The sequence below is a fragment of the Amycolatopsis sp. WAC 04182 genome (assembly GCF_003947465.1).
Taxonomy (GTDB): domain Bacteria; phylum Actinomycetota; class Actinomycetes; order Mycobacteriales; family Pseudonocardiaceae; genus Amycolatopsis.
Genome location: NZ_QHJJ01000006.1, coordinates 461,374 through 519,044, shown reverse-complemented (window position 1 = coordinate 519,044; position 57,671 = coordinate 461,374). Strand labels below are relative to the sequence as shown.

44 protein-coding genes and 1 riboswitch (2 of these 45 only partly in view) are annotated in these 57,671 nt (G+C 69.8%); of the genes, 26 read left to right on the top strand and 18 right to left on the bottom strand.

All coding sequences use genetic code 11. The features are described 5' to 3' along the window. A protein-coding gene (locus DMH01_RS31495) for a putative cobaltochelatase (RefSeq protein WP_125681132.1) crosses the window boundary here: on the bottom strand, positions 1-1,620 show its 5' portion. The gene continues 342 nt to the left of window position 1, outside the view; 1,620 of the gene's 1,962 nt are visible here — the first part of the coding sequence; the start codon lies at positions 1,618-1,620; its stop codon lies beyond the left edge, outside the window. 59 nt (positions 1,621-1,679) lie between these two features. Between DMH01_RS31495 and cbiE the strand changes: the two genes are divergently transcribed. The 5 genes from cbiE to DMH01_RS31470 are packed head-to-tail and all read left to right on the top strand — an operon-like array spanning position 1,680 to position 8,447. Then, a complete protein-coding gene (gene cbiE / locus DMH01_RS31490) occupies positions 1,680-2,819 on the top strand; it encodes a precorrin-6y C5,15-methyltransferase (decarboxylating) subunit CbiE (protein ID WP_125681130.1) in 1,140 nt (379 codons plus the stop codon). After that, positions 2,816-3,577, top strand: coding sequence for a precorrin-4 C(11)-methyltransferase (gene cobM, locus DMH01_RS31485; protein WP_125681128.1), 762 nt, complete (start codon positions 2,816-2,818; stop codon positions 3,575-3,577). The genes cbiE and cobM overlap by 4 nt, the downstream gene beginning before the upstream one ends. After that, on the top strand, positions 3,574-4,569 hold the full coding sequence (locus DMH01_RS31480) for a Gfo/Idh/MocA family protein (RefSeq protein WP_125681126.1): 996 nt from the start codon (positions 3,574-3,576) through the stop codon (positions 4,567-4,569). Before cobM ends, DMH01_RS31480 begins: the two co-directional genes overlap by 4 nt. Next, positions 4,566-5,309, top strand: coding sequence for a cobalt-precorrin-6A reductase (locus DMH01_RS31475; protein WP_199745699.1), 744 nt, complete (start codon positions 4,566-4,568; stop codon positions 5,307-5,309). The genes DMH01_RS31480 and DMH01_RS31475 overlap by 4 nt, the downstream gene beginning before the upstream one ends. A 33-nt stretch (positions 5,310-5,342) precedes the next feature. Continuing rightward, the gene (locus DMH01_RS31470; RefSeq protein WP_125681123.1) at positions 5,343-8,447 is read left to right on the top strand and encodes an arabinosyltransferase domain-containing protein; all 3,105 of its coding nucleotides are present in this window, start codon (positions 5,343-5,345) and stop codon (positions 8,445-8,447) included. Positions 8,448-8,504: 57 nt separating this feature from the next. Here the strand turns inward: DMH01_RS31470 and helR are convergent, their stop codons facing one another. Together helR and DMH01_RS31460 are read right to left on the bottom strand one after the other, a co-directional pair. Then, on the bottom strand, positions 8,505-10,682 hold the full coding sequence (helR, locus tag DMH01_RS31465) for an RNA polymerase recycling motor ATPase HelR (protein ID WP_199745698.1): 2,178 nt from the start codon (positions 10,680-10,682) through the stop codon (positions 8,505-8,507). A 269-nt stretch (positions 10,683-10,951) separates the two neighbouring features. Further along, a complete protein-coding gene (locus DMH01_RS31460; protein ID WP_125681118.1) occupies positions 10,952-14,611 on the bottom strand; it encodes a hypothetical protein in 3,660 nt (1,219 codons plus the stop codon). A gap of 269 nt (positions 14,612-14,880) precedes the next feature. On the opposite strand from DMH01_RS31460, the gene DMH01_RS31455 reads away from it, so the two are divergent. Further along, a complete protein-coding gene (locus DMH01_RS31455) occupies positions 14,881-15,519 on the top strand; it encodes a response regulator transcription factor (RefSeq protein WP_233621724.1) in 639 nt (212 codons plus the stop codon). A gap of 217 nt (positions 15,520-15,736) precedes the next feature. Here DMH01_RS31455 and DMH01_RS31450 read toward each other — a convergent pair whose 3' ends face one another. The 3 genes from DMH01_RS31450 to DMH01_RS31440 are packed head-to-tail and all read right to left on the bottom strand — an operon-like array spanning position 15,737 to position 18,938. Further along, a complete protein-coding gene (locus DMH01_RS31450) occupies positions 15,737-17,242 on the bottom strand; it encodes a precorrin-2 C(20)-methyltransferase (RefSeq protein WP_125681116.1) in 1,506 nt (501 codons plus the stop codon). Further along, positions 17,239-17,862, bottom strand: a complete 624-nt coding sequence (locus DMH01_RS31445) for a precorrin-8X methylmutase (RefSeq protein WP_125681114.1) — start codon at positions 17,860-17,862, stop codon at positions 17,239-17,241. Before DMH01_RS31445 ends, DMH01_RS31450 begins: the two co-directional genes overlap by 4 nt. Next, entirely contained in the window at positions 17,859-18,938 is a 1,080-nt protein-coding gene (locus DMH01_RS31440; RefSeq protein ID WP_125681112.1) for a nitrite/sulfite reductase, read from the bottom strand. The genes DMH01_RS31445 and DMH01_RS31440 overlap by 4 nt, the downstream gene beginning before the upstream one ends. 98 nt (positions 18,939-19,036) lie before the next feature. Here DMH01_RS31440 and DMH01_RS31435 point away from each other — a divergent pair, with 98 nt between their 5' ends. From DMH01_RS31435 to cobN, 10 genes are all read left to right on the top strand, one after another. Continuing rightward, positions 19,037-19,942, top strand: a complete 906-nt coding sequence (locus DMH01_RS31435) for an ABC transporter ATP-binding protein (protein WP_125681110.1) — start codon at positions 19,037-19,039, stop codon at positions 19,940-19,942. Further along, a complete protein-coding gene (locus DMH01_RS31430) occupies positions 19,939-20,790 on the top strand; it encodes an ABC transporter permease (RefSeq protein WP_125681108.1) in 852 nt (283 codons plus the stop codon). Before DMH01_RS31435 ends, DMH01_RS31430 begins: the two co-directional genes overlap by 4 nt. A gap of 3 nt (positions 20,791-20,793) precedes the next feature. Beyond that, on the top strand, positions 20,794-21,039 hold the full coding sequence (locus tag DMH01_RS31425; RefSeq protein ID WP_005162705.1) for a helix-turn-helix transcriptional regulator: 246 nt from the start codon (positions 20,794-20,796) through the stop codon (positions 21,037-21,039). A 166-nt stretch (positions 21,040-21,205) separates the two neighbouring features. After that, entirely contained in the window at positions 21,206-22,447 is a 1,242-nt protein-coding gene (locus DMH01_RS31420; protein WP_125681106.1) for an HNH endonuclease signature motif containing protein, read from the top strand. Between the two features lie 303 nt (positions 22,448-22,750). Then, entirely contained in the window at positions 22,751-24,208 is a 1,458-nt protein-coding gene (locus DMH01_RS31415; RefSeq protein WP_125681104.1) for an SLC13 family permease, read from the top strand. Further along, the gene (locus DMH01_RS31410; protein ID WP_233621723.1) at positions 24,205-25,380 is read left to right on the top strand and encodes a glycerate kinase; all 1,176 of its coding nucleotides are present in this window, start codon (positions 24,205-24,207) and stop codon (positions 25,378-25,380) included. Before DMH01_RS31415 ends, DMH01_RS31410 begins: the two co-directional genes overlap by 4 nt. 56 nt (positions 25,381-25,436) lie before the next feature. Next, positions 25,437-25,688 carry a small hydrophilic protein gene (locus tag DMH01_RS31405; protein WP_125681102.1) on the top strand — a complete coding sequence of 84 codons (252 nt, stop codon included), beginning with the start codon at positions 25,437-25,439 and terminating at the stop codon, positions 25,686-25,688. Then, positions 25,678-27,126, top strand: coding sequence for a cell wall metabolism sensor histidine kinase WalK (locus tag DMH01_RS31400; RefSeq protein ID WP_233621722.1), 1,449 nt, complete (start codon positions 25,678-25,680; stop codon positions 27,124-27,126). The genes DMH01_RS31405 and DMH01_RS31400 overlap by 11 nt, the downstream gene beginning before the upstream one ends. After that, complete coding sequence (locus DMH01_RS31395) at positions 27,111-27,788, top strand: response regulator transcription factor (protein ID WP_125681100.1); 678 nt, start codon at positions 27,111-27,113, stop codon at positions 27,786-27,788. The genes DMH01_RS31400 and DMH01_RS31395 overlap by 16 nt, the downstream gene beginning before the upstream one ends. 54 nt (positions 27,789-27,842) lie before the next feature. Next, positions 27,843-27,917: riboswitch (cobalamin riboswitch) on the top strand. A 53-nt stretch (positions 27,918-27,970) separates the two neighbouring features. Beyond that, the gene (cobN, locus tag DMH01_RS31390; RefSeq protein ID WP_125681098.1) at positions 27,971-31,552 is read left to right on the top strand and encodes a cobaltochelatase subunit CobN; all 3,582 of its coding nucleotides are present in this window, start codon (positions 27,971-27,973) and stop codon (positions 31,550-31,552) included. A gap of 205 nt (positions 31,553-31,757) precedes the next feature. On the opposite strand, the gene DMH01_RS31385 is transcribed toward cobN, so the two are convergent. Beyond that, positions 31,758-32,846, bottom strand: coding sequence for a dihydrofolate reductase family protein (locus DMH01_RS31385; protein WP_125681096.1), 1,089 nt, complete (start codon positions 32,844-32,846; stop codon positions 31,758-31,760). Between the two features lie 569 nt (positions 32,847-33,415). On the opposite strand from DMH01_RS31385, the gene DMH01_RS31380 reads away from it, so the two are divergent. Both DMH01_RS31380 and DMH01_RS31375 read left to right on the top strand, forming a co-directional pair. Beyond that, positions 33,416-34,654: an HNH endonuclease signature motif containing protein gene (locus tag DMH01_RS31380; protein ID WP_233621721.1), complete on the top strand. Its 1,239-nt coding sequence runs from the start codon at positions 33,416-33,418 to the stop codon at positions 34,652-34,654. A gap of 127 nt (positions 34,655-34,781) precedes the next feature. Next, positions 34,782-36,350 carry an ABC-F family ATP-binding cassette domain-containing protein gene (locus DMH01_RS31375; protein WP_125681094.1) on the top strand — a complete coding sequence of 523 codons (1,569 nt, stop codon included), beginning with the start codon at positions 34,782-34,784 and terminating at the stop codon, positions 36,348-36,350. On the opposite strand, the gene paaE is transcribed toward DMH01_RS31375, so the two are convergent. Genes paaE through paaZ form a run of 6 tightly spaced genes read right to left on the bottom strand, consistent with a single transcriptional unit; the run spans position 36,347 to position 42,018 of the window. After that, positions 36,347-37,417, bottom strand: coding sequence for a 1,2-phenylacetyl-CoA epoxidase subunit PaaE (gene paaE, locus DMH01_RS31370; RefSeq protein WP_125681092.1), 1,071 nt, complete (start codon positions 37,415-37,417; stop codon positions 36,347-36,349). The genes DMH01_RS31375 and paaE overlap by 4 nt on opposite strands. 1 nt (position 37,418) lies before the next feature. Further along, positions 37,419-37,907, bottom strand: a complete 489-nt coding sequence (paaD, locus tag DMH01_RS31365; RefSeq protein WP_125681090.1) for a 1,2-phenylacetyl-CoA epoxidase subunit PaaD — start codon at positions 37,905-37,907, stop codon at positions 37,419-37,421. After that, complete coding sequence (gene paaC / locus DMH01_RS31360; protein WP_125681088.1) at positions 37,901-38,758, bottom strand: 1,2-phenylacetyl-CoA epoxidase subunit PaaC; 858 nt, start codon at positions 38,756-38,758, stop codon at positions 37,901-37,903. The genes paaD and paaC overlap by 7 nt, the downstream gene beginning before the upstream one ends. 1 nt (position 38,759) lies before the next feature. Next, positions 38,760-39,044 carry a 1,2-phenylacetyl-CoA epoxidase subunit PaaB gene (gene paaB / locus DMH01_RS31355; protein WP_005168080.1) on the bottom strand — a complete coding sequence of 95 codons (285 nt, stop codon included), beginning with the start codon at positions 39,042-39,044 and terminating at the stop codon, positions 38,760-38,762. Beyond that, on the bottom strand, positions 39,044-39,991 hold the full coding sequence (gene paaA / locus DMH01_RS31350) for a 1,2-phenylacetyl-CoA epoxidase subunit PaaA (protein ID WP_125681086.1): 948 nt from the start codon (positions 39,989-39,991) through the stop codon (positions 39,044-39,046). Before paaA ends, paaB begins: the two co-directional genes overlap by 1 nt. After that, positions 39,988-42,018, bottom strand: coding sequence for a phenylacetic acid degradation bifunctional protein PaaZ (paaZ, locus tag DMH01_RS31345; RefSeq protein WP_125681084.1), 2,031 nt, complete (start codon positions 42,016-42,018; stop codon positions 39,988-39,990). The genes paaA and paaZ overlap by 4 nt, the downstream gene beginning before the upstream one ends. A 199-nt stretch (positions 42,019-42,217) precedes the next feature. On the opposite strand from paaZ, the gene paaI reads away from it, so the two are divergent. The 3 genes from paaI to DMH01_RS31330 are packed head-to-tail and all read left to right on the top strand — an operon-like array spanning position 42,218 to position 44,483. Further along, positions 42,218-42,601: a hydroxyphenylacetyl-CoA thioesterase PaaI gene (gene paaI, locus DMH01_RS31340; protein WP_199745712.1), complete on the top strand. Its 384-nt coding sequence runs from the start codon at positions 42,218-42,220 to the stop codon at positions 42,599-42,601. Beyond that, the gene (gene paaK / locus DMH01_RS31335) at positions 42,598-43,887 is read left to right on the top strand and encodes a phenylacetate--CoA ligase PaaK (RefSeq protein WP_199745697.1); all 1,290 of its coding nucleotides are present in this window, start codon (positions 42,598-42,600) and stop codon (positions 43,885-43,887) included. Before paaI ends, paaK begins: the two co-directional genes overlap by 4 nt. Then, a complete protein-coding gene (locus tag DMH01_RS31330) occupies positions 43,884-44,483 on the top strand; it encodes a TetR/AcrR family transcriptional regulator (protein ID WP_125681080.1) in 600 nt (199 codons plus the stop codon). The genes paaK and DMH01_RS31330 overlap by 4 nt, the downstream gene beginning before the upstream one ends. Positions 44,484-44,551: 68 nt before the next feature. On the opposite strand, the gene DMH01_RS31325 is transcribed toward DMH01_RS31330, so the two are convergent. Then, positions 44,552-44,818 carry a hypothetical protein gene (locus DMH01_RS31325; protein WP_125681078.1) on the bottom strand — a complete coding sequence of 89 codons (267 nt, stop codon included), beginning with the start codon at positions 44,816-44,818 and terminating at the stop codon, positions 44,552-44,554. Positions 44,819-44,943: 125 nt separating this feature from the next. Here DMH01_RS31325 and DMH01_RS31320 point away from each other — a divergent pair, with 125 nt between their 5' ends. Continuing rightward, positions 44,944-45,609, top strand: coding sequence for a TetR/AcrR family transcriptional regulator (locus DMH01_RS31320; RefSeq protein WP_125681076.1), 666 nt, complete (start codon positions 44,944-44,946; stop codon positions 45,607-45,609). Here DMH01_RS31320 and DMH01_RS31315 read toward each other — a convergent pair. After that, positions 45,536-46,564: an AraC family transcriptional regulator gene (locus tag DMH01_RS31315; RefSeq protein ID WP_125681074.1), complete on the bottom strand. Its 1,029-nt coding sequence runs from the start codon at positions 46,562-46,564 to the stop codon at positions 45,536-45,538. The two genes, DMH01_RS31320 and DMH01_RS31315, sit on opposite strands and share 74 nt — an antisense overlap. A gap of 78 nt (positions 46,565-46,642) precedes the next feature. On the opposite strand from DMH01_RS31315, the gene DMH01_RS31310 reads away from it, so the two are divergent. The 3 genes from DMH01_RS31310 to DMH01_RS31300 are packed head-to-tail and all read left to right on the top strand — an operon-like array spanning position 46,643 to position 50,933. Continuing rightward, positions 46,643-47,758, top strand: coding sequence for a winged helix DNA-binding domain-containing protein (locus tag DMH01_RS31310; protein WP_125681072.1), 1,116 nt, complete (start codon positions 46,643-46,645; stop codon positions 47,756-47,758). Between the two features lie 53 nt (positions 47,759-47,811). Beyond that, complete coding sequence (locus tag DMH01_RS31305; RefSeq protein WP_125681070.1) at positions 47,812-49,269, top strand: NAD(P)/FAD-dependent oxidoreductase; 1,458 nt, start codon at positions 47,812-47,814, stop codon at positions 49,267-49,269. After that, complete coding sequence (locus tag DMH01_RS31300; protein WP_125681068.1) at positions 49,266-50,933, top strand: GMC oxidoreductase; 1,668 nt, start codon at positions 49,266-49,268, stop codon at positions 50,931-50,933. The genes DMH01_RS31305 and DMH01_RS31300 overlap by 4 nt, the downstream gene beginning before the upstream one ends. Before the next feature lie 136 nt (positions 50,934-51,069). On the opposite strand, the gene DMH01_RS31295 is transcribed toward DMH01_RS31300, so the two are convergent. Next, positions 51,070-52,563: a chitinase gene (locus tag DMH01_RS31295; RefSeq protein ID WP_125681066.1), complete on the bottom strand. Its 1,494-nt coding sequence runs from the start codon at positions 52,561-52,563 to the stop codon at positions 51,070-51,072. A gap of 161 nt (positions 52,564-52,724) precedes the next feature. On the opposite strand from DMH01_RS31295, the gene DMH01_RS31290 reads away from it, so the two are divergent. After that, the gene (locus DMH01_RS31290) at positions 52,725-55,097 is read left to right on the top strand and encodes a Tex family protein (protein WP_199745696.1); all 2,373 of its coding nucleotides are present in this window, start codon (positions 52,725-52,727) and stop codon (positions 55,095-55,097) included. Positions 55,098-55,180: 83 nt separating this feature from the next. Here the strand turns inward: DMH01_RS31290 and DMH01_RS31285 are convergent, their stop codons facing one another. After that, the gene (locus tag DMH01_RS31285) at positions 55,181-56,911 is read right to left on the bottom strand and encodes an acyl-CoA dehydrogenase (protein ID WP_199745695.1); all 1,731 of its coding nucleotides are present in this window, start codon (positions 56,909-56,911) and stop codon (positions 55,181-55,183) included. A gap of 25 nt (positions 56,912-56,936) precedes the next feature. Beyond that, positions 56,937-57,671, bottom strand: partial view of a serine hydrolase gene (locus DMH01_RS31280; RefSeq protein WP_125681064.1) — the 3' portion only. 603 nt of this gene lie beyond the right edge of the window; 735 of the gene's 1,338 nt are visible here — the last part of the coding sequence; its start codon lies beyond the right edge, outside the window — the gene reads right to left on this strand; its stop codon occupies positions 56,937-56,939.

Genomic DNA, 57,671 nt, shown 5'->3' with positions numbered 1-57,671 from the left:
CGCGAGACCGTCCAACCGGGACGCGGCGGCGTCGACGCTGATCGTCGGCGGGAGCGCGAGTTCGGCGCCGGAAGCGCGGAAGGTCACCAGGCCCACCTTGTCGCGTCGCTGGTACGCGTCGAGCAGCAAGGACAGCACGGCGGTCTTGACCTCGCGCATCCGCTGCCGCGCGCCCATCGAGCCGGACGCGTCGACGCAGAACAGCACCAGGTTGCCCTCGCGCCCTTCCCGCCGCGCGAACCGGAGATCCTGGGGCCGCACCACGAGTCCGGCGCCGCTGCGGCCGCGAGACCGCTGGTGCGGCGCGGCCGCGCGCACGGTCGCGAGCAGATGCGGATGCCCGTCCTTGGTCCCGGCGGGCTGGACGCCGATGGTCCGCCCGTTGTCGGTGATCGCCCTCGACCGACGTCCGGCGGCACCCTCGCCGGTGCCCTTCACCTCGAAACGCCTGGCACGAAAGGCTTCCCCGGCCCCGACCGGCTTCTGGTCACCGCCTTGGCCGCCGCCCGAGGGCTCCTGTCCGCCTTCCGACGGCGGCGGGCCCGAGGTCTCACCGCCCTCCGGCGGGGTGCCCGAGCCGGGACCGTCGTCGTCGGGACCAGGGCCTTCCGGCTCGGCGTCCTGCAGCGCCTGTTCCAGCTGCTCCTCGGAGATCCCGGGCGCGTCGAAGGGATTGCGGCGACGGCGATGCGGCAGCGCGAGCCGGGCCGCGACCCGCACGTCTTCGGTGGTCACCTCGGTGCGCCCGGCCCAGGCGGCGTGCGCGACCGCGGTCCGCGCGGTCACGATATCCGCGCGCATCCCGTCGACCTCGAACGACGCGCAGACCTCCGCGATCTGCCGCAGCGCGTCGTCCGGCAGTTTGACCGACGGCAGAAGTCGTTGTGCCGCCTCGATGTCCGCGGCGAGTTCGGCGTCGGCCGCGGCGTACTGGCCGGCGAAACCGTCGGGATCCGCCTCGTAGGCGAGCCGACGGCGGACGACCTCGACCCGCAGTTCGGGATCCCGGCTGGACGCGACCTCGACGGTGAGCCCGAAGCGGTCCAGCAGCTGCGGCCGCAGTTCGCCTTCCTCGGGGTTCATCGTGCCGATCAGGACGAACCGAGCCGCGTGCGACACCGAGACTCCCTCGCGCTCGACGGTCGCGCGCCCCATGGCGGCGGCGTCGAGCAGCGTGTCGACCAGGTGGTCGTGCAGGAGGTTGACCTCGTCCACGTACAGCAGCCCGCGATGCGCGGCCGCGAGCAGACCGGGCTGGAAATCGGTGACGCCGTCCGCGAGCGCGCGTTCCAGGTTCAGCGAACCGATCACGCGGTCTTCGGCCGCGCCGACCGGCAGTTCCACGAGCCGCGCGGGACGGCGGTGCGCGGGCGAGCCTTCGGCGTGCGGACCATCGGGGCAGGCCGGATCGGGCTCGACAGGGTCACAGGAGAACCGGCACGCGTCCACCACGTCGACGCCGGGCAGCAGACCGGCCAGCGCGCGCACCATCGTCGACTTCGCCGTGCCCTTCTCCCCGCGCACCAGCACCCCGCCGACGGCGGGCGAGATCGAGGAAAGCACCAGCGCCAGGCGCAGATCCGGCATCCCCACAACGGCGGTGAACGGGTACGGCTTCACAGCTCTCCTGTCGTCGACGACCTCCGGCCGATCATCGCATAGGAATTCCGTCATCTACGGTGACCGAGGTGCGCGAAAAATCACCCCTGACGGTCGTCGGGATCGGGGCCGACGGCTGGCCCGGCCTGTCCGAGCGGGCCAAGGAAGCACTGCTCGGCGCCGACGTGGTCGTGGGCTCGCCGCGGCAGCTCGCGTACCTGCCCGCCGGGATGAAAAGCGAACCCTGGCCGAGCCCGCTCCTGCCCGGCCTGGACGCCTTCCTCGCCGAACGGGAAGGCCGCGTCTGCGTGCTGGCCAGCGGCGATCCCCTCTTGTCCGGCATCGGCACGACGCTGATCCAGCGCGGCTACGACGTCGAGGTCCTGCCCGCGCTCTCCTCCGCCACGCTCGCCCGCGCGAAGCTCGGCTGGTCGGCGGAGGAGACCGAAGTGGTCACCGTCGTCGGCCGCGCGATCAGCCGGGTGAACCGCGTACTCACTCCCGGCCGGAAGATCCTCGTCCTCGGCGCGAACGCCGAAGACCTGCTCGACCTGCTCAAAGCCCGCGGTTACGGCAAAAGCCGCGTCACCGCGCTGTCCGATCTCGGCGGCCCGGAAGAGCGTGTCGGCCCCGGCACGCTGACCGTGTTCGCCATCGAGGCCGACGGACCCGCGCTGCCGCTGACCGGCCTCCCCGACGACGCCTTCGAGCACGACGGACAGCTCACCAAACGCGACCTTCGCGCGTCCGCGCTGGCCAGGCTCGCGCCGACGCCCGGCGAGCTGCTGTGGGACGTCGGCGCGGGCGCGGGCAGCGTCGGGATCGAGTGGTCCCGGATCCATCCCGCGAACCGGGCGATCGCGATCGAGCGGTCGCCCGAGCGGGCCGCCCGCATCTCCCGGAACGCGGACGCGCTCGGCGTCCCGGAACTCGACGTGGTGATCGGCGCGGCGCCGGACGCACTCGAAGGGCTGACCACGCCGCACGCGATCTTCGTCGGCGGCGGCCTGACCGTGCCCGGTGTGCTGGACGCCTGCCTGGCGACCGGCGCGCGGATCGTCGCGCACGGCGTGACCCTCGAATCCGAACAGGCACTGGCCCGCGCGTACGGCGAACACGGCGGGGAGCTGATCCGCGTCGCCGTCGAGCAAGCCGCGCCGCTGGGCGGATTCACCGGCTGGACCCCGGCGCGGGCCGTCACCCAATGGAGCAAACCTTGACAGTGCACTTCATCGGCGCGGGTCCCGGCGCGGCCGACCTCATCACCGTGCGAGGCCGTGACCTGCTCGGCCGCTGCGAGACCTGCCTGTACCCCGGCAGCATGACGCCCACAGCGCTCTTGGAGTACTGCCCGGACGACGCGGTGCTCGTCGACACCGCGAACCTCGACCTGCCCGCGATCGTCGAGCGCATGGTCGAGGCCCACGAGAAGGGACACGAGATCGCCCGGCTCTGTTCCGGCGATCCGTCGATCTACAGCGCGGTCGCCGAGCAGATGCGCCGTCTCGACGCGGCCGGCGTCCCCTACGACGTCACGCCGGGTGTGCCCGCGTTCGCCGCCGCGGCCGCGCTGCTCAAGCGTGAACTGACCGTGCCCGAGGTCGGCCAGAGCCTGGTCATCACCCGCGCACAGGCCCGGTCCACGGCCATGCCGCCGGGGGAAACGCTGGCGAACTTCGCGCGTACCGGCACCACTCTCGCGCTGCATCTGGCGATCAACCGCGTCGAGCAGGTAGTCGACGAATTGCGGCCGTTCTACACCGACGACTGCCCGGCGGCGGTGGTGGCGCTGGCGAGTCAGCCGGGTGAGCAGGTGCTGCGCGGCACGCTCGGCACCATCGCGGCGCGATCCCGCGAGGCCGGGATCAGCCGCGCGGCGATGATCTTCGTCGGGGAAGTCCTTGCCGCGGAAGGGTTTCCCGACAGTTTCCTGTACTCGGCCACCCGCGATCGCGCCAACCAACCGGAGTCGTTGTGAAGAGCATCCGCTGGGGCCTGCTGGCCGCCGGGACCATCGCCGCCGAGTTCGCGGCGGGTGTCGAAGAGAGCAAGCACGGCGTCCTCGAAGCCGTCGCCGCGCGATCCGGTGACCGGGCGGCCGAGTTCGCGAGCCGCTTCGAGATCCCGAAATGCTACGGCGCCTACGAAGACCTGCTCGCCGATCCGGACGTCGACGCGATCTACATCTCGACGCCGCATCCGCTGCACGGCGAATGGGCGATCCGCGCGGCCGAAGCGGGCAAGCACATCCTGTGCGAGAAGCCGCTGACGATGTCCGTCGCCGAAGCGGAGAAGGTCATCGAGGCCGCCCGCGCGAACGACGTCTTCCTCATGGAGGCGTTCATGTACCGGCTGCACCCGCAGATCCGGCGGCTGGCCGAGCTGATCTCCTGCGGTGCCATCGGCGAGGTCCGCGCCGTGGACGTCGCCTTCAGTTACAACTTCGCCGTCCCCCGGCTGACCGATCCCGCGTTGGGCGGCGGCGGGATCTTCGACGTCGGCTGTTACTGCACGTCACTCGCGCGGCTGGTCTCGCAGGCGGCGACCGGGCAGGACGTCGTCGAGCCCGAAGAGGTGCTCGGGATGGCGAGGCTCGACGACAACGGCGTCGACGAAGTCGCGTTCGGGCTGCTGCGGCTGCCCGGCGGGATCCTCGCGCAGCTGGCCTGCGGTTTCCAGCTGACGCAGGACGACCACATCCGCGTGTACGGCTCGGAAGGGCAGCTGTACGTGCCGAAACCGGCGTGGATCCACGAAATGCGCAAGCCGAAGACGTCGCAGATCATTCTCACGCCGGAAGGCGGCGAGCCCGAGGTGATCGAGGTCGAAGCGACTCAAGGCCTCTTTGCTCGCGAGGCCGACCACGTCGCCGCACACCTCGAAGACCGCCAGGCGCCCGAACTCACCTGGGCGGAGACGCTCGCGAACCTGCGCACACTGGAACGGTGGCGTGCGGCCGTGACGCGATGAAACTGCTGATCCTGGGCGGTACCGGCGAAGCACGCGAGCTCGCGAAGGAACTCGTGGCGCGCGACGAGCACGTCGTGTCGTCACTCGCGGGACGCGTCGCGCGCCCGAAGCTGCCTTACGGCGAAGTCCGCGTCGGCGGCTTCGGCGGCCCGGCGGGTCTCGCGCGCTGGCTGACCGAGAACGACGTCGACGCGGTGATCGACGCCACGCATCCCTTCGCCGAACGCATCGGCGCCAACGCGGCCATCGCGACGCGGGAAACGGGCACGCCGCTGCTCAGGCTCGCCAGGCCCGGCTGGACCGAACAGCCCGGCGACACCTGGCACTGGGCCGACGACCTCGACCACGCCGCGCGGCTGCTTCCGGCGCTCGGCGAACGCGTGTTCCTCACCAGCGGACGTCAAGGGCTCGCCGCCTTCGCCGGGCTGGATCTCTGGTTCCTGATCCGCTGCGTCGACCCGCCCGAAGCGCCGCTCCCCCGCCGTCACGAAATCCTGCTGGACCGCGGGCCGTACACGGAGGAGAAGGAGCGCGCGCTCATGGAGCGGCACGGCGTCGAAGTCCTCGTCACCAAGGACAGCGGCGGCGCGATGACCGCGGCGAAGCTCACGGCGGCTCGCGGGCTCGGCCTCCCGGTGGTCGTGGTCCGGCGGCCGCCGCGGCCGGAAACGGCCAGCGTAACGACAGTTCAGGGCGCTCTAACCTGGTTGAGCGGCACGGCGAAGGGCAGCCCTGCGTAAGCCGTTCGGACCAGACCCGTTAGCGTTGCGCCGATGCGTCTGATCGCTGTCACGCTGGGGTTGCTGTCCGCCTTGTGCGCGTTGGCTTTCCCCTTCCTGCCGGTGGTGCAGGACACAGCGGAGGTCGTCTGGCCAACGGGCGGCGACACCCGCTCCGTCAACGCGCCCTTGACCGGGTACTGGGCGCAGGATCTGCGCGTCGATCTGCCGTGCACGACCGTCCGGTCGCTGGACGCGCGCTCGCAGGGCCAGGCGCTGTTGTTCTCCACCGTGCCCGACGGCCGCACCGACCCGCGCGCGGGCAAGGGCGTCGGCCTGCAATTGCGGATCGACAACGGCGTGCTGCTCGCCTCCAGCCAGGGGCAGCAGATCGTGCAGCAACCGCTGCCGGAGACCAACTGCGACGTCAAGCTCCGTGCGGACGCGAACCAGATGACGGTGACCGTCGCCGAGACCGTGGTGTTCCACGCCGAGGGCGACGTCCGGCCGCGGCTGGTCGGGATCTACTCGTCGATCAACGCGGGCAAGGACCCGATCGCCGGCCTGCACGTCTCGGTCGTCCCGGACACCCGCTACCAGACCTCACCGACCGTGTGGAAGTGGATCATCGGCGTCATCGCGGCGCTGTCGTTCATCGGCTGCCTGATCGCGGTGTGGCGGATGGACTCCGGCTTCGCCCGCCGCGCGCCACGCTGGGCGCCGGTCGGCTGGTGGCGGCTGACCGCCCGCGACGCGACGGTGATCATCGCGCTCGGCGCCTGGGTCTTCATCGGCCCGGTCACCTCGGACGACGGCTACATCCTCACGATGTCGAGAGTGGCCGAAGAGACCGGTTACCTGACGAACTACCACCGCTGGTTCGGGGTCGCCGAGGCGCCGTTCGGCTGGTTCTACCACGTGTACCAGCTGATGGCGCACGTCAGCACGGTGCCGCCGTGGATCCGGCTCCCGTCGTTCCTGCTCGGCGTGCTGAGCTGGCTGCTGATCAGCCGCGAGGTCATGCCGCGCCTGGGCACCCAGGTCCGCACGAGCCGCGCCGCCGGCTGGGCCGCCGCCGCGGTCTTCCTGGTCTGGTGGATGCCGTTCAACAACGGGGTCCGGCCCGAACCGGTCGCCGCGCTGGGCTCGCTGCTGGCGATCTGCGCCGTCGAGCGCGCGCTGGTGACCCGACGCCTGCTGCCGTTGTGCCTCGGGCTGACCGCGGCCGGGTTCACCCTGGCCGCGACGCCGACCGGGCTGATCGCGGTCGCGCCGTTCCTGGTCGCCGCACGCCCGCTGTACAAACTGGTCCGCCAGCGCGCCGAGAACGGCTGGCTGCCGGTGCTCGCGCCGGTGCTGGCCGCCGGGCTGCTGGTGCTGGTCGTGGTGTTCGCCGACCAGACCTTCGCCACCGTGCAGGAGGCGACCCGGATCCGTACCCTGGTCGGCCCGAACCTGTCGTGGTTCCAGGAACTCGCGCGCTACCAGCTGCTGTTCGAAAGCCTGCCGGACGGCTCCGTGCCGCGCCGGTTCCCCGTGCTGCTGGTGCTGCTGTGCACCGGGACCTGCCTGGTGGTGCTGCTGCGCCGCGGCCGGATCCCCGGCGCCGCGCTCGGCCCCAGCCGCCGCCTGATCGGCACGGTCGCGCTGTTCTTCCTGCTGCTGGCGCTGACCCCGACCAAGTGGACGCACCACTTCGGCGCGTTCGCCGCGGTCGGCGCGGCCATGGCGGCCTTGACCGCGCTCGCGACCAGTTCGACGGTGCTGAGATCCAGGCGCAACCGCGCCGCGTTCCTCGCCGGGCTGCTCGTGGTCGGCGCGCTGGCCGCGACCGGGCCCAACTCGTACTGGTTCGTTTCGAAACTCGGCGTGCAGTGGACCGCGGTGGCGCCGTCGATCGGCGGGATCCCGCTGTCGACGATCCTGCTGATCGCGGCCGCGATCTCCGGGGTGTACGCGTTCGTGGAGAACGTCCGCGCGCACCGGCCAGGGCTGCAAGCGGGACCGCAGGAAGGGCGGAGCCGGTCGCTGCGGCTCGGTTCGCTCTCGCTGGTGGTGGTCTGCGGTCTGATGGCCACGGGCGAATTCGTCAGCATGGCGTGGGCGATCCACAACCAGCAGGGTTCCTACAGCCTCGGCGCCGCGAACTTCGGGCATCTGTTCGGCAAGAGCTGCAACCTCTCCGACCACGTGATGGTGGAACGCGACGCCGCGACCAGCATCCTGCGCGCCCAGTCCGAACAGCGGACGGTGCCGGTCAAGAAGGAGGAGCCGCCCGCCGGGCAGACCCCGCCGCCGCTGCCCGATCCGGAACAGGACAACGGCCGCGTGCAGACCGGGTTCCACACCCGCGCGATCGACGACAAGGACCCGCTGGCCGAGCCGCCGCACGGGTTCAAACCCGACGAAGTCCCGATGTGGAGCAGCTTCCTCGACGCCGAAACGCGGGCCGGACGGCTGCGCAGCGACTGGTACGCCCTCTCCGAGAAGCCCGCCGACGGCCAGATCGTGGTCGCCACCGCCGGCGCGGCCCGGCGGCCGACGTCGGTGAGCCTCGACTACGGCGTCAACACCAGCGAAGGCGTGAAGGTCGTCCGCAGCCAGTTCGTGCTGCCGCCGGGCGCCGGGACCAACGGCTGGAACGACACCCGGATCAACCTGCGCGACCTCCCCGCCGAGACGACGTCCGTGCGGATCAACATCGTCGACAACGACCTCACCGAAGACGGCTGGATCGCCGCGTCCGCGCCGCGCGTGCCGACGTTCACCACGCTGACCGAGAAGATCGCGGGCAAGCAGGTGTACGTCGACTGGCCGGCGTCGTTCGTCTACCCGTGCGTGCAGCCGGTGACGTCGCACGACGGAATCTCGAAGATGCCCGACTACCGGATCACCCCGGGCACCGTCGCCGACGAGGCGAACTGGGCGTCCAGCACCAACGGCGGCCCGATCGGCTGGCTCGAAGAGGTCGCGGCCGAACCCGAGGTGCCCAGCTACCTGATCGGCCAGCCGAGCCAGTCCTGGGGCCAGTTGCTGCAGGTGGAACCGTTCACCGAGGGGATCGCGCCGACGATCGTCCACGGCGAGAAGGTCGTCCCCGGCTGGTGGTCGCCGGGTCCGGGTCCCCGGCAGCCGAACGGCAAGGACCCGACGCGCTAGTGGGCTGAAAGCGTCCTTCACCGCATCAGACGCGGTGAAGGACGCTTTCGTCACGTCTCATGCGGGGAAAGCGTCCTTCAGTGCCTCCGGCAGCGGGCCTTCGTGCAGCACCCCGAGCCGCTGCGTAGCGCGCGTGAGCGCGACGTAGAGCTCAGCGGCACCGCGCGGGCCGTCGGCGAGGATCCGCTCCGGGTCCACGACGAGGACGGCGTCGAACTCGAGCCCCTTCGTCTCCGAGGCGGGCACGGTGCCCGGCACCCCGGGCGGGCCGATCACGACGCTGGTGCCCTCACGTCCGGCTTCGTCCTTGACGAACTCCTCGATGGCGCCGGCCAGCGCATCCGCGTCGACCTGCCGCGCCCACGGCCGGACCCCGTTGGACCGGACCGATTCCGGCGCCCGGACGTCGGGCGCGAACTCGGCGAGCACGGACGCGGCCACGGCCATGATCTCCGCCGGGGTGCGGTAGTTCACCGTCAGCGACCGGTAGATCCAGCGGCCCGGCACGTACGGCTTCAGCATCGCGTCCCACGATCGCGCCCCGGCCTCGGACCGGCGCTGCGCCAGATCGCCGACGACGGTGAACGACCGGTTGGGACAGCGCCGCATCAGCACCCGCCAGTCCATTTCGGACAGTTCCTGCGCCTCGTCGACCACGACGTGCCGGTACGTCCAATCGCGATCGGCGGAGGCGCGTTCGACGAGGCTGCGCGTGTCGTGCTCCACGAACCGGTCGGCGAGCTCGTCGGCGAAGAGCAGGTTCTCCGCCGACAACATGACGTCCTCGTCCATCTCCTCGCGGTCGAGCTTCATCGTGTCGAGTACACCTTCGGCGTACTCGGCCTCGGCCTTCTTCTCCCGCGCGAGCGCCTTCTCCGCCGCCTCGTCCGCCGCCTTGTCGCGGCCGAGCAGGTCGACGAGTTCGTCGAGCAGCGGCATGTCCGACACCGTCCAGGCGTCACCGTCGGCGCGCAGCAACGCCTGGTCCGCACCCGCCGCGCGAAGCCGTTCCGAGGATGAGAGAAGCGAGCCCAGGAGACTTTCGGGTGTCAGGATCGGCCAGAGTTCGCCGAGCGCGGTGGTGAACGTCTCGCTCTCCGCCAGTTCCTTCAGCAGATCCTTCCGCAGCCGCTCCCATTCGTCGCGGTCGTCCCGGCTGAGCCAGCCCCGGCCGATCCGCGCGATCGCCCGCTCGGTCAGGACGTAGGTGACGACGTCGATGAACGTCCCGCGCGCCTCGTTGTGCGGCAGACCGCTCTTGCGCGCCTCGTCCCTGGCCCATTCCGCGGTCTCGGCGTCGATCCGCACGGTGACGTCGGCGAGGTCGATCAGCACCGGCTCCTCCGGCAGCCGCTGGCGATCGGCGACCGCGGCCTTGAGGACGTCCAGCATCTTCAGCGAACCCTTGAGCCGCGTCGCTTCCGGGCCGTCCTCGGCGGTGACGTGCTTGCCGGGAACGAAATCCCCGGTGGTCATGAACACCACGTCGGTCTCGCCCAAGGACGGCAGGACCCGGCCGATATGGTGCAGGAACGCCGGATTCGGCCCGACCACGAGCACGCCGTGGCGTTCCATCCGCTCGCGCTGGGTGTAGAGCAGGTACGCGACGCGGTGCAGCGCCACCACGGTCTTCCCGGTACCCGGCCCGCCCTCGATCACCAGCACGCCGGGGTGCTCGTGCCGGATGATCTCGTCCTGTTCGGACTGGATCGTCGCGACGATGTCGCGCATCCCCTCGCCGCGCGGCGCGTTGACGGCCGCGAGCAGCGCCGCGTCGCCCTCCGCGTCGCCGCCGGGGCGGCCGAACACCTCGTCGGTGAAGCCGAGCAGCTCACGTCCGTGCGTGTGGAACTGACGGCGGCGGCGCATCTTCTCCGGTGTCGCGGCGGTCGCGGTGTAGAACGGGCGGGCGGCGGGCGCCCGCCAGTCGAGCAGCACCGGCTCGTAGTCGTTCTCCTCGTCGAAGAGCCCGATGCGACCGATGTACGAGGTCTCTTCCGCGAGGCTGTCCAGCCTGCCGAAGCACAGCCCGTTGTCGACGACGTCCAGCCGCCGCGACTCCCTGGCCAGCGCCCGCACCTCGACGTCACGCTCCATGGCCGTCCCGCCGGTTCCGCCCAGCGCCGCCTGGAACTCCCCCTTCACCCGCGCGCGTTCGGCGTCCAGGCGCGTGTAGAGCCCGGCGACGTATTCGCGTTCGGACCGCAACTCTTCTTCATGACCCTGAGTTGACACAGACTCCCATTTCACCCGGTTTCGGCTACGGCGAGTGAGTGTGCGGCATGACCGGGGTCTTGTGGCAAGTCCCCCCATGCGCTATATGTTTATTACGGAGGGAGTTACTCCCTGCGCTTCTCGCCCTGTCGGGCCCTCTGTCCACCCAGGTCACCTCCGGACGAAGGTGGCAGGTTGCGAAAGTGGCTTTCGCAACGTCAACGGAGGCGGGAGCACGAGCGGGCGGCCCAGGCGGTAGCGAGGGCCTGTCCTCTGTGGACAGCTTTCGCTCATCCGCACGGTGGCGTGTAGCCGAGCCCCGGGAAATACCTCTCCCACTCTTCCCTCGTGATCCTCGGCGTCGCCAGACGGCAGATCTCCTCGCTCACGCGGTCCGTGTTCGTCTGCCACAGCTGGACGCCGCTGCTGCCGACCGCGAGCGTATGCCCGTCGTCCCGGAACGCCAGCGAGTTGACCGTCGCCGCGAAGCCGGTGAACTGCGCTTTTTCGACCGGATTCCGCGGATCGGCCAGGTCGAGGACGCGCACCGTGCGGAACGCCGAAGCCGCCAGCTCCCGGCCGGTCGGCCCGAACGCGAGATGCCCGACGCCTTCGGGATTTCCGCCCAGTTTCGCCAGCCGCGCGGGACGCGCGCGATCCGTGATGTCCCAGAAGTAGAGGTGCCGGTCGTCGCCGCCCGCGACGACGAGGCGGCCGTCGGGACTGAGCGCCATCTTGAACAGGGCACCGGCGTCGGGCCGCATAGTCGACACCAGACCCGGGCGCTTCGGGTCGGCGACGTCCCACAGCGTGACCGCGGCCGAGTCCGGGCCCTGACTCGCCGCCAGCGTCCGCCCGTCGGGGGTGAACGCGAGCGACCACACGGTCCCGTCGCCGACCGGGAGCACCCGCGGCTCCGCGAACCGAGCCGGATCGCCGATGTCCCAGAGCTGGATCGGCCCGTCGTCGTGGCCGGAGGCGAAGGTCTTCCCGTCCGGGCTGAACGCGAGCGAGTAGGTCGGCATGACACCGGTCGACGCCAGCAACCGCGGCGCCACCGGATCGCCGATGTCCCAGCGCTGGAGCAGGAACCTCCCGGCGACCCCGGCACCGTCGTGGGTCGCGAGCGCGAGGCTTCGCCGGTCCGGGCTCAGCGCGACGGCGGTGACGGTGGCCGGGCCGGGGAGTTTCGCGAGCTGACGCGGGGCACGGAGATCGTCCATCGCCCAGAGCCGCACGTCGTCCCCCGCGGTGACGAGGATCCGTCCCTGTTCGGTGAACGTGCCGGCGTTCCAGCCCGCGCTCGAAGCCAGCGCCAGTTCGCCGAGGTCCTGCAGCCGGACCGTCCGGTCCTCGCTGGCGGACACGATGGTCTTGCCGTCCGGGGCGAAGCCCGCCCACCAGATGGCGTTCGTGTGCCCCGAAAGCGGCGGCAGTTCCTTCGCCGGTCCCGTGACGTCCCAAAGCCGCACGGACTGGTCGTCCCCCGCGGTCACCACCAGCCTGCCGCTCGGGCTGAACCCGGCCGCCCAGACCACGGCCGGGGTGGTCAACGTCGACAGCGCCCGCGGCGCCGCCGGATCGGCGACGTCCCAGAGTCTCGCCGTGCGGTCCCAGCTGGTGGTGAGCAGCCGCCGCCCGTCCGGGCTCCACGCCGGGGTGAGCTGGAGGTCCTTGTGTCCGGAAAGGACGGAGCGCCGCCGTGGCGCCGACGGTGTGGTGACGTCCCAGAGTTCCGCCGTCCAGTTCGTGCTCGTGACCGCGAGCATCGTGCCACCGGGATCGAACACGGCGCGTTCGAGTTCGGGGGCCGGGATGCCGCCGAGCGGTTTCGGCGCGCCGAGGTCGCCGACGTCGGTGAGCCGGACGGTGCGGTCGACGGAACCCGTGGCGAGGCGTCGGCCGTCCGCGCTGAAATCGAGGGAGAGCAACGTGTTCCGATGCCCGGTGACGTCCGCCTTCCGCACCGGATTCCGCGGATCGGTCAGCTCCCACAGCCGGACCCGGTGGTCCCGGGTTGCGGTCGCCAGCGCCCGCCCGTCGCGGCTGAACGCCAGCGGCCCGCGGACCTCCTCCGAACCGGGCAGCGTCGCCAAGAGCGCCGGATGCCGTGAGTCGGCGATCGACCACACTCGCGTCGCCCGGTAGGAGTCCGAGGTGATCATGAGCTGCCCGCTCAGCGCGACGGTGACGTCGCCGGGGTCGAAGACCATCCGGGTGGCGAACGGCGCCGCCATGGACGCGAGCAGGCCGTCGTGGGTTTCCCGGATCGGCGCGAGCCGGTACGCGGCGAGGCTGAGCTGCGTCGACAGCGCCGGGTTCGAGTCCCGCAACGCCTTCGCGTCGACGACGGCCTTGCGCGCGAGTGCCACGTTCCGCTGGTCGGTGGCGGTCCGCCCGGCATCGACGGCGTATCCGACGGCGACACCCGCCAGGAGCAGCAGGACACCGAGGAGCGCCACGAGTCTTCGCAGCCTCCGCGTCCGTTTGCGGCCGACGGCGGTCTCCTCGGCTTCGGCGTCCAGCCCGGCCTGGAGGAACTGGCGCTCGCGCGCGCTCAGCGCTTCCGGCTCCCGCTCCGCCCATTCGGCCGCGAGACCCAGCCGCGTGCCCCGGTACAGGCTGCCCTTGTCGCGATCCAGCGACTCCCACAGCTCGGTCGCTTCGGCGAGCTGGCGATGCAGACGGTGCCCTTCGCGGTCCTCCGCGAGCCAGTCGCGCAGCCGGGGCCAGCCGCGGATCAACGCTTCGTGGGCGATCTCGACACTGTCGCGGTCGAGGACGAGCAGGCGCGCGTCGGCGAGGCGTTCGAGGACCTCCGTGGTCGCCGGGTCGTCGTCGAGTTCGCGGCGGTTGAGACGACGCTTCGTGTCTTCGGTGCCTTCGCCGAGCGCGGTCAGCCGAAGGAAGATCTGCCGCACGACACGCTGTCTGTCCGGCTCCAGATCCGTGTAGACCGCCTCCGCGGTCTGCGCGATCGCGTTGAGGATCCCGCCCGCCGCCTCGTAGGCCGCGCTGGTCAGCGTGATCCCCTGGCGACGGCGCCAGGTCTCCAGCAGCGCGTGCGAGACCAGCGGCAGCATCGCGGGCTGGCCGGTGGCGTCGGCGACGAGCGTCGTGACCAGCGCCGCCTCCACTCGGCAGCCCGCGCGGACGGCGGGTTCGACGATCGCGGTCCGGAGTTCGTCGGCGGTCATCGGGCCGACCATCACCTGCGCGTCGGTGAGCGCCTCGACCAGCCCGGCATGACGGCAGAGGTGACCGTAGAAATCCGCGCGGACACCGAGGACGACCCGCGTCCCGTGCTCGTCGCGGGAGAGCGCGAGCAGCCTGTCGACGAACTTCTCGCGTTCGGTCTGGTCACGGCAGAGCGTGTAGACCTCCTCGAACTGATCGACGATCAGCAGCCGTCCCTCGGCGTCGAGGTCCTCTTCGAGTGGATGCGCCCCGGGCGTCCGGATGACGGCCGGACGCTCGCTCACCGCCGCCAATCCGGCTCGCAGGACGGACGACTTCCCCGAACCCGAAGCGCCGAAGACACCGACGAGCCGACGTTCCGCGAGCTTGCCGGTCAGCTCGGCGACCAGCCGCTCGCGGCCGAAGAAGCGGGCGGCGTCGGCCGTCTGGAACGCGGCCAGCCCCAGATACGGAAGCTCGGCGTCGTCGCGTTCGCCCGCCGCCGCGGCGAGGCCGGCGGCGACCGTGCGCCAGCGCTCCTCCCACGCCGGGACGTCGCCGCCGCACGCGGTGACGTACGCGGTCGTCACCGCGAGCCCCGGCAGTTTCCGTCCGCCCGCGGCTTCGGAAAGCGCGGCTGCCGAGTAGCCCGCACGGGTCGAAAGCTCGCGGTACGTCGGCCCACCGGCCTTCTCGCGAAGCTGCCGAAGATCCGCCGCGAAGCTCACGACGGCGTCGTCGCCCGGCCCCAGCGGGCGCTCGCGTCTCGGCACCAAGCCCCCTGATCGTCGAAGCGCCTGTTGGCGGAGCAGCAGACGCATTTGAAAAGCAACCGAACGCGTGAACCCGCCCCGGCCGAAGGCCCCGCTATCGCGGCGGCGGGGCGCCTTGTCCGCCATCGCGAGATGGATGACCAGGCAGCGCCCTGCCGACGTCGATCGCGGCCGCGGGTTCACCAACTGACATCAAGCGTTACCTAATGGACATTGTTCACCGAAAACGGCCCGACACTGTACAAAAGTTCTGCGCTACAACCGATGGCGTGCCGATTCGAACCCAAGTGGTGACCGTGGTCTTCGCGGGTGTGCCCGAACCGCCCGCGACTGCGGAACTGGCGGGCCTGGAGGTGGTCGCCCACACCCCCGACGAACGCGAGGCGGTTTGGCACGCCACGGCCCTTCGTCCGGACGTCCTCGTCCTGCCGGTTCACCCACCCGGGCTCGACGGGCTCGCCGTGACGCGCGAAGTGGCTGCCCGCGTCCCGGGAACCGCCATCCTGGTCCTGACCCCGCCGGGCGACGGCGAACTCGTGATCGCCGCGATGCTCGCGGGTGCCCGCGGCGTCCTGTCCCGGAGCGCGGGCCACGACGATCTGGTCCGGTTCATCCGCGGGGTGGCGGCGGGCGCGGTCGTGTTCGGCGAGCGCGCGGCGGACCGGCTTTACGGCTTGCTCGCCGCGTCGCAGCCGATGCGGGCGTTCCCGCGGCTGACCTCACGCGAGCACGAGGTGCTCGGCCTCCTGGCGGGCGGGCTGGAGATCCCGGCCGTCGCGCGGCGGCTGGGGCTCGCGCCCAAGACCGTGCGCAACGTCGTCTCGTCGATCCACGCCAAGGCCGGCACGGACGACCGGGAAGTGCTGCTCGCCCAAGCCCGCAACGCGGGCCTCGGGCATCACTCGTAGGTGCGCGGCGTCCGCCCAAGGACGCGACCGTGTGGATTTTGAGGCGTTGGATGACCAGAAATCCACACAGTGCCCGCCTGACCGGTCCGGTCACGACGGCCAGACCGCCGGAGGCGTAGGGGGTGTGTGGAAATAGAGACGTTGAACGTCTCTATTTCCACACACCCCTCACCCGCGGTAACACTCACCCGCCCGCCAACCACACCGAGACGCGCGATCACTCGTAGGTGCGCGGCGTCCAGACCACGCCGTTCTCGGCCCGGGTCTTCGACGAGCCGATGATCAGCAGGCAGCGCATGTCCACTTCCGACGGCTCCAGCGTGCCGAGGGTGATCACGCGGACGTCCTCCTCAGGCCCGCCGACGTCGCGGGCGACGACCACCGGTGTCTCCGGCGCGCGGTGCCGGAGCAGGACGTCGCGGGCCTGCGCGAGTTGCGTGGTCCGCGTGCGGGACGCCGGGTTGTACAGCGCGAGCACGAGATCCGCCGCGCCCGCCGCGTCCAGCCGTCGTTCGATGATCTCCCACGGCTTGAGCCGGTCGGACAGCGAAAGCACGCAGTAGTCGTGGCCCAGCGGCGCGCCGACCCGGGACGCGGCCGCCTGCGCGGCGGTCACGCCGGGCACGATCCGCACGCGGGCGCCCGCGCCGTGACCGGCGGCGACCTGCTCCAGCACCGCCGACGCCATCGCGAACACGCCGGGATCACCCGACGAGACGACGGCGACCCTGGCGCCGTTCGCGGCCAGCTCCAGCGCTTCGACGGCGCGTTCGGCCTCGACGCGGTTGCCCGACGCGTGCCGCTGCTGGCCCGCGCGCTGCGGCACGCGCGCGACGTACGGGCCGTAGCCGACGACGTGCTCCGCCGCGGCCAGTTCCTCGGTCGCTTCGGGGGTCAGCCAGCCGGGGCCGGCCGGGCCGAGGCCGACGACCACGACCTCACCACCCGTCGGCGTTTCCTGCTTCCGGGAGACTTCGGGTTCGTCGGCGAGCCGGGAGGCGTAGGCCGGGCTGGGCAGCAGCGCCAGCGAGAAGTACGGCACCGAATCCGGATCGACGTCGGCGAACGGCTCGACGCGCTGCGCCTGCCAGGTCGCCCGTTCGACGTAGAAGGCGTCGTCCAGCTTCCCGGCTTCGGCCAGCGCCTCGCGGACGTTGCCGAACGTGCGCCCGAGTTTGAGCACCGCCGCGGCCTGCGTGTCGGCGAGGCGTCGCGCGAGCTCCGGTGCGGGCAGCGTGCCGGGCAGGATGGTGAGGACCTCGTCGCGCTGCACCAACGGGCGTCCGAGGACGGAGGACGCGGCGCTGACCGACGTCACGCCGGGCACCACGGTCGCCTCGTAGCGGTCGGCGAGGCGTTCGTGCATGTACATGTAGGAGCCGTAGAAGAACGGGTCGCCTTCGCAGAGCACGACCACGTCGCGTCCGGCGTCGAGGTGTTCGGCGAGCCGTTTCGCGCTCAGCTCGTAGAAGTCGGCGATGGCGCCTTCGTAGCCGCCGGGATGGTCGGTGGTCTCGGTGGTGACCGGGTAGACCAGCTTCTCCTCGATCTGGCCGTCCCGCAGATACGGTTCGGCGACCGAACGCGCGATGCTCCGGCCGTGCCGCGCGCTGTGATAGGCGATGACGTCGGCCTCGCCGATCAGCCGGGCGGCCTTGACCGTCATCAGTTCCGGGTCACCGGGCCCGAGCCCGACACCCCAGAGTTTCCCGAGCCCGCTCATTCGACCTCACTCGCCATCGCGTTGATCGCGGCGACGGCCATCGCGCTGCCGCCGCGGCGTCCGTGCACCACCAGGTACGGGGCGGGGGCCCGCTTCGCGAGCTCCACTTTGGACTCGGCGGCGCCGATGAAGCCCACCGGGACCCCGATGACCGCCGCGGGCGCGCCGACCCCCTCTTCGAGCAGTTCCAGCAGCCGGAACAACGCGGTGGGCGCGTTGCCGATCGCCACCACGGACCCGGGCAGCTTGTCGCGCCACAGTTCCAAGGCGGCCGCGGACCGGGTGGTGCCCATCCGCTCGGCCAGCCCCGGCACCTTCGGATCGGACAGCGTGCACAGCACCTCGTTGGCGGCAGGCAAACGTTTGCGGGTCACCCCGGAGGCGATCATGTTCGCGTCGCACAGGATCGGTGCGCCCGCTTCGAGCGCGGCGCGCCCGGATTCCACCACGTCCAGGCTGTAGCGGAGATCGTCGACCAGGTCGACCATCCCGCAGGCGTGGATCATCCGCACGGCCAGCACCGCGACGTCGTCGGGGAGGATCGCGAGATCCGCCTCCTCACGGATGGTGGCGAACGAATGCCGGTAGATCTCGGCCCCGTCCCGGATGTAGTCGATCACTGCTGCTCCTTCTCCGCCAACGTTCTCGTCAGCTCGCCGACCGGGACGAACGCCCCGTCGACCAGATAACCGTCCTCCGTCGCGAGCACGTCGACGTGCTCGCGCGCGGGTTTGCCGCAGCGCCGTTCACAACCGGCGAAATGGGCTCGCGGCGTCCGTCCGACCCGGGCCGCGTCGGCCCGCACGTCGGCGAGCGACTTGGCACAGCCCGGTCGCCCGACGCAGGCACTGATCCCGAGCGACGGCGCGTCCGGATCGGTGATCAGTCCTGTGTCCGCCGCCAAGGAGCCGAGCACCAGGATCGATCGCCACGGCGTGACCACGGCGTTCCCGGCCTTCGCGATCTCGCGCGCCTGAGCCGAGGTGAGCCTGCCGAAGACCGGGGCGACGCCGATCGCCTCACCGATCGGCCCGATCGGGAGGCCCGGGTTCACCTCGAACTTCCGCGGCTCCGCCGGTTCGCCCGGGATGCCCCTGAGCAGCGGCTCGATGTCCACGAGTTCGCTGATCCGCCAGGCCGTTCCCCTCACGCGAAGGAACGCGCGCGCGACCGCGAGCAGCGTCTCGACGGCGCGCTCGGCGGTGACCCGCAGGCCCGTGTCTTCGCCGGCGAGCAGCACGGCACCCTCGCGCCAGCAGACGTCGGCGCCCTCACCGGCGACGTCGCCCTGGCCGCCGTCGAGGGCGAAGAGGAAGCGTCCCGGGAGTTCGGCCAGCTCAGGGTCGGCGCACAGGGCCTCGTCGAGCGCCGAGGCGAGCTTTTGGGCGGTGCCGCTCAGGGGCGACGCGAGGATGTTGCGGACGCGTTCGTGCGACGGCGAAGGCAGGAGCCCGGCCGCGGCGAGCCTGCCCGCGAGACCCGGCCGGGTGACGCCGCGCAACTGCACGTTTCCGCGGGAGGTCAGGTGAAGGGCGCCGTCCCCGAGGTCGTCGGCGGCGTCCGCGAGCGCCTCGAGCTGGGCCGCGGTGATGGCGCCACCGGGCAACCGGACTCGGGCGAGCGGACCGTCGGCGGCGTCGTGCGTGGCGAAGACACCAGGGCACGCGTCAGCTCGGACACGAGCGCTCGTGGACATGCGCTCACTGTAGATGCCCGGTTCGAGCGAGAGTATGTCTCAGATCATATGTAGTAGGTGTGCTACATTCGATCGCAGCACTGAGATGGGGGTGACCAATGAGAGATCCACACGACGCGATGATCTCCGTCAAAGATCTCCGCATGCGGTACGGGACGAACGACGTCCTCCACGGCGTCGACTTCACCGCGCATCGCGGCGAGGTGATCTGCCTGCTGGGTCCGAACGGCGCGGGCAAGACCACGACGATCGAGATCCTCGAAGGCTTCCGGATGCGGTCGGAGGGCGAGGTCAGCGTGCTGGGCGTCGACCCGGCGCACGCGGACGAGAACTGGAGGGCGCGGCTGGGGGTCGTCCTCCAGGCCTGGCGCGACCACGCGAAATGGCGGGTGCGCGAGCTGCTGGAACACCTGGGCGGCTACTACGCGCCGTACTCCACGGATCGCATCAAGCGGCCGTGGGATCCGGACGAACTGGTCGCCGCGGTCGGCCTGACCGAGCACGCGGACAAGAAGGTCCGGATGCTCTCGGGCGGGCAGCGGCGCCGGCTCGACGTCGCGATCGGCATCGTCGGCCGTCCGGAACTGCTGTTCCTCGACGAGCCGACCGCCGGGCTGGACCCGGAGGCGCGGCGCGAGTTCCACGAACTCGTGCACCGGCTGACCGATGACGACGACACGACGATCCTGCTGACGACGCACGACCTCGACGAGGCCGAGAAACTGGCCGACCGGATCCTGATCCTGAACCACGGCCGCATCGTCGCCGACGGTTCGGCCGACGCGCTGAGCAGGCAGATCGCCGGCGAGGCCGAGGTGCGCTGGACGCTGGACGGCCAGCGGTTCGTGCACTCGACCACGGAATCGACGAAGTACGTGCACGAACTGTTCAAGCAGCACGGGGACGCCATCGCCGATCTGGAGGTCCGGCGGGCGTCGCTCGAAGACACGTACATGACCCTGGTCCGCAAGGCCGAATCCCCCGAGGCGGTGGGCGCGCGATGAACACGATTCAGCACAGTGTCCGGCTGGGCCTCCGGCGCGGCTGGCTCGAAGCCCGCCAGATGATGACCAACCGGGAAGACCTCTTCAACACCTTCATGTTCCCGGCGATCTTCGTCGTCGTCATGTTCTTCATGCGCGGCGCGAAACTGCCGGGCACGGAGTTCTCGCTCGGCGCCGCCACCGTGCCGAGCGTGCTGGGCGCGTCGATCGTGTTCAGCGGCATGCTCGGGATGGCGGGCGTCCTCGCCGTCGAACGCGAGGACGGCACGCTCCTGCGCGCCAAGGCCACCCCGAACGGCATGATCGGCTACCTCGTCGGCAAGGTCGTCACGGTGTCGTTGAGCACCGTCATCGGGATGCTGCTGGTTCTGATCCCCAGCCTGTTCCTGTTCGACGGCATCGCGCCCGGCGGCCTGCCGTCGTGGCTTGGCCTGCTGTGGGTGCTGGTGCTCGGCCTGCTCGCCACCATGCCGATCGGCGCGATCTTCGGCTCGCTGACCTCGAACGCGCGCAGCATCGGGCTGATCATGCTGCCGACACTGGGCATCGGCGCGATCTCCGGGATCTTCTACCCGATCACCGCGCTGCCGGAATGGCTGCAGGGAATCGGGCAGGTGTTCCCGATGTACTGGCTCGGGCTCGGCATGCGGTCGGCGCTGCTGCCGGACTCGACGGTGATGGTCGAGATCGGGCAGTCCTGGCGGCATTGGGAGACCCTCGGCGTGCTCGCCGTGTGGGCCGTGATCGGATTGACGCTGGCCCCGGTCGTCCTGCGGCGCATGGCGCGGCGCGAGTCCGGGTCCTCGGTGGCGGAACGACGGGAAAAGGCGATGCAGCGAATTGGCTAGTTCATGAGCGAGGTCGTTTACAACCGGATCGCGATGTTACGGGCGGAACGGGGCATCTCCCGCCGCGAACTCGCCGATGCACTGGGTGTGCATTACCAGACCATCGGCTACCTCGAGCGCGGCGAGTACAGCCCGAGCCTCTACCTCGCACTGAGGATCGCGGAGTTCTTCGAGGTGGCGGTGGAGATCATCTTCTCCACCGCCCCTTTCCCGCGGATAGGGGACTCCTCGTCGGAGCGGTCGGCTTGAGCTTGCCCCCCTTCGCATTTGGTCGACTAATTACGAAGGGGGTCAGGCGCCTTACGCAAGGTGATTCACGTCGGCGACCCGATTCACTCTTCAGTGTTGGTTGTTCCTTTTGACGGTTGCTTAAAATTACGAACATTTGTTCGATTTGTTCGGGTATTCTTGAGGGGTGTCCGAGACCTTCCTTCCCGAGTTGCCGCAGGAGTTGTGGCGCGCCGGCAAGCTGGAGCTTGCCCATGGCGTGCAGCAGTCCTTGCAGGTGATTCGGATGGCCACTGCCGGGTTGGGGCGGTTTTTGGCGGAGATCGAGTCTCGGGGCGCGAAAGACTTATACGGGTACGGGTCCACGGCTGCGTGGTTTGCGGATGTGGCGGGGTTGTCGCGTGGTGAAGCTGGTCCGGTGGTGAAGCGGGCGATCGCGTTGAACCCGACCCGCGCCTTGGATGGCACCGAAGTTCCCGCAGCGCTGCCCGCCACCGCCGCTGTCGCCGCCGAAGGCTTGGTCGGAGATGAGCGGATCGACCAGATCCTGGAGATCTTGAAGAAGCTCCCCGCCGAAGACCGCGTCAACGCCGAGAAGATCCTCGCCGATCTCGCCCCGAGTGCCGGTCCCCGGCAACTCGCCGAGGCTGAAGCGAACCTCCTCGCCCTGCTCGACCCCGACGGTAGCGAACCCAAAGACCCCGAACCTGCCGAGCCGCGCCGGGAAATCACCCTGGAGCGCCGCAAAGACGGGTTCTGGAAACTCACCGGGCTCCTCGATGACGAGACCGGGGCCCGCACCGCCGCCGCCCTGGAGGCCTACGCCCAGCCACGCCCGGTCGATGAGTTCGGCCAAGCTGATCTGCGGATGAAGTGCGAGCGCATGGGTGATGCGTGGGTCGACATCCTCGATCTGGCGATCGCGTGCCCGGATCAGCCGGGCACCAGCGGCTACCGCACCCTGCTGCATGTCACCATCGGCCTAGAGGAACTCAAGTCCGGTCTCGGCACCGCGTGCCTGGACTTCGTCGGCACGATGACCGCCCGCGAAGCCCGCCTCGCCGCCTGCGACTGCCTCATGCTCCCCGTCGTCATGAGCGCCGCCGGAGAACCCTTGGATGTGGGGCGACTTCGACGGTTCGTGACCCCGGGCCAGCGGCGTGCGTTGAACATCCGCGACGGAGGCTGCGCGTTCCCCGGGTGTCATCGGAAACCGAAGAATTGCCACGCTCACCACATTTATCATTGGGCAGATGGCGGCCCGACGGATCTCCGGAATCTCGTGCTGCTGTGCGGTTTTCACCACCGGCTGATCCACCACGGCGACTGGGAAGTACGCATGGCCGCCGATGGGTTACCGGAGTTCATTCCACCCCAATACCGAGATCCGCTCCGACACCCCCGACGCAACACCCTCCACCACGTCTGAACCCGAGGAGCCCGCCAGCCACACCGGCGACGGGCCCCTCGTCATGCCCACAGCCGGACCTTCCGTGAAGGCCTCCTTACCTACCTTCAGAGTAGGTAAGGAGGCCTTCACTACCTTTGTGCCCGCCACACCGGCCTGGTGGTCGTTCGCTCCATGTCCCCAATGTGGCATTGGTGCCGTTGAGCGTCCCCAAAGCCGCATTCCGCGCATGGGAACCTGGCACGCGGCAACCCCGCAGAAAGATGAAGACCTCCTCATCCGTCCTTAACGGACGATTCAGGAGCGCGCCACAAGCTGGTCACCGTGACCGCCTACACCTACACGACCCGAGCGACCCCGACCCCGAACCCGCAGGCGCCGAAGCAGGAACCCAAGAACCGCAAGGCATCCACCCGCACCGTCCTGATCGCTGCCGCGGCCATCACGGCATCGGCCACCGCGCTGATCCCCGGCGGGCCGACCTGGCAAGGCGCACTGGTACTGGCCGTTTTCACCGCGGCCGTAGGCGCATGGGTGCTGACGCCGCTCGACGACACGTGGATCGCGCTCGCGGCGGTCGCCGTCCTGGCCGTGACCGGGATCCTGGCGCCCGACGACCTGTTCGCCACTCTCGGCGCGGATCTGGTGTGGCTGCTGATCGCGGCGTTCGTGCTGGCGGCCGGGCTGACCGGTTCGGGGCTGGTCGACCGGTTCGTGGCCGTGTTGCCGGCGCGGGCGCGGTCGGTGCGGGGGCTGGCGCATCTGTCGACGGTCGCGTTGGTGGTCTCGTCGCTGGCGGTCCCCTCGACGTCGGGGCGGGCGGCGCTGGCGGTGCCGGTGTTCACCGCCTTGGCGAGCGCGCTCCCGCGGATGGCCAAGGCGCTCTCAGTGCTCTTCCCGACGGTGGTGTTGCTCTCGGCGGTCTCGACGCTCATCGGCGCGGGCGCGCATCTGGTGGCCGACCAGCTCCTGCGTGAAGCGACCGGCGACGGTATCGGCTTCCTGCGCTGGCTGGTGCTGGGCCTGCCGCTGGCGGCGGTCTCGTCCCATCTCGCGGTCGAGGTCGTCCTGCGGCTGTTCACCACGCGCGAGGACCGCCGCGCTCGGTTCGATCTGCGCGCGCGATTCCCGCCGCGAGGGCCGTGGACGCGGACGGAGCGGTTCGCGGCGGTGACGACCGGTGTGGTGCTGGTGCTGTGGTGCACCGAAGCGTGGCACGGCCTGCCGCCCGCGCTGGTCGGGCTCATCGGCGCGCTGGCGATGTGCGTGCCGCCGCATCGGGTCACCACGGGCGCGGCGCTGAAGACCGTGCCGTGGTCGCTGTTGCTGTTCACCGCGGCGACGGCCGCGCTGGGCAGCGCGCTGGTCGGGTCGGGTGCGGCGGCCTGGGTGGCGGACGTCGCTTTGAGTCCCGCCAGGGGCGCACCGCCGTGGGTGGTGCTGACGGTGGTGATCGTGGTGAGCACGGCCGCACATCTGGCGGTGCAGTCCCGGTCGGCGCGGTCTTCGGTGCTGGTGCCGGTGGTGATCCCGCTCGCCGCGGCCACCGGGCTGGCCCCGGCCGCGGCGGTGTTCGCGTCCACCGCGGCGGCGGGGTTCTGCCACACCCTGACCTCGTCCGCCAAACCCGTCGCCCTGTTCTCCGACATCGACGGCGTGCCGACCTATTCGGCCCGCGACCTGCTCCGGCTTTCGGCCGTGCTCGCGCCGCTGCACGTGGTCGTCGTCGCCGTCTTCGCCTTGCTCGTCTGGCCTCGTCTTGGCCTTCCGCTCGTGCCGTGAACAACCAGGAGGAAGTCATGCGGATCGTCGTCGCCCCCAGTGGGTTCAAGGAAAGTCTCGGCGCCGAAGCGGCCGCCGACGCCATCGCCGAAGGTGTACTGCGGGTCGTCCCGTTCGCGGAGATCGACCGTGTCCCGCTGGTGGACGGCGGGGAGGGTTCGGCCGTCGCGCTGGCCGGGAGCACCGGCGGGACGGTGGTGGACACCGTCGTCACCGGCCCGGTCGGGCTGCCGGTGCGCTCCCATTTCGCGATTCTCGGCGACGGGTCGACGGCGGTGGTCGAGATGGCGGCGGCCGCGGGCCTGCGCCTGGTGCCCGCCGACCGTCGCGATCCCGGGCGCACCACCAGCCGGGGTGTCGGCGAGCTGATGATCGCCGCGCTCGACGCGGGTTGTTCCTCGGTGCTCGACGGCTGCGGCGATTCCGGCGTGTCCGACGGCGGGGCCGGGGCGCTCCAGGCGTTGGGCGCACGGGTGCTCGACCGCGCCGGCCAGGAGGTCGGCCCCGGCGGGGCGGAGCTGGCGCGGGCCCGGCACATCGACGTCTCGGGGCTGGATCCGAGGCTCGCGGACACCGAGCTCCGGCTGGCGGTCAACCCGCACAACGTGCTGTGCGGCCCGCGCGGCGTGGCCAGGGTGTTCGGCCCGCAGAAGGGCGCCACCCCCGAGCAGGTGGAGAGACTGGCGGCGGCACTGGACAGCTGGGCCGACATCCTGCGGCGCGACCTGGGCGCCGACGTCGCGCTCGTGCCTGGTTCCGGCGCGTCCGGCGGTCTCGGCGCTGGCCTCTGCGCCGCGCTGGGCGCCCGGCTGTTGCCGCGGTTCGAGGTGCTGCTGGACCACGTCGACCTGGACGCGCGGCTGGCCGCGGCCGATCTCGTGGTCACCGCCGAGGGCACGATCGACGCCCAGACCCCGCACGGGAAGGTGCCCGCCGAGGTCGCGCGGCGGGCCAAGGCGCACGGGAAGCCGGTGGTCGCGCTCGCCGGCCGGATCGGTATGGACGCCGACACCACCTACGCCGTCGGCATCGACGCCTTCCAGGCCATCCAGCCGGGCCCGGTGGACCTGGACGAGGCGATCCTGCGCGGCGCGGAGTTCCTCACCGACGCCGCCGAACGGATGTTGCGCATCGTGCTGGTCGGCACCCGCCTCTCAGCGCCCGTTATGTGAAGATCCCTTCATCTTGTCCTCATCTTCGCCACATCGACGACCGGAAGGGTGGAGCCATGGCCCGTTCGCCGCGTATCGCCCTGCTCGTCGCCGCCGTGGCGCTCCCGCTCGGTGCGGCGGCGGTCACCTGGGCCTGGCCGGAGCCGCCCGCACCGCGGGCTCCGATCGAGGTGAAACTGAGGGATCACCCGGCACCGGCCCCGCCGCCGACGAGCAGTTCGGCGCCGGTGGTCGTGCCACCGCCCCCGGTGGTCCCGCCCGGCGACGACCAGGACGACGACGGGCAGAACGACGACAGTGACGACTGAACACCGGCGACGGCCCAGGATGCGGGCCGTCCCCGCCCGGATCCGGATCATGGGCTGGCTGCTGCTGCTCGTCGCCGTGGTGACGGTGGCGACGACGCTGGTCACGTACAACCTGTTGCTGCGCGAGGTCGACAGCGACGTCAACGCCGCGCTCGAACAGGAAGCCGCCGAACTGGGCCAGGTGCTGGAAGAAGGGGTGGACCGCGCCACCGGGCAGCCGTTCCCGGACGTGCGGTCCGCGCTGTCGGCGCATCTGCGGCGCCAGTACGTCGACGACGACGAAGTGGTGCTGGCCTGGACGCCGTCGTCCGGACCGATCCTGCAGGACCGTGAGGAACCGTTCCGGCTGGGCGAGAGCCCGGGGCTGCTGAACCCGATCCTCGCCGACCCGGCGCGCAGCGGCAGCGTCGAGACCCCCGCCGGGGAGATGCGCTGGATCCGCGTCGACGCCTCCGGCACCCGCGAGGGTGACAGGGGTTCCTTCGTCGTCGGCTACTTCGTGGACCGCGACCGCGCCGAAATCGCCACCACCGTGCGGACCCTGCTGTTCGTCGGGCTGCTCGGGCTGGTCCTGGCCGGGGCGGCGGCGTGGCTGGTCGCGGGCCAGATCCTCGCCCCGGTACGGCTGGTGCGCCGCGCCGCCGCCGAGATCACCGAACACGACCTGACCCGCCGTATCCCCGTGGACGGCCGTGACGACGTCGCCGCGCTCGCCGAACAGTTCAACGCGATGCTCGACCGGCTCGACCTGGCGTTCGCCACGCAGCGGCGGTTCCTCGACGACGCCGGCCACGAACTGCGGACCCCGATCACGATCGTGCTCGGCCATCTCGAACTGCTCGACGACGATCCCGTCGCGCGGGCAGAGGCGATCCGGCTGTGCGTCGACGAACTCGACCGGATGAACCGCATCGTCGGCGATCTCCTGCTGCTGGCCAAAGCCGAGCAGCCCGATTTCGTCACACTCGCCCCCACCGATGTCACCGAGCTGACCAGCGACCTCTACGCCAAGGTCCGCACCATCGGCGACCGTCGCTGGCGGCTGGAGGCGCTCGGCGAAGGCCAGGTGGCGCTCGACGAGCAGCGGACGACCCAGGCCGTGGTGCAGCTGGCCCAGAACGCCGTCCAGCACACCGCGGACGGCGACGAGATCCTGATCGGCTCGGCCGTGACCGAGGACACCGTGTCGTTCTGGGTGGCCGATCACGGCCCCGGGGTGCCGCAGGAGGACGCCGAAAGGATCTTCCAGCGGTTCAACCGGGGGCCGTCGGGCGGCCACCGGAGCGGGGCCGGGCTCGGGCTGGCGATCGTGCGCGCCATCGCCGAGGCTCAGCACGGGCTGGTGCGCCTGGAGTCGGCACCGGGCCGCGGCGCCCGGTTCACCATCGAAATTCCTGTTCACACCGTCGAAGGAGGCACGCCGTGGCCCGTATCCTGATCGCCGAGGACGAGGAGCGCATCGCCTCGTTCGTCCGCAAAGGACTCATCGCCAACGGCTTCACCACCACCGTGGTCGCCGACGGTGAACAGGCCCTCCAGTACGCCCTCGGCGACGGCTACGACCTGCTGGTCCTCGACCTCGGCCTGCCTTCCCGCGACGGCCTGTCCGTGCTGCGGACCCTGCGCGAACACCACAACACCACCCCGGTGGTCATCCTCACCGCGCACGATTCGCCCCAGACCACCCTGGCCGGGCTGGAGGGCGGCGCCGACGACTACATGGCGAAACCGTTCCGATTCGACGAGCTGCTGGCCAGGATCAGGCTCCGGCTGCGTCGCACCGAGCTCGTGGCCGAGACCACCGTGCTGCACGCGGGCCCGCTGTCGCTGGACCTGCGCACGCGCCGCGCGGACGTCGACGGCACCGGCGTGGAGCTGACCTCACGCGAGTTCGCCCTGCTGGAGCTGTTCATCCGCCACCAGGGCCAGGTGCTCACCCGTGAACAGATCCTCTCCCACGTATGGGGTTACGACTTCGACCCCGGCTCCAACATCGTCGACGTGTACGTCCGCACCCTGCGGCGCAAGATCGGCGCCGGTCACATCCGCACCGCCCGCGGCATGGGGTACGCGTTCGACCCCGGCTACACATCACCTTGACTCCCGCCGGACCGCACCGGAGAGTGAACCGCAGAACCCACGCGTCGGCAGGTGGAGGAACCCGGTGAGAGTCCGGGGCGGTCCCGCCACTGTCACCCCTCCCGATCAAGGAGGGGAAGCCAGGAACTCCGGCCGGCGCGACCGCACGACCCGGGGCGCGGACACCCCGAGTGAGGAATGCTGTGATCCTGCTTCTGTCCACTTCGGACACCGACCTGCTCAGCGCCCGTTCCAGCGAGGCCGACTACCGGCTGGCGAACCCCGCCCGGCTCGACCTGGCGGAGCTGCCCGCCCTGCTCGACGGCGCCCCGATCGTCGTCGTCCGGATCCTCGGCTCCGAACGCAGCTGGCAGGAAGGGCTCGACACGGTCCGCGCGAGCGGCGCGCACGTGGTGGTCCTCGGTGGCGAGCAGACGCCGGACGCGCAGCTCATGAAGCTGTCCACGGTCCCGGCGGGCACGGCGGCGGAGGCGCACGCGTACCTCGCGCAGGGCGGGCCGGAGAACCTCACCCAGCTGCACCGCTTCCTGAGTGACACGCTCCTTCTGACGGGTGACGGCTTCGAGCCGCCTGCGGTGCAGCCGCTCTGGGGTGTCCTCGAGCGCGAGCCCAAGACCACCGAGGGTCCGGTCATCGCGATCCTCTACTACCGGGCGCATCACCTGTCCGGCAACACCGAGTTCGTCCACGCCCTCTCCGACGCCGTCGAGGACGCCGGGGGCCGCGCGCTCCCGATCCACTGCGCGTCCCTGCGCACCCGCGAGCCGGAGATGATGGCCGAGCTGGCCAAGGCCGACGCGCTCCTGGTCACCGTGCTGGCCGCCGGCGGCACCCGGCCGTCCGAGGTCGGCGCGGGCGGCGACGACGAAGCGTGGGACGTCGCCGAGATGGCCGCGCTCGACATCCCGATCCTCCAGGCCCTGTGCCTGACCAGCGACCGCGAGACCTGGTCGGCCAACGACGACGGCCTCTCGCCGCTCGACGCGGGCAACCAGATGGCCGTCCCCGAGTTCGACGGCCGGCTCATCACCGTCCCGTTCTCGTTCAAGGAGATCGACGACGACGGCCTGCCCAAGTACGTGCCGGACGCCGAGCGCGCGTCCCGCGTCGCGAAGATCGCGCTGGCCCACGCCCGGTTGCGCCACACTCCCCCGCCGGAACGCCGCATCGCGCTGATGCTGTCCGCGTACCCGACGAAGCACTCCCGCGTCGGCAACGCCGTCGGCCTCGACACGCCCGCGTCCGCGATCGAACTGCTGCGCCGCATGCGCGATCAGGGTTACGACCTGGGTGAGGACCCGTTCCCCGGAGTCGAGCCCACCGGCACCGACCAGCCGGACGGTGACGCCCTGATCCACGCGCTCATCGCCGCGGGCGGCCAGGATCCGGAGTGGCTCACCGAGGAACAGCTGTCCGGCAACCCGATCCGCGTCCCGGCCGACAAGTACCGCGCGTGGTTCGCCGAGCTGCCCGCGGAGCTGCGCGAGGGCATGGAGGAGCACTGGGGCCCCGCTCCCGGCGAGCTCTATGTGGACAACGGCGACATCGTGCTCGCGTCCCTGCAGTCCGGCAACGTCATCCTGATGATCCAGCCGCCGCGCGGCTTCGGCGAGAACCCGGTGGCGATCTACCACAACCCGGACCTCCCGCCGAGCCACCACTACCTGGCCGCGTACCGCTGGCTGGAGGAGGAATTCGGCGCGCACGCCGTCGTCCACCTCGGCAAACACGGTTCGCTGGAATGGCTTCCCGGCAAGACCGCGGGACTGTCGGACTCCTGCGCGCCGGACGCCGTCCTCGGCAACCTGCCGCTGATCTACCCGTTCCTGATCAACGACCCCGGCGAGGGCGCGCAGGCCAAACGGCGCGCGCACGCCACGATCGTCGACCACCTGATCCCGCCGATGGCCCGTGCCGAGAGCTACGGCGACATGGCCCGCCTGGAACAGCTTCTCGACGAGCACGCCAACATCGCCGCGATGGACCCGGCCAAGCTGCCCGCGGTCCGCGCGCAGATCTGGACGCTGATCCAGGCCGCGAAACTGGACCACGACCTCGGTGTCGAGGAACGCCCGCACGACGCGGAGTTCGACGACTTCCTGCTGCACATCGACGGCTGGCTGTGCGAGGTCAAGGACGCCCAGATCCGCGACGGCCTGCACATCCTCGGCGCCGCGCCGGTGGGTGAGGCGCGGATCAACCTCGTGCTCGCCATGCTGCGCGCCCAGCAGATGTGGGGCGGCAAACAGGGCGCGGTCCCCGGTCTGCGTTCCGCTTTGGGGCTCAAGGAGAACAGCGACGCTCCACTGTCCGAAGTGGACGCGATCGAGCAGAAGGCACGGTCGCTCGTCGAGGCGATGGAGGCCAGGGACTGGTCCCCCGCCGCGGTCGCCGAGGTCGTCGCCGACGTGCCGGAGCACCAGGAGGTCGCCCGCGTGCTGACCTTCGCCGCCACCGAGATCGTGCCGCGGCTGGCGGGCACCGGCGCCGAGATCGACGCCGTGCTCCACGCGCTCGACGGCGGCTACATCCCGGCCGGGCCCAGCGGTTCTCCCCTGCGCGGCCTGATCAACGTGCTGCCGACCGGCCGCAACTTCTACACCGTCGACCCGAAGGCCATCCCGAGCCGTCTCGCCTGGGAGACCGGGCAGGCGCTCGCGGACTCGCTTCTCCGCCGCTACAAGGAGGACACGGGCGACTGGCCGCGTTCGGTCGGTCTCTCGGTGTGGGGCACGTCGGCCATGCGCACGTCGGGCGACGACGCGGCGGAAGTCCTTGCCCTCCTGGGTGTCCAGCCGATCTGGGACGAGGCTTCGCGCCGGGTCACCGGCATCGAGGCGATCCCGCTCGCCGAACTCGGCCGCCCGCGGATCGACGTCACCGTGCGGATCAGCGGCTTCTTCCGCGACGCCTTCCCGCACGTGATCACGCTGCTGGACGACGCCGTCCGCCTGGTGGCGAACCTCGACGAGCCGGACGAGCAGAACTTCGTCCGCGCCCACACCCGCGCGGATCTGGCCGCGCACGGTGACGAACGCCGGGCCACCACGAGGATCTTCGGCTCCAAGCCCGGCGCGTACGGTGCGGGCCTCCTGCCGCTGATGGATTCCGGGAACTGGCGCGACGACAAGGATCTCGCCGAGGTCTACGCGGTCTGGGGCGGCTTCGCGTACGGCCGCGACCTCGACGGCAGGCCGGCGCGCGAGGACATGGAGAACTCGTACAAGCGGATCGTGGTCGCGGCCAAGAACACCGACACCCGCGAGCACGACATCGCCGACTCCGACGACTATTTCCAGTACCACGGCGGGATGATCGCGACGGTCCGCGCGCTGACCGGGACCGCCCCAGCGTCCTACGTAGGCGACAGCACCACGCCGGACGCCGTCCGCACGCGCACCCTCGGCGAGGAGACCGCCCGTGTCTTCCGCGCCCGTGTGGTCAACCCGCGCTGGCTGGCGGCGATGCGCAAGCACGGCTACAAGGGAGCTTTCGAGCTGGCCGCGACCGTCGACTACCTCTTCGGTTTCGACGCCACCGCCGGGGTGGTCGGCGACTGGATGTACGAGAAGCTCACCGAGTCCTACGTGCTCGACGAGGTCAACCAGGAGTTCCTGCGCCAGGCCAACCCGTGGGCGCTGCGCGGCATCATCGAGCGGCTGAACGAAGCGGCCGATCGAGGGCTCTGGGCGGAGCCGGACGCCGACCTTTTGGCTCAGCTGCGCGAGGTCTACCTCTCGCTGGAGGGCGACCTCGAATCCTGACCGTCACCCGCTGGAGCAGGGCCATGGCACTCCCGGCGGTACCACTGTCGTATGCGCAGAACTTAGCGTGACAAGGGCGGTGGGACGTCAATGATCGGGAGGACAGCGATGATCAAGCGTCTGTTGAAGGTCGTGCTTCGCCACGGTTGCTGCTCGGCGTGCACCGGTCTGGGCTGCGGCTGCTGCGACGCCTGCAAGTAGAAGTTCAGAGGTGGACACCCGGGATGTGGGTGTTCGCGCGGCGGACGTCGGCGGCGAGGGCGGGTACCTCGATCACCCGGCGTCCGGCCGCCTCCAGCGTTTCGGCGCCGACGCAGTCGACGAACACCGACGGCTCGCGCCAGGCGAAAACGACGCGCGGGATGCCGGCGTCGAGGATGAGCTGGGTGCAGCTTCGCGGATGTGACGTCCGCGAGCTGCACGGCTCCAGTGACGTGTACATGGTCGCCTCCGCCAGCCTCGGATCTCCCGGTTCGAGTTTGGCGAGGGCGGCTTCCTCAGCGTGGTTGGCGGGATCGCCGTCACCCGAAAACCCGGTGGAGATGACTTCGCCGTCGGCGGCCGTGATGACGGCGCCCACGCGGAACGTGCGCGGCGGGCAGTTCTCGGCCAGGGCGATGGCTTCACGCAGGCGCAGTATGTCCACTTCGGACGGTTCCGGCGTCGCGTGGTACTCCAGTACGGCGACGTCTCCCAGCCGTGTGCTTTCGACTAGGGCCAGCCCGCGCGGGAAAGCGCCCGGGCCGACGAAGCGCGGCGCGCGCGGGTCCCCGACGAAGAACGGCGCGATCGCCAGGTGAAGTTCGTCGACCAGCCCCTCGGTGAGGAACTGGGTGTGGATCGCGCCACCGCCTTCGACCATCAGCCGCCGCACCCCGCGCGCGAAGAGATCCGCCAGCATTTCGCTTAGGCCGGACAGTTCGACGACGGTCGCCTTCACTCCCGTGACGACGCCGGGCGGCGCGTAGACCAGCTTCTCGGCGTCACCGACGGTGAAGAACTGTGCCGCCGGATCGAGTGACCCGCTCCGCGTGAGGGTGACCTTGACCGGCTGCTCCGGGCGTCCCTCCGCGACCCTTTTCGCGACGAGCTCCGGCGAGCGGACCAGCAACCGCGGGTCGTCCGCGCGCACCGTGTTCGCGCCGACGAGGATCGCGTCCGACTCCGCGCGCAGACCGTCCACCCTGGCCCAGTCCTCGTCGTTGGACAGCACCAGCCGGGTGTCGCTCGCGTCGTCGAGGTAGCCGTCCAGGGAGACCGCGGCGGACAGCAGGACATGGGGGCGTTCGGTCACGTCCGCCAGTATGCCCCGGCCGGTCGGGGGTCGCCGAGGCGACGGATGGTCGGGCTTGCGCCAGGTCCTCCGTTGCCGGAATTCGGCAACGGGTGCCTGCGGGGCCGGGTCCCCGTGATCGAGGTGGACGGACCCGAGTCATTACCGAAAACCGGCAACCGCTGCCGCGGCATCCGCGGAACGATCGATGTCACGCGCCCAAGGCCAACACACCGAACCATTACCAAAATTCGGCAACGGTCGCCCGCGGGACCCGGAGAACGGCCCCCGTCATCGAAGCCGCCACACCGGAGCCATTACCGAAATTCGGCAACAACTGCTCGCGCAAGCCACGGAGCATCCACCCAACGCGACAACGGTCGACACACCGGCGACCATCACCCGCCAATACGAGAAGCCCTGCTTCCAAGGCCAGCGCGCAAGAAATCCTTTCTGCGCACGGTTTACCACTACCGAGCGAACGCGCACATCCAAGTTTCCCTTGCCACGAAAAGCATTACCGAATTTCGACGACGGCGACGGCAGTCGCATGATCCAGAACTGTCGGTGGGGAGTTGTAGGTTCGTCGGGTGGACACTTACCAAGCCACCGCCGTGGCGCTACTTGAGGAAATCACCAGCCCCGACAACCTGAAGGCCATCAATACCGCCGCGGATTCGTTGGACGACAACGAATCCGTCGCCCTCGCGAAAGCGGCGTCGGCGGGAATCGCCCGGCTGGAGGCGATCCGTTACCGTGCCCTGTCCCAGCTGAACCGGCATCGCGAAGGCGCGCGTAGCGTCACTCAGGAAGTCGCGTTCGCCCTGTCGGTGGGCGACAAGTACGCGGCCGGGCTGGTCGCCGCCGCCGACGCGTTGACCACCAGACTGCCCCGCACCCTTGGTTTGATGGACAAGGGCCAGGTGGACGGATTCGGCGCGATGAAAGTCGTGACGGCCACAGCATGGCTGTCCGACGAGCACGCGCTCGCCGCCGACGCCTTGCTGGAAGACCGATTGCCCGGTAAGAACGCCGAACAGATCCGCAAAGCGGCGAACCACGTGGCGGCGACCGTCGATCGTGAGGGTGCGGACAAGCGCTGCGAGCAGGCCCGCGAAGGCCGACGGCTCGTGGTGAGTCAGGGTGAGGCGGGCGTGGCCTCGCTGGAGATCGAGGACGGCCCGGTGGAGAAGGTCACCGCCGCCTACAACCGGATCAACCGGGAGGCCGGCGCGCTCAAGATCGGCGACGAGACCCGCACTTTGGACCAGCTTCGCGCCGACGTCGCCCTCGACCTCCTGTTGGGCGGCAGCGGCGGAAAAAGCGAACGCGCCGAGGTATTCCTTTATATGGACCTCTTCACCTACCTCGGTCTCAACGACGCCCCGGCGGAAATGGCCGGGCACGGCCACATCCCGGCGTCGCTGGCGCGCCATATCGCGAGCGGACCCAATACGGTGCTGCGGCGGATCATCACCGACCCGCTGTCAGGTCAGGTCGCGGATCTCGGCCGGAACCGGTACCGCCCGACGGCCGCTCTCGACGAGTTCGTCCGGGTCCGCGACCGCGAATGCCGCAGACCAGGGTGCCACCGGCCCGCTCAGGCCTGCGATCTCGACCACTCCATCCCGTGGCAGTTCCAGGGGAACACCGACGCCGGCGACCTCATCGACTTCTGCCGCCGCGACCATCGGCTCAAGGACGAACCCGGCTGGATCTACCGGCTGGCACCGGACGGAACCCTGACGATCACCACACCGACCGGCCAGGCCTACGACAGCACCCCTCCGCCTCTGCACCCACCCCGTACCGAGGAACCACCGTTCTGACCCTGTTGCCGCGAAACGGCAACGGCCGGAAAATCGATCGCCACGCGGCCACGCACGGGCTAACCTGTCGCGGTGATCTTCTGAGACGAACCTGCGCCCTCATCCCACCTCCTTCGCAGGGAGTCTCATGTCTTCTTCCTTGACGCTTTCCGACGTCACCTTCACCTGGCCCGACGGCGCTCCGGCGTTCGAACGCCTCTCGCTCACCATCGGCGGGGGCCGCACCGGCCTGGTCGGCACCAACGGATCCGGTAAGTCCACGCTGCTCAGGCTGCTCTCCGGCGATCTCAGGGCCACCACAGGCTCCATCACCGCACCGGGTGAGCTCGGCTACCTGCCGCAGAACCTCGTCCTGGACACCGGCCGCCGTGTCGACGACGTGCTCGGGGTCACCGCGATCCGCGCGGCGATCCGGGCCGTCGAGAGCGGTTCCGCCGCCGAAGCGCACTTCGCCACCATCGGCGACAACTGGGACGTCGAGGAGCGCATCCACGCGATCCTCGACCGGCTCGGCCTGGGCGCCATCCGGCTGGACCAGCGGGCGGGCGAACTGTCCGGTGGCGAGCTCACGCTGCTCGGGCTGGCCGCTCTGCTGCTGCGCCGTCCCGCCGCGCTGCTGCTCGACGAGCCCACGAACAACCTCGACCTGCGGGCGCGCGAACTCGTCCACCGCGAGGTGGCGGGTTGGGTCGGCATCCTCGTGGTCGTCTCGCACGATCGCGAACTGCTCTCCCTGGTCGACCGGATCGCCGAGGTCCGCGACCACGAGGTCACGCTGTACGGCGGGAACCTCGACGACTACGAGCACGCCGTCGAGGTCGCGCAGGAGGCGGCGCGGCGGCACCTACGCGCGGCGGAGTCCGATGTCCGACGGCAGAAACGGGAGCTGATCGAGGCCGGGACCAAACTCGCCCGGCGCGCCCGCTACGGCCAGAAGATGTGGGACACCAAACGCGAGCCCAAGGGGCGCATGCGCAAACGCCAGGAGGACGCGCAGATTGCCGCGGGCAAGTACCGAAATCTGCACACCGACCGGCTCGAAGGCGCCGTCGAGGCGATGAAGGCCGCGGAGGAACTGGTGCGGGAGGATGCCGAGATCCGGGTCGAGCTACCGGAAACGACCGTCCCCCGAGGCACTGACGTGCTGCGGGTCAACGCCGTGCCCCGCTTCGGTCCGCCGGTGGACCTGCACGTCATGGGCCCCGAGCGGATCGCGCTCGTCGGCCCCAACGGTTCCGGCAAGACCACCCTGCTCCGCACAATCACCGGCGAAATCCCGCCGGAATCGGGCGCGGTGGGGCTGTTCGTGCCCGCCAGGCTGCTCCCCCAGCGGCTCGACGTCCTCGACGAGTTTCTGTCCATTGTGGACAACGTGCGGCTGGTCGCGCCGTCGCTCACGGACAACGAGATCCGCGCGAGGCTGGCGCGGTTCCTGTTCCGGGGCAAGGCGGCCGACCGCGAGGTGGCGTCGCTGTCCGGCGGGGAAAGGTTCCGCGCCACGCTGGCGACGTTGCTGCTGACCGAGCCCACGCCTCGGCTGCTGCTGCTCGACGAGCCGACGAACAACCTCGACCTGGCGAGCGTGCGGCGCCTCACCGAGGCGCTGCTGGCCTACCGGGGCACGCTGATCGTGGCGAGCCACGACCGGCCGTTCCTGAAGGACATCGGCATCACCCGCTGGCTCACGAGCACCTAGGCGTCGAAGTCCACCGTCACCGCGTCGGAGATCGGCACCGATTGGCAGGTGAGCACGAAACCGGCGTCGACTTCGGCCTTCTCCAGGGCGAAGTTGCGCCGCATGTCCACCTTGCCGTCGCAGATCTTCGCCCGGCAGGTCCCGCACACGCCGCCCTTGCAGGCGAACGGCAGGTCCGGGCGGTACTTCTGCGCACCGTCGAGCAGGGAGGAACTGCGCGGCAGCGTCATCGTCGTCGACCGGCCGTCGAGGACCAGCGTGACCTCGCTGGACGCACCCACGACGGCCGGATCGATGTGGTGCACCGGCTCCGGCGGAGTGTCCACATAGAACAGTTCCTGATGGACGCGATCGTCGGCGACGTCCAGCGAGCGCAGCAGTTCCTGCGCGCCGGTCACCATCTCGAACGGCCCGCACAGCCACCAGTGCGCGACGTCCTCGACCGGGATCAGCACGGTGCACAGGCGCCGCAGCTTCTCCACGTCGAGCCGCCCGGTGAACAGCTCGGCCTCGCGCGGTTCGCGGGAGAGCACGTGGACGAGTTCGAGCCGAGCGGGGTAACGGTCCTTCAGATCCGCGAGGTCGTCGGCGAACATGACGGTGTCCGTGCGGCGGTTGCCGTAGAGCACGGTCACCGTGGCCTCGGAGTCGCTGAGCAGCGAGGACGCGATCGACAGCACCGGCGTGATCCCGGATCCGGCCGCGATCAGCACGTGATGCCCAGGAACGTCCAGGTCCGGGGAAAAGCTGCCGGTCGGCGGCGCGACCTCGATCTCGTCGCCGGGCTTCACGTCGCGCACGAGCCACGACGAGAACAGCCCACCCGGCACCTCCCGGACGCCGACCCGCGGAGCGGCGCCGGCGGGCGCGCAGATCGAGTACGAACGGCGCTCGTCGCGGCCGTCGATCTCGCGGCGCAGGGTCAGCGACTGGCCCGGCTTGAAGCGAAAGGTGTCCGCGAGAGCTTCGGGAACGTCGAAGGTCACCGCGACGGCGTCGTCGCACAAGCGCTGGACGTCGGACACCTTGAGGGTGTGGAAGCCCGTGCGGCGCAGGGTGGCGGTCACGCTAGATCTCCTTGACGTGTTCGAACGGTTCGAGGCAGAACCGGCAGCGGCGCAGGGCCTTGCACGCCGTCGCGCTGAACCGGGACTGCTCCTCGGTGTCCGCGGAACCGCAGTGCGGGCAGCGCACGGACGACACCGGCGGGCTGAGCGTCAGCGGGATCGGACCGGTCCGACGCGGCGCGGCGCCCGGGGGCGCGATGCCCGCTTCGGCCAGCTTCCGTTTGCCGTCCTCGGTGATCCAGTCGGTGGACCAGGCGGGCTGGAGCACCGTCCGGACCTCGACCTCGCCGTAGCCCGCGCCGGTGAGCGCGTGCACGAGGTCGTCGCGCATGGTGTCCATCGCCGGGCAGCCGGTGTAGGTCGGAGTGATCGCGACGACCACCCGACCATCCTTTTCGGACACTTCACGCAGGACACCGAGGTCCGCGAGCGTCAGCATCGGCAGTTCCGGGTCGGTGACCGTGGCCGCCACGGCGTACGCGGTCACCATGTCGCGTCCGGGTGTTCTCTCGCGACACTCTGCAGGGTCGCCAGCAGGAAGCCCATCCGTTCGGTGTGCACGCCGTCGCGGCCCATCCGGCCGGAAACCCCGGCGATGGCACCGATTTCGGGGCGCGTCAGCTTCGCGACGGCCAGCACCTGGTCCAGGATCGCGTCGAACTCCGGCCGCAGCGACGGCGACTCGACGAACTCCACCTCGTGCGCCACGAAAAGCTCGTCGACGTACGGCCAGACCGCCTCCAGGCCTTCCTGCATCCGCGCGTGCGACAGCTCGGTGCCGTCACCGAGCCGCACGGCCCACTGGGCGGCGTAATCCCGGTGATAGGCGACTTCCTTGACACCCTTGTCCGCGATGGCCGCGAGCACCGGATCCACAGAGGACTGCAATTGCTGCAAAAGCGCCAGCCGCCAGATCGAGAACACCAGCAGCCGCGCGATCAGATGCCCGAAATGCCCGCCGTCCAACTCGGCGAGCCGGACGTTACGGTACTCCTGCTCGCTCCGGAAGAAGGCGTACGAGTCCTCCGTGCGGTCGCTGCCGTCGGCCTTGCCCGCACGGGCCAGCAGCAGCCGGGCCTGCCCGAGCAGGTCGAGCGCGATGTTCGCGATCGCGACCTCGTCTTCGAGTTCGGGCGCGTTCGTGCACCACTCCTGCAGCCGGTGCGAAAAGATCAGCGCATCGTCGCCCAGCATCAGGCAGTAAGCCGCGAGCCGCGCTCCGTCCACACCGGACGGGACCGTCGTGTCCACACCGGACAGCGGATCCTCGAACCCGGTGCCGAAGGCCCAGCGGGAGTCGTTCTCCTCGGTGATCGCCTCGTAGGCGTTGTCGAAGCTCATGTCAGATATGCGGAACGTTGTCGGGGATGTCGTAGAACGTCGGGTGCCGGTACACCTTGTCGCCGCTGGGCGCGAAGAACGGGTCCTTCTCGTCCGGCGAGGAAGCCGTGATGTCCGACGCGCGCACGACCCAGATCGACACGCCCTCGTTGCGGCGGGTGTAGAGATCCCGCGCGTGGTGCAGTGCCATGTCGTCGTCGGCGGCGTGCAGCGAACCCACGTGCACGTGGTTCAGGCCGCGCTTGCCCCGGACGAACACCTCGTACAACGGCCAGTCGTGTTTCATCACGAACCCTTCTTCGCTGCGTGCGCGGCGGCGGCTTCCCGCACCCACGCGCCGTCTTCCTGGGCCCGCCGCCGGTGCGCGACGCGCTGGGCGTTGCAGGGGCCGTTGCCCTTCAACACGTTCTTGAACTCGTCCCAGTCGACGGCGCCGAAGTCGTAGTGCCCGCGTTCGGGGTTCCACTTCAGCTCCGGGTCCGGGAAGGTGACACCCAGCGCCTCGGCCTGCGGAATGGACATGTCGACAAAACGCTGGCGAAGCTCGTCGTTGGTGTGCCGCTTGACCTTCCACGCCATCGACTGCGCGGTGTTCGGCGAGTCCGCGTCCGGCGGGCCGAACATCATCAGCGACGGCCACCACCAGCGGTTCACCGCCTCCTGCACCATTTCCCGCTGCTTCTCCGTGCCGCGCATCATCGTCATCAGCAGCTCGAAACCCTGCCGCTGGTGGAAGGACTCCTCCTTGCAGATGCGGATCATGGCGCGCGCGTACGGCCCGTACGAGCTGCGGCACAACGGAACCTGGTTGCAGATCGCCGCGCCGTCGACCAGCCAGCCGATCACGCCGACGTCGGCGAAGGTCAGCGTCGGGTAGTTGAAGATCGACGAGTACTTCTGCTTGCCGTTGATCAGCTTGTCGGTCAGATCCGCGCGGTCGGCGCCGAGCGTGGCCGCCGCCGAGTACAGGTACAGCCCGTGCCCGGCCTCGTCCTGCACCTTCGCGAGCAGGATCGCCTTGCGCCGCAAGGAAGGCGCGCGGGTGATCCAGTTGCCCTCGGGCTGCATGCCGATGATCTCCGAATGCGCGTGCTGCGCGATCTGCCGGATCATCGTCTTGCGGTAGCCCTCGGGCACCCAATCACGCGGCTCGATGCGCTGATCACGCGCGATGGTCGCCTCGAAATGCCGTTCGAGATCTGCGGAGGCTTCATCGGGAAGAGTGGCCGTCATGACTGCTCCTTCGCCACCAGGGTGAGCACGTCGTACTTGGCGACCGAGTCGCCGTCGGCGTTGGTCACGTCGGCGTCCCAGCGGACTTCGCCGTACTCCTGGTCGATGCGCGGGGTGATCTGCTTCGCGGTCAGGGTCACGGTCAGCGAGTCGCCGACCTTGACCGGGGTGAGGAACCGCAGGTTCTCCAGGCCGTAGTTGGCCAGCACCGGGCCGGGCTCCGGCGAGACGAACAGGCCCGCCGCGAACGAGACCACGAGGTACCCATGCGCCACGATCCCGCCGAACAGCGGGTTCGCCGCCGCGGCCTCGGGGTCTGTGTGGGCGTAGAAGGTGTCGCCGGTGAACTCGGCGAAGTGGTCGACGTCTTCCTGGGTGACAGTGCGGGGGCCGGCGACGACGGAGTCGCCGATCTTCAGCTCCGCCAAGGACTTCCGGAACGGGTGGACGTCGCGCTCGGTCCTCGGCGCGCCCGCGACCCAGCGGCCGGTGACCGTGCTGAGCACCTTCGGGCTGCCCTGGACGGCGGTGCGCTGCATGTGGTGCAGCACGCCGCGGACGCCACCCATCTCCTCGCCGCCGCCGGCGCGGCCGGGGCCACCGTGCACCAGCTGCGGCATCGGCGAACCGTGACCGGTGGATTCCTTGGCGTCTTCGGCGTCAAGCACCAGCAGACGGCCGTGATACGGCGCGACCCCGAGGACGACCTCGCGCACGAACTCCTGGTCCGCGGACACGACGGAACCCACGAGGCTGCCGCCGCCGCGTGCGGCGAGCTCGATGACCTGTTCGGTCGAGGTGTACGGCAGCAGCGTCGACACCGGGCCGAACGCCTCGACCTCGTGCGGCTCCGACCGCTCCGGGTCGGCCTTCAGCAGGACTGGCGAGATGAACGCGCCGCGTTCGGCGTCCGCGCCGACGACCTCGACCTGCTCGGGATCGCCGAAGACGACCGTGCCGACGTCCAGCAGCGCCTTGAGCGACCGCCGGACCTCCTCACGCTGCTCCAAGCTGGCCAGCGCGCCCATCCGCACACCTTCGGCGGTGGGGTTGCCGATGGTGACCTTCGCCAGCCGCGCGCTCGCGACCTCGGCGACGTCGTCCAACAGGTCCGCGGGGACGAACGCGCGGCGGATGGCGGTGCACTTCTGGCCGGCCTTGACCGTCATCTCGGTGGTCAGCTGCTTGACGAAGAGATCGAACTCGGTGGTGCCGGGTCGGGCGTCCGGGCCGAGGATCGACAGGTTCAGCGAGTCTGCCTCGGCGTTGAACCGGACGGAGTTGCGCACGATCGCGGGGTGCGCGCGCAGCTTCTGCGCCGTCGACGCGGAGCCGGTGAACGAGACGAGGTCCTGCGCGGTGACGTGGTCGAGCAGGTCGCCGACGCTGCCCGCGACGAACTGCAGCGTGCCCTCGGGCAGGATGCCGGACTCGATGATGATCTCGACCAGCCGCGCGGTGAGGTACGCGGTCTGGCTGGCGGGCTTGATCAGGCTCGGCACCCCGGCGAGGAACGCGGGCGCGAACTTCTCCAGCGGGCCCCAGACGGGGAAGTTGAACGCGTTGATCTGGACGGCGACCCCGCGCAGCGGGACGGCGATGTGCTGGGCGACGAAGGTGCCGCCCTTGCTCAGCGGCTCGACGTTGCCGTCGACGTAGACGGTGTCGTTCGGCAGTTCGCGCTTGCCCTTGCTGGAGTAGGCGAACAGCACGCCGATGCCGCCGTCGATGTCGACCATCGAGTCGGTCTTGGTCGCGCCGGTGCGCGCCGAGAGCGCGTACAGCTCGTCGCGGTGTTCCCGCAGGTGGGAGGCCAGTGCCTTCAGCAGCGCGGCGCGCTGGTGGAAGGTCAGCTCGCGCAGCGCGGGGCCGCCGACGCGGCGCCCGTACTCCAGCGCGGCGGCGAAGTCGACGCCCTCGGACGAGACCCGGGCGACCTCTTCGCCGGTCGAGGCGTCGTGCAGCGGTACGCCGTCGTTTTCCGCCGTGTGCCATCCGCCGGAGACGTAGCTGCGCAGCAATGCCATGGGGCGACCCTTCATGGTGGATTAACAGACCGTCCGTTCAGTAATTCACTGTAGCTCGCGTCCGGGGTCTTGCAAACCCCCGGACGGCGGCGGATCCTTGACATCCACCCGGAAGCGCGCCTTTACTTGCGACACCCTTTAACAACCGTCCATTCGGTCAGTAACAAGGTGGTCTGGCTTGACTAACGCCGCGCACACGATGTTCGCCGACGACCAGGCGTCGAAGGCGCTGGGCATCGAGCTGATCGAGGCCGCCGAAGGCCACGCCGTCGCCACCATGCGGATCACCGAGACGATGGTCAACGGCCACGACATCGCCCACGGCGGCTACGTCTTCCTGCTGGCCGACACGACGTTCGCCTGCGCCTGCAACAGCCGTGGCCCGGTGACCGTCGCGTCCGGCGCGGAGATCACCTTCGTCGCCGCCGGCAAACTCGGCGACCACCTCATCGCCACCGCCACCGAGCGGACCCGCTACGGCCGCAACGGCATCTACGACGTCACCGTGCACCGGGAGACCCCCGACGGGCCGGAGGTCGTCGCCGAATTCCGCGGCCGCAGCCGCACCATCCAGAAGGCATGACGATGACTTTCAGCGACGACGCCGAGAACCTGACCATCGACGAGCTCCAGGCGCTGCAGCTGAAGCGCCTCCGGTGGACGCTGCGGCACGCGTACGACAACGTGCCGTTCTACAAACGGAAGTTCGACGAGGCGGGCGTTCACCCGGACGACTGCAAGGCGCTCGAAGACCTGGCGAAGTTCCCGTTCACCACGAAACAGGACCTGCGCGACAACTACCCGTTCGGCATGTTCGCCGTGCCGGAAGCGCAGGTCAGCCGCATCCACGCGTCCAGCGGGACCACCGGGAAACCGACCGTCGTCGGCTACACGTCCGAAGACATCGACACCTGGGCGACGGTGATGGCGCGCTCGATCCGCGCCGCGGGCGGGCGGCCGGGCGACAAGGTCCACGTGGCCTACGGATACGGCCTGTTCACGGGCGGCCTCGGCGCGCATTACGGCGCCGAGAAGCTCGGCTGCACGGTGATCCCGGCGTCCGGCGGCATGACCGCGCGCCAGGTGCAGATCATCACCGATTTCAAACCCGAGATCATCATGGTCACCCCGTCGTACATGCTCACGCTGCTTGACGAGTTCGAACGGCAGGGCATCGACCCACAGTCGAGTTCGCTCAAGGTCGGCATCTTCGGCGCGGAGCCGTGGACAGAGCAGATGCGCACGGAGATCGAGGACCGCGTCGGCATCGACGCCGTCGACATCTACGGCCTGTCCGAGGTGATGGGCCCCGGCGTCGCGCAGGAATGCGTCGAGACGAAGGACGGGCTGCACATCTGGGAGGACCACTTCTTCCCCGAGGTGATCGACCCGTTCACCGAGAAACCCACCGACGCCGAGGGTGAGCTGCTGTTCACCTCGCTCACCAAACAGGCGCTGCCGATCATCCGGTACCGCACGCGGGACCTGACCCGCCTCCTGCCCGGCACCGCGCGGCCGGCGTACCGGCGGATGGAGAAGGTGACCGGGCGCAGCGATGACATGATCATCCTGCGTGGCGTCAACGTCTTCCCCACGCAGATCGAGGAAGTCGTGCTGGTGACCCCCGCGCTCGCGCCGCATTTCCAGCTGATCCGGTCGACGAAGGGCCGGATGGACCACCTGACGGTGCGCGTCGAAGCGCGCCCGGACGCGACCACCGAGCAGCGCGCCGAGGCCGCCGCCCGGCTGATCGCCGGCGTCAAGGACGGGGTCGGCGTGAGCGTCGGCGTCGAGGTCGTCGACCCGGACACCCTCGAACGGTCGCTGGGCAAGATGCGCCGCGTACTCGACGAACGGGACCGCGGTTGAGCACCCCCGCCCGCCGGGGACGTCCCGGCTACGACCTCGAGTCGCTGCTTCAGGTCGCGGTCAAACTGTTCAACGAACGCGGCTACGACGGCACCAGCATGGAGGACCTCTCCCGCAAGCTCGGCATCACGAAATCCGCGATCTACCACCACGTGCCGAGCAAGGAGGAACTGCTGCGGCTCGCCGTCGACCGCGCGCTGAACGGCCTGTTCGCCGTCGCCGCCGAGACGGAATCCTTCGAGGGCAAGGCGATCGAGAAGCTGGAGCATCTGGTGCGGGGCAGTGTCCTCGTGCTGGTCGAGCAGCTGCCGTTCGTGACCCTGCTGCTGCGGGTGCGCGGCAACACCAAGATCGAGCGGGCGGCGCTGGCGCGGCGGCGCGAGTTCGACCGGCTCGTCACGGAACTGGTGAAACAGGCCGAGACGGAGGGCGACGTGCGGCCCGACATCGATCCCGCGGTCACCGCGCGCCTGCTGTACGGCATGGTGAACTCGCTGATCGAGTGGTACCGGCCGCGGCGCGGTTCGGCCGGGACGGAACTGGCGGACGCGGTGTGCAAGATCGCCTTCGACGGCCTCCGGACCCAAGGAGGCTGAAGGGGACTTTCACCGCATGTGATGCAGTGAAAGCGTCCTTCAGCAGCTTGGGAACCTTCCCGATCCTGCTACTCCCCCGCGACCTTGGGCGGCCGCCGCGCCTGCCAGATCAGCGCGTCGCGCAACTGCTGGATGAGCTGTTCGTCGTCGGCCTCCGACGGATCGACCCCGAGCGGGATCCAGCGTTCGCCGACCTCGGCACCGTTCTCGAAGCTGGTGATCACGATGCCCGCGTACGAGACGCATTCGTCCTGGACGCGGACGTCACGATGCTGCAGCCGCACACTGACCCACCGTCCGGTACGGCGAACCGGCTCGCGTTCGGCACTGGCCATTCGTCCCTACCCATGACGCCCGGTCCCCCCGCCCCGAACGTCGCCATGAAGGCCCCGGGGGTTACCGGCGGGTTGTTCCGAATGAGTAACGGCAGGCGGTCACGTGAAACGGTTACGCTCGGCCCATGAGCACCGATCCGGACAACCGGCGGCGCCGCCTCGAGCCGGCCGCCCGGCGCGCCGAGATCCTGACCGCGGCCCGGCGGTTGTTCGGCGCGGGCACGTACGCCTCCGTTTCGACCTCGGACATCGCGAAGGCCGCCGGGGTGGCGAGGCCGCTGATCAACCACTACTTCGGCGGCAAACGCGAGCTGTACCTCGAAGTCGTCCGGCAGATGATGATCGTCCCGGCGCCGGTGATCGAGAACCTGCCCGACACGAGCGCCGAAGAGCGGCTCGCGATCAGCGTCCAGCACTGGATCGAGGTCGTCGAGCGCAACGAGCAGGCGTGGCTGACGGCGATCGGCCCGGAGGCGGTGGGCCGCGACCCGGAGATCGAGCGGATCATGCTGGAGGCCGACGAGATCGCCGCCGATCGCGTGCTCGCGGCCGCGTTGATGAGCGACGTCACCGAGGGTCGCGAAGAACTCCGCGCGATGATCCGTTCCTACGGCGGGATGCTGCGCGCGGCCTCACGCGAATGGCTGATCCGCGGCACGCTCGGCCGCGAAGAGCTGCGGGTCTTCCTCACCGATTCGATCCTGCACCTGCTGCGGGTCACCTACCCGGCCGTGCTCGCAACGCGTTCCGCCGGGCATAAGCCGCCGGCGTCATCCCCTTCCAGCGTTTGAACGCGTAGATGAAACTCGACGCTTCGGCGTAGCCCAGCCGCAGCGCGACGTCCTCCACGCTGAGCGCGCCGGTGTCGAGCATTTCCTCCGCCAGGGCCTGGCGGACCTCGTCGAGCAGCGTGCGGTAGCCGGTCCCGGCCTCGAACAGCCGCCGTCGCAGGGTGCGCGGGCTGAGCGCGAGCTGCCGCGCGACCTCGTCCATCCCGGCGTCGACGCCGCCGAGCCGCACCAGCCGTTCCCGGACCTGCTGGGCGATCCCGGAGCGTTCCCGTTTCCGGGACACCAGCAGATCGCATTGCGCGGCGCAGACCGCGACCGTCTGGTCGTTGGCCTGCGGCAAGGGTTTGTCGAGGAAGAGCGGATCCAGGGTGGCGAGATGCGACGGAGCGGAGAACGACGGCGTCAGGCCGAACGTGCGCACGTATTCGTCCACTGTGGAGGGACGCTCGTGCCGGAAGGACACGGAGCGCAAGGAGATGTCCGGCAGGATGTCGCGCATGACGGTGTGGATGGCGCCGAGGTCGCGCAGCAGCAGGAACCGGGCGACGTCGCCCGGCACGCGGCTGTCGTCCATGGCCAGCGCGAGCCGTCCGGCCTCGACGGTCACATGCGGGATGCAGAAGGTGAAACTCAGGTCGAGGTAGCGCAGGGCGAAGCGCATCGCGTCCCCCAGTGTCGGGCTGCTGATGCACGCGAAACCGAAGATGCCGAACGCGCTGACCCGGTATCGCCTGCTCAGCCGCAGCGCGACGTCGTCCCCGCCGCCGAGCCCGCGGACCAGGGCCCGGACCACCGCGAGCTCCTGCCGGGCGTCGACCTGCCCGTCCACGGGGGCGTGCTCGTAGGACTCCAGCCCCGCGACACCGTTCTCGGCGGCGAAGCGGGCCATGAGCACGATGCTCGCCGTGCCGCGCGGGTAGTCCCAGTCCCGGATCACCGGCGGCGGTAGTTCCATGGCCGGGATTATGGATCCCGGCAACGCTCGCCGCATTGAGGACCGTAACTGTCCTTGATCCCGATTAGGGTGAGCGGCATGTCCGACACGTTGAGCAGGCGCGCGCTGAACCGCGCCATGCTGGACCGGCAGCTGCTGCTCCGGCGTTCGAAGATGACCGCGCTCGAAGCGGTCGAGCAGCTGGCCGGGTTGCAGGCACAGGCCCCGAACCCGCCGTACTTCGCGCTGTGGACCCGGCTGCACGGGTTCCGCCAGGAAGAGCTGGCGAACCTGCTGCTGGACAAGAGTGTCGTGCGGATCGCGCTCATGCGCGGCACGGTGCACCTGGTGAAACCCGCGGACGCGCTGGCGTGGCGGCCCATCGTGCAGCCACTCTACGACCGTTCGGTGACCGGCAACACCCAGTTCGGCCCCGACATCAAGGACCTCGATCACCAGGAGATCGCCCGCACCGCCCGCAAGCTGCTCGGCGAGCGGCCGCTTTCGTCGGCAGGCCTCGGCGCCGAGCTGGCGAAGCAGTGGGAGGGCGTGGCGCCGTCGTCGTTGGTGCACGTCGCGCGGGCGCTGCTGCCGCTGGTGCAGATCCCGCCGCGCGGGGTCTGGGGCAAGTCCGGGCAGCCGACGTATCAGACCGCCGAGGACTGGCTGGGCGCCGAACCGGACGCGACGCCGTCCCCCGAAGCGATGTTCCGCCGCTATCTGGCCGCGTTCGGACCCGCCAGCGTGCAGGACGCGCAGGCGTGGGCCGGGATCACGAAGCTCGGCGACGTCGCCGAGCGGCTGCGGCCGGAGCTGCGGACGTTCCGCGACGAGAACGGCCGCGAGCTCTTCGACCTCGAGGACGCCCCGCGGCCGGACCCGGACACGCCCGCGCCCGCCCGGCTGCTGGGGCCGTTCGACCAGACCGTCCTGTCCTACGCCGACCGCACCCGCGTGATCAGCGACGAGTACCGCAAGGTCGTCATCACACAGAACGGCCTGGTCAAGGGCACCATCCTGGTCGGCGGGTTCGTGAAGGGGTTCTGGGAGATCAAGACGGTGAAGAAGGCCGCGTCGGTGGTGATCACGCCGTTCGAGCGCGTCCCGAAGCGCGATCTGGACGCTCTCGAAAGCTCCGCTCACCGGCTCCTGACCTGGGCTCACCCGAAGGCCGAAAGCCATTCGGTGGAGATCGTGGCCGAAAATCTCGATTGAGTGGCCGGTCGTGTACTTCCTAGCGGGGTGACCGCTGGGTAACTTCGATCGGCATGGGCGAGACGAGCGTGCTGATCGTAGGGACGGGCTTCGGCGGGGTCGGGACGGCGATCGAGCTCAAACGCGCCGGATTCGACGACTTCACCATCCTGGAAAGCGCGGACGAACCGGGCGGCGTCTGGCGGGAGAACACGTACCCCGGCGCCGGCTGCGACATCCCGTCGCCGCTGTACTCGTTCTCCTACGAGCCCAACCCCGACTGGCCGAAGCGGTTTTCGCTGCAACCGGACATCCACGAGTACCTCAAACGCGTGGTGCGCCGCTACGGGCTCGAACCGCACATCAGGTTCGGCACCCGCGTCATCGCCGCGGCCTTCGACGAGGAGCGCGGGCTCTGGCGAGTGGAGACCGCGGGCGGCGAGACCTTCGAAGCGAACGTCTTCGTCCCTGCCGTCGGCCAGCTTTCGCGGCCGGTCCAGCCGGACATCCCCGGACAGGAGACCTTCAAGGGCGCCAGCTTCCACTCCGCGCGCTGGGATCACGACGTCGACCTGCGCGGTAAGAAGGTCGCGGTGATCGGCACCGGCGCGAGCGCCATCCAGTTCGTGCCCGAGCTCCAGCGCCAGGCGGGCGAGCTGACGGTGTTCCAGCGCACCGCGCCCTACATCATGGCCAAACGGGACACCAGCTACCGGCGCTGGCAGCAACGGCTGTTCCACCGGCTGCCGGCCACCCAGCTGCTCGGCAGGCTGCGGATCTTCCTCCTCGCCGAGTACGCGACCTACGCGATGACCAAACATCCGTTGCTGGCCAAGGTCTTCGAACTGCGGACGGCCCAGCTGCGCCGCCGTCACATCAAGGACCGGGCGCTGCGCGAGAAACTCACCCCGGACTATCCGCTGGGCTGCAAGCGGATCCTGTTCACCAACGAGTACCTGCCCGCGCTGGCGCAGCACAACGTCGCCGTGGAGACGCGGCGGATCAGCGCGATCACCCCGTCCGGGGTGCTCACCGAGGACGGCGTCGAGCACGAGGCCGACGTCATCGTCTACGGAACGGGTTTCGCGGCGACCGACTTCCTCGGCGAGCTGAAGGTCGAGGGCCTCGGCGGGAAGTCGCTATCCGACGCGTGGAAGGGCGGCGCGCGGGCGTACCTCGGCATGACCGTGCCGGGCTTCCCGAACCTGTTCTGCGTCTACGGGCCCAACACGAACCTCGGCGCGGGCTCCATCATCTACATGATCGAACGGCAGGCCCGCTACATCCGCCAAGCCGTCGAACACCTCGCCAAACCCGAAGTGTCCTATATGGACGTCGTCCCGGAGGTCGAGCAGAAGTACGACGAGGAGATCCAGCGACGCCTCGGCAAGAGTGTCTGGACGACCTGCGCCAGCTGGTACCGCCAGGAGAACGGCCGCGTGAGCACGAACTGGCCGGGCCTGGTGACCGAGTACGACCGGCGGACGAAGAAGCTCGACCTCGGCGACTACCGGACGGCGGGTGCGCGATGAACTACGACGTGCTGGTGATCGGCTCCGGTTTCGGCGGCAGCGTGACCGCGTTGCGGCTCACCGAGAAGGGGTACCGCGTCGGTGTGCTGGAGACCGGCCGCCGGTTCGCCGACGACGAGTTCGCGAAGACGTCGTGGCGGCTGCGGAAGTACCTGTGGGCCCCGAAACTGGGCTGCTACGGCATCCAGCGGCTCACGCTGCTGAAGAACACCTTCGTGCTGAGCGGCGCGGGCGTCGGCGGCGGGTCGCTCGTCTACGCGAACACGCTCTACGAACCGCCGGACACCTTCTACGAAGACCCGCAGTGGGCGCACATCACCGATTGGAAGGCCGAACTCGCCCCGCATTACGACCAGGCGAAACGGATGCTGGGTGTGGTGGAGAACCCGCTGGTCACCCCGGCCGACCGGGTGCTGCGCGAGGTCGCCGGGGACATGGGCATCGCGGACACCTATCGGCCCACGCCGGTCGGCGTCCACTTCGGCAAGCGCGACGTCGACCCGTTCTTCGGCGGCGAGGGCCCGCTACGCAAGCCGTGCACGCATTGCGGCGAGTGCATGACCGGCTGCCGGGTCGGCGCGAAGAACACGACCGTCAAGAACTACCTGTACCTGGCGGAAAAGGCGGGCGCGGAGGTCCATCCGCTGACCACCGCCGTGTCGGTCCGGCCGATCGACGGCGGCTACGCGGTCGACACCGTCCGAACAGGACGATGGGTGCGCAAGCGCAAGCGGACGTTCACCGCCTCCGAGGTCGTCTTCGCCGCCGCTTCCCTTGGCACGCAACGGCTTCTGCATTCCTTGAAGGACTCGGGAACGCTGCCGGACCTGTCGCCGCGTCTCGGCTTGCTCGCCAGGACGAACTCCGAGGCCGTGCTCGCCGCGCGTTCCCTGCGCGAGGACACGGATTTCACCCGCGGCGTCGCGATCACGTCGTCGATCCATCCCGACGCCGTCACGCACGTCGAACCGGTGCGTTACGGCAAGGGCAGCAACTTCATGGGCCTGCTGACGACGGTGCTCGTCGACGCCGAGCCGGGCAAACGCCGATGGGTGCTGGGCGCGCGGGAACTGTGGCGGAACCGGCGGCAGCTGGTGCGGCTGCACAACCCGCGACGGTGGTCGGAGCGGATGGTCGGGCTGCTGGTGATGCAGACGCTGAACAATTCCGTGACCACGTATACGAAAAGCGGGCTCTTCGGCCGCCGGATGACCACGAAGCAGGGCATCGGTGAGCCGAACCCGGAGTGGATCCCGGCCGGGCACGAGGTCACGCGGCGGGTGGCGGACAAGATCGGCGGGCTGGCGCAGGGCGCCTGGACGGATCTGGCGAACATCCCGATCACCGGGCATTTCATCGGCGGCTGCGCGATCGGCGACAGCGCCGAGACCGGTGTCGTCGATCCGTACCAGCGCGTGCACGGCTATCCCGGGCTGCATATCGCGGACGGCTCGGCGATCTCGGCGAACCTCGGGGTGAACCCGTCGCTGACCATCACCGCGCAGGCGGAACGCGCGATGTCGTTATGGCCCAACAAGGGCGAGCCCGACCCGCGGCCGCCGCTCGGCTCTCCCTACCGGCGCCTGTCCCCCGTCGCCCCGCTCAAGCCCGTCGTGCCGCCGCACGCCCCCGCGGCCCTCCGGCTCCCTCTCACCCCGCTCTGACCCTCACGCGTTTAGTCCTCTGGATGCGGTAGTTCGCCCTGCCAACTACCGCATCCAGAGGACTAAACGCGGGCAATGGAAGGGGCGGGTGCCGCCGCCCGCGCGACGCCGGCACCCGCCCCGGTCTAGCGGATCATCACGGGAGGCCGGCCAGGCCCGCGCTCACCGTGTTCGACCAGGCGTAGCCCTGCGAGGCGTCCCAGTTGATCGACCAGGTCATCGCGCCCCGGATCGTCGGGTACGTCGTCGAAGGCTTGAACGAACCGCAGTTCGTGCCCTTCGCGAGGCAGTTCAGCGCGTTGACCGTGTTGCCGGGCGCCTGGTAGCCGCCACCGGCCGCCGAGCCCGACGCGGGCAGGCCGAGCCCGACCTGGTCGGCCCGCAGACCGCTCTGCAGCTGGATGCAGGCCAGCGCGGTGAGGAAGTCGACCGTGCCCTGCGAGTAGACCTTCTGGTCGCAGCCGAGCATCGTGCCGCTGTTGTAGTACTGCATGTTGACGATCGTCAGGATGTCCTTGACGTTCAGCGCCAGCTTGAAGTACTCCGCCGCCGGGCTCTGCATGTCGATCGTCTGCGGCGCCATGGTGATCACCGTGCCGCCCGCCGCGTGGATGCTGCGCAGCGCCTGCGCCATGTAGGTCGCGTTGACGCCGTTCTCCAGATCGATGTCGACACCGTCGAAGCCGTAGGTCGCGATGAGCGACTTCATGCTGTTGGAGAAGTTCGTGGCCGCGGCCGCGGAGTCGACGCGGATCGTGCCCTTCTCACCGCCGACGGACAGGATGACCTTCTGCCCGCGCGCCTGCGCCGTCTTGATGTCGGCCTTGAACTGCGCGTCGGTGTAGCCGCCGAGCTGGCTCGAAAGACCCGAGTCGAGGGTGAAGGTGACCGCGCCCGGCGTCGCCGTCGCGTCGGCGAAGGACACCGCGATGATGTTGTACTTCGTCGGGACGTCGGCGAGCTTGAGCGCCTTCGCGCCGTTGTAGAAGTTCTGCCAGTAGCCGGTGATCACGTGCTTCGGCAGGTTTCCGGTCGGCGGGGTGCTCGTCGTGGTCGTCGGCGAGCTGGTGGTGGTGGTCGTCGTCGGGCTCGTGGACGTCGTCGGCGTGGTCGGCGTCGTGGTCGGCGAACCGCCGGGGCCGTCGAGGCTCACGTCGTCGGCGAAGTAGGCGGGCTGGCCGTACCACCCGTGCAGGTAGATCTCGACGCTCGTGGTGGACGCGCCGGTGGTGAAGCTCAGCGAGAGCTGCGACCAGCTGCCGCCGCCCGGGGTCCAGGTGTTCTTGTCACCCGTCCCGGTGCCGGTGACACCCAGGTAGGTGTAGCTGCCCTGCACCCAGGCAGACAGCGTGTACGCGGTGTTGGCCTTCACCGCCACGCTCTGCGAGCAGCGGGCGTTGTCCTGACCCGCCGGAGTGGCGCTGAGCGCGCGGCTGCCCGAGTGGACCGGCGTGGTGACCACCGAGGCCGTGCCGGTGCAGGTCCAGCCGCTCGTGGTCCCGAGTTCGAAGCCCGGGTTGGTCAGGATGTTGGCGGCCGAGGCACTGCCCGAGACCGCGAAAGTCACCCCCAGGCACACGGCCAGTGACGACAGCAGGGCGAGGAACGCGTGTTTGGGCTTCACTTTCACGACTGGCCTCCACGAACGGGTGATGTCGGCCACATCAAAATGGACTAGACCAATACAACTGTCAAGGGTTCGGTTAGAGGAGGCCATACGAAAGTCGGCTCGGCACGAGCGGCAGAATGCAGGGTCCGAGAGCACCCGAGGGCGGATTCAGGAGCGTGGGAGTGAGCGTGCAGGGCCTGCAGACAGTCGAGCAGAAGATCGCCGAAGAACTCGGTGTGCGCGAAGGGCAGGTCAAGGCGGCCGTCGACCTGCTGGACGGCGGATCGACCGTGCCGTTCATCGCCCGGTACCGCAAAGAGGTCACCGGGATGCTGGACGACACCCAGCTCCGCACCCTCGAAGAACGACTCCGCTACCTGCGTGAACTCGGCGAGCGCAAGGTCGCGGTGCTGGAGTCGATCCGCAGCCAGGGCAAGCTGGACGAGGCGCTCGAAGCGTCGATCATGGCGGCGGACACCAAGTCCCGCCTCGAAGACATCTACCTGCCGTACAAGCCCAAGCGGCGGACGAAGGCGATGATCGCCCGCGAGGCCGGTCTGGAGCCGCTCGCCGACGGGCTGCTGAGCGACCCGAACACCGATCCGCAGGCCGCGGCCGCGGTGTTCGTCGACGCCGACAAGGGCGTCGCGGACGCGCAGGCCGCGCTGGACGGCGCCCGCGCGATCCTCGTCGAACGTTTCGCCGAGGACGCCGACCTGATCGGCGAACTGCGCGAGAAGATGTGGGCGGAAGGCCGTCTGGCCTCGAAGGTCCGCGACGGCAAGGCCGAAGAGGGCGCGAAGTTCTCCGACTACTTCGAGTTCTCCGAGCCCTACACGAAGCTTCCCTCGCACCGGATCCTCGCGATGTTCCGCGGTGAGAAGGAGGAGATCCTCGACCTCACCATGGAGTCGGAGGAACCGACCGAGGAACCGCGCACCGGGCCGACCGAATACGAGAACCGCATCGCCCACAAGTTCGGCATCTCCAACGAAGGCCGCCCGGCCGACAAGTGGCTCGGCGACACCGTCCGCTGGGCGTGGCGCACGAAGATCCTGCTGCACCTGGGCATCGACCTGCGGATGCGGTTGCGCCAGTCGGCCGAGGACGACGCCGTCCGCGTGTTCGCCGCGAACCTGCGCGACCTGCTGCTCGCCGCCCCGGCGGGCACCCGCGCCACGATGGGCCTCGACCCGGGCTTCCGCACCGGCGTCAAGGTCGCCGTCGTCGACGCGACCGGCAAGGTCGTCGGCACCCACGTGATCTACCCGCACCAGCCCGCGAACAAATGGGACCAGTCCATCGCCGAACTCGCCGCGCTGTGCGCCCGGCACAAGGTGGACCTGATCTCGATCGGCAACGGCACCGCGTCGCGCGAGACCGACAAGCTCGCCGGTGAACTGATCAAGAAGCACCCGGAACTGAAGCTGACGAAGGCCGTCGTCTCCGAGGCGGGCGCGTCGGTCTACTCGGCTTCGGCGTTCGCGTCGCAGGAACTGCCGGGCATGGACGTCTCGCTGCGCGGCGCGGTCTCGATCGCGCGCCGGCTGCAGGACCCGCTGGCGGAACTGGTGAAGATCGACCCGAAGTCGATCGGCGTCGGGCAGTACCAGCACGACCTGTCGGAGATCTCGCTGTCGCGTTCGCTCGACGCGGTGGTCGAAGACTGCGTGAACGCCGTCGGCGTGGACGTCAACACCGCGTCGGCGCCGCTGCTGACCCGCGTCTCGGGTATCACGACGACGCTGGCGGAGAACATCGTCGCGCACCGCGACGAGAACGGTCCGTTCAAGACGCGGAGCGGGCTCAAGGAGGTCGCGCGGCTCGGCCCCAAGGCGTTCGAGCAGTGCGCGGGCTTCCTCCGGATCCCGGACGGCGACGACCCGCTCGACTCGTCCTCGGTGCACCCGGAGGCCTATCCGGTGGTGCGGCGGATCCTGTCCTCGACCGGCACGGACATCCGCTCGCTGATCGGCAACGCGCGGACCCTGCAGGCGCTGAAGCCCACGGAGTTCGTCGACGACACCTTCGGTCTCCCGACAGTGACCGACATCCTCGCCGAACTCGAAAAGCCGGGCCGCGACCCGCGTCCGGCGTTCAAGACCGCGACCTTCGCCGACGGCGTCGAGAAGATCGGCGACCTCAAGCCGGGCATGCGGCTGGAAGGTGTCGTGACGAACGTGGCGGCGTTCGGCGCGTTCATCGACGTCGGCGTGCACCAGGACGGCCTCGCGCACGTCTCGGCGCTGTCGAAGAACTTCGTCAAGGACCCGCGTGAGGTCGTCAAGCCCGGCGACATCGTCAAGGTGAAGGTCCTGGAGGTCGACGTGCCGCGCAAGCGGATCTCGCTGACCCTGCGGCTGGACGACGAGCCCGGCAAGCCCGCTCGTGAGCAGGGCGGCGGCGGTCGTGACCGCGGCCAGGGCGGTCAGCGTCAAGGCGGCGGTCAGCGTGGCGGCCAGGGCGGCCGCGGTGGCGGCCGGGACCGCGGCGGCAACTCCGGTGGCGGCGGCGCCATGGCGGACGCGCTCCGGAAGGCCGGCTTCGGCAAGTAGAGCGGCTGAAGGGCGCTTTCCCCGCATGCGATGCGGGGAAAGCGCCCTTCACTGCGTCAGATGTGGGGAAAGTCCCCTTCAGCTCACGGGTTCATGGCGTAGGCGCCCGAGAGGTCCCGCACCAGCGACCACACGTGGTCGAAACGGGCCGCGTCGACGACGGGCTTCCGGATCGAAGCCAGCGCGAGCGCCTGCTGCGCCTCGGTCGAGGACGACTTCCCGTGCAGTTCCACCGCGGTGGCGCTGAAGTCCTGCACCAGGATGGCGAAGATCTGGTCGACGACCTCGGTCTCGATGCCGGTGATCTCGGCCTGCTCCAGCACCAGCTGCCCGTAGACGACCAGCGTGAACAGCTCGGTCAGCGCGAGACCGAAGTCGATGTCCTGCTGCTGAGCCTCGTCCGGCGCCGCTTCGGTGAACAGCTTCACCAGCGCCTCGGCCTGCTCGGTGAACCGTGCGACGTTCGGGATCGCGGACGCCTTGGCGTACGCCTCACGCCAGTCGTGGAACCGCACCTTCGAGAGCCCGCGCGCGGGGCCCTGGCGGAACAGGAACTCGTCGTCGGCCGCGTCGGAACGGGTCGGCACCGGCTCGTAGGCCTGCGGCGCGAACAGGTACGCGGGCACGAACTTCGCGATCAGCGCGAGGTTCACCGCCACCGTGCCTTCCAGCTTCGGCAGGCCGTCGATGTCGTTCTTGGACATCGCGAGGTAGGTGTCGGCCTCGAAACCCTTGGCCGCCACCACATCCGCGACCAGGCCGATGACCTTCTGCGCCTCGGTGGTCACCTTCATCTTGGTGATCGGGTTGAACAACAGGTACCGGCGGTCGTCCGCGTTCGCGCTGCGGAAGTAGTCCACGGCACGGTCGGAGAACAGCTTCATCGCGACGAGCCGCGCGTAGGCCTCGACGAATTCCCGGCGCACGTGCGGGAATTCGGTGACCTTCTTGCCGTAGAGCACCCGGTTGTGCGCGTGCGTGATCGCCTCGTACAGCGAGTGCGTCGACATCCCGATGCCGCCGAAGCACAGGTTGAACTTGCCGATGTTGACCGTGTTCAGCGCCGCGGAGAACGCCTCGGCGCCGACGTGCAGAATGTCCTCTTCGGACACCGGGTAGTCGTTGAGCTCGAACTCGGCGACGTACATCTGCGACGGGACGACGTTCTTCACCACTCGGTAGTTCGGATGCTCCGAGTCCGCGTAGAAGAACACGTACTGGTCCGGCCCTTCGACACCGTCGATGCGGCCGAACACGGACACGGTCCGCGCGCAGTTGCCGTTGCCGATGTAGTACTTCGACCCGTTCGCGCGGTAGCCGCCCTCGCCGTCCGGGGTGAGCACGAGGTCCGACGAGTAGATGTCGGCCCCGTGCTCCTTTTCGGACAGTCCGAACGCGGCGACGCCGCCGGCGGCGAGCGAGTCCGCCGCGCGTTTGCGGGCGGCCTCGTTCGCGCTCTGCCACACCGGGCCCAGGCCGAGGATGGTGACCTGCCACGGATACCAATAGTTCAAGCCGTAGAAGCCGAGGATTTCCGACAGGGCCGCGACCCGCGCGGTGTCCCAGCGCTTGTCGGGGTTCCCCTCGGCGTTGGCGCCGGGAGTGAGGAACGTGGAGAACAGGCCTTCCTTGCCCGCGAACTCGATGAAGTCCGCATAGAAGGTTCGGTCGTGGTAGTCCTCGACGAGCTTGCGTTTGCCACGCTGTTCGAACCACTCGATGGTGGCACGCAGCAGGCGACGCGTCTCCGGGTCGAACTGCCGTGGGTCGTACCCACCCGGGTTCAGCAACAACGCGGTCGCCTTTTCGCTCATGGTCACTCCTGGTCAGCCGAAGTTACTACCCGGTAACCGTAGCGCCTCGCTTCGCCGTCCGGCCACCGAACTCGATCGAAGTCACCTCCCCGTGGTCGTTCCGCAGGAAACGCGCGGTGGGCTTGCGGGTGTCGGCGGCGGGGGCGATCGCGTCGCCGCCCACGAAAACGGCCTCGAACGGCGGCGGAGACGGGAAGCCCTCGACGTCGGCGACCAGCTGGGCCCAGAGCGCGCCGTCCCGGTCCTTGACCACGAACGCCAGGTCGCCGGTCTGGTAGCGGCCCAGGTACTCGGCGATGTCCGGCTGCGGGACCGGCGGCGGGCTCGTGAGCGGCGGCAGCCCGACCACGTTCTCCAGGCACCAGTCGACGATCTTCGCGCCCAGGGCGGACCCGCCCGCGCTGTTGGTCAGCACCGTGACGGCGAAGTCCTCCTCCGGCAAGGTCACGAATTCCGACAGCTGCAGGTTGCTCACGTTGCCGCCGTGCCGGACCAGCCGGGCGGCGCCGTGGGTCGTGTGCAGCCAGCTCAGCCCGACCTCCTCGAACCGCAGTGCGGCCTTGCGCTGCGGGGCACGCATGAGATCGCGGGTGGCTTCACTGATCGGCGGCTTGCCCTCGGCCTCGCCGGTCAGGAAGAACCGGGCCCACTTCAGCTGGTCCCCCGCGGTCGACCACAGCCCGCCGCTCGCGCTGTCCGCGCGGGTCAGGCCCACCGTGTGCTCGACCGCCGCTTCACCGTCGCGCAGCACGTGCCCGAC

Excerpts from the sequence above, each read along its gene's own strand:
- DMH01_RS31425 (WP_005162705.1), top strand. The coding sequence starts at position 20,794 with ATGAGCGAGGTCGTTTACAACCGGATCGCGATGTTACGGGCGGAACGG.
- DMH01_RS31435 (WP_125681110.1), top strand. The coding sequence starts at position 19,037 with ATGAGAGATCCACACGACGCGATGATCTCCGTCAAAGATCTCCGCATG.
- paaC (WP_125681088.1), bottom strand. The coding sequence starts at position 38,758 with ATGAGCTTCGACAACGCCTACGAGGCGATCACCGAGGAGAACGACTCC.
- DMH01_RS31440 (WP_125681112.1), bottom strand. The coding sequence starts at position 18,938 with ATGTCCACGAGCGCTCGTGTCCGAGCTGACGCGTGCCCTGGTGTCTTC.
- DMH01_RS31470 (WP_125681123.1), top strand. The coding sequence starts at position 5,343 with ATGCGTCTGATCGCTGTCACGCTGGGGTTGCTGTCCGCCTTGTGCGCG.
- paaB (WP_005168080.1), bottom strand. The coding sequence starts at position 39,044 with ATGAAACACGACTGGCCGTTGTACGAGGTGTTCGTCCGGGGCAAGCGC.
- DMH01_RS31375 (WP_125681094.1), top strand. The coding sequence starts at position 34,782 with ATGTCTTCTTCCTTGACGCTTTCCGACGTCACCTTCACCTGGCCCGAC.
- DMH01_RS31285 (WP_199745695.1), bottom strand. The coding sequence starts at position 56,911 with ATGAGCGAAAAGGCGACCGCGTTGTTGCTGAACCCGGGTGGGTACGAC.
- paaA (WP_125681086.1), bottom strand. The coding sequence starts at position 39,991 with ATGACGGCCACTCTTCCCGATGAAGCCTCCGCAGATCTCGAACGGCAT.
- paaI (WP_199745712.1), top strand. The coding sequence starts at position 42,218 with ATGTTCGCCGACGACCAGGCGTCGAAGGCGCTGGGCATCGAGCTGATC.
- DMH01_RS31305 (WP_125681070.1), top strand. The coding sequence starts at position 47,812 with ATGGGCGAGACGAGCGTGCTGATCGTAGGGACGGGCTTCGGCGGGGTC.
- DMH01_RS31475 (WP_199745699.1), top strand. The coding sequence starts at position 4,566 with ATGAAACTGCTGATCCTGGGCGGTACCGGCGAAGCACGCGAGCTCGCG.
- DMH01_RS31405 (WP_125681102.1), top strand. The coding sequence starts at position 25,437 with ATGGCCCGTTCGCCGCGTATCGCCCTGCTCGTCGCCGCCGTGGCGCTC.
- DMH01_RS31325 (WP_125681078.1), bottom strand. The coding sequence starts at position 44,818 with ATGGCCAGTGCCGAACGCGAGCCGGTTCGCCGTACCGGACGGTGGGTC.
- paaZ (WP_125681084.1), bottom strand. The coding sequence starts at position 42,018 with ATGGCATTGCTGCGCAGCTACGTCTCCGGCGGATGGCACACGGCGGAA.
- DMH01_RS31315 (WP_125681074.1), bottom strand. The coding sequence starts at position 46,564 with ATGGAACTACCGCCGCCGGTGATCCGGGACTGGGACTACCCGCGCGGC.
- DMH01_RS31300 (WP_125681068.1), top strand. The coding sequence starts at position 49,266 with ATGAACTACGACGTGCTGGTGATCGGCTCCGGTTTCGGCGGCAGCGTG.
- DMH01_RS31320 (WP_125681076.1), top strand. The coding sequence starts at position 44,944 with ATGAGCACCGATCCGGACAACCGGCGGCGCCGCCTCGAGCCGGCCGCC.
- paaD (WP_125681090.1), bottom strand. The coding sequence starts at position 37,907 with ATGGTGACCGCGTACGCCGTGGCGGCCACGGTCACCGACCCGGAACTG.
- DMH01_RS31310 (WP_125681072.1), top strand. The coding sequence starts at position 46,643 with ATGTCCGACACGTTGAGCAGGCGCGCGCTGAACCGCGCCATGCTGGAC.
- paaK (WP_199745697.1), top strand. The coding sequence starts at position 42,598 with ATGACGATGACTTTCAGCGACGACGCCGAGAACCTGACCATCGACGAG.
- DMH01_RS31450 (WP_125681116.1), bottom strand. The coding sequence starts at position 17,242 with ATGAGCGGGCTCGGGAAACTCTGGGGTGTCGGGCTCGGGCCCGGTGAC.
- DMH01_RS31430 (WP_125681108.1), top strand. The coding sequence starts at position 19,939 with ATGAACACGATTCAGCACAGTGTCCGGCTGGGCCTCCGGCGCGGCTGG.